This is a genomic window from Cohnella cholangitidis, from assembly GCF_014107495.1.
Classification (GTDB): domain Bacteria; phylum Bacillota; class Bacilli; order Paenibacillales; family Paenibacillaceae; genus Cohnella; species Cohnella cholangitidis.
Map to the genome: position 1 here is coordinate 6,022,640 of NZ_CP041969.1, position 57,671 is coordinate 6,080,310.

Annotated in this window: 57 protein-coding genes and 1 pseudogene (2 of these 58 running past the window's edge); 40 read left to right on the forward strand and 18 right to left on the reverse strand. The window is 50.7% G+C overall.

The window, feature by feature from the left end; all coding sequences use genetic code 11:
* The 4 genes from FPL14_RS27630 to gyrA all read left to right on the forward strand — a co-directional run.
* On the forward strand, positions 1-83 hold the 3' end of the coding sequence (locus FPL14_RS27630; RefSeq protein ID WP_182300734.1) for an ABC transporter ATP-binding protein. It extends 883 nt beyond the left edge of the window; the window shows 83 of its 966 coding nt (coding positions 884-966); its start codon lies beyond the left edge, outside the window; its stop codon occupies positions 81-83.
* Positions 76-1,065, forward strand: a complete 990-nt coding sequence (locus tag FPL14_RS27635) for an ABC transporter permease (protein WP_182300735.1) — start codon at positions 76-78, stop codon at positions 1,063-1,065. The genes FPL14_RS27630 and FPL14_RS27635 overlap by 8 nt, the downstream gene beginning before the upstream one ends.
* A gap of 58 nt (positions 1,066-1,123) precedes the next feature.
* Complete coding sequence (gene parE / locus FPL14_RS27640) at positions 1,124-3,097, forward strand: DNA topoisomerase IV subunit B (RefSeq protein WP_182300736.1); 1,974 nt, start codon at positions 1,124-1,126, stop codon at positions 3,095-3,097.
* Positions 3,098-3,282: 185 nt separating this feature from the next.
* Positions 3,283-5,763: a DNA gyrase subunit A gene (gene gyrA / locus FPL14_RS27645; RefSeq protein ID WP_182300737.1), complete on the forward strand. Its 2,481-nt coding sequence runs from the start codon at positions 3,283-3,285 to the stop codon at positions 5,761-5,763.
* A 20-nt stretch (positions 5,764-5,783) separates the two neighbouring features.
* Here gyrA and FPL14_RS27650 read toward each other — a convergent pair whose 3' ends face one another.
* The gene (locus tag FPL14_RS27650) at positions 5,784-5,960 is read right to left on the reverse strand and encodes a hypothetical protein (protein ID WP_182300738.1); all 177 of its coding nucleotides are present in this window, start codon (positions 5,958-5,960) and stop codon (positions 5,784-5,786) included.
* 197 nt (positions 5,961-6,157) lie between these two features.
* On the opposite strand from FPL14_RS27650, the gene FPL14_RS27655 reads away from it, so the two are divergent.
* Positions 6,158-6,664 (forward strand): MarR family winged helix-turn-helix transcriptional regulator, encoded by a 507-nt coding sequence (locus FPL14_RS27655; protein ID WP_182300739.1) that lies wholly within the window; start codon positions 6,158-6,160, stop codon positions 6,662-6,664.
* 57 nt (positions 6,665-6,721) lie between these two features.
* Here FPL14_RS27655 and FPL14_RS27660 read toward each other — a convergent pair whose 3' ends face one another.
* From FPL14_RS27660 to FPL14_RS27670, 3 genes are read right to left on the reverse strand one after another with little or no spacing between them, the layout of a single operon-like run.
* Positions 6,722-7,987 carry a CapA family protein gene (locus tag FPL14_RS27660; RefSeq protein WP_182300740.1) on the reverse strand — a complete coding sequence of 422 codons (1,266 nt, stop codon included), beginning with the start codon at positions 7,985-7,987 and terminating at the stop codon, positions 6,722-6,724.
* Positions 7,988-8,003: 16 nt separating this feature from the next.
* Positions 8,004-8,867: a class I SAM-dependent methyltransferase gene (locus tag FPL14_RS27665; protein WP_182304192.1), complete on the reverse strand. Its 864-nt coding sequence runs from the start codon at positions 8,865-8,867 to the stop codon at positions 8,004-8,006.
* Between the two features lie 25 nt (positions 8,868-8,892).
* Entirely contained in the window at positions 8,893-9,636 is a 744-nt protein-coding gene (locus FPL14_RS27670) for a response regulator transcription factor (RefSeq protein WP_182300741.1), read from the reverse strand.
* Positions 9,637-9,774: 138 nt separating this feature from the next.
* Between FPL14_RS27670 and FPL14_RS27675 the strand changes: the two genes are divergently transcribed.
* Positions 9,775-11,874 carry a sensor histidine kinase gene (locus FPL14_RS27675; protein ID WP_182300742.1) on the forward strand — a complete coding sequence of 700 codons (2,100 nt, stop codon included), beginning with the start codon at positions 9,775-9,777 and terminating at the stop codon, positions 11,872-11,874.
* 11 nt (positions 11,875-11,885) lie between these two features.
* On the opposite strand, the gene FPL14_RS27680 is transcribed toward FPL14_RS27675, so the two are convergent.
* Positions 11,886-12,233 carry a helix-turn-helix domain-containing protein gene (locus FPL14_RS27680; protein ID WP_182300743.1) on the reverse strand — a complete coding sequence of 116 codons (348 nt, stop codon included), beginning with the start codon at positions 12,231-12,233 and terminating at the stop codon, positions 11,886-11,888.
* A 221-nt stretch (positions 12,234-12,454) separates the two neighbouring features.
* On the opposite strand from FPL14_RS27680, the gene FPL14_RS27685 reads away from it, so the two are divergent.
* Positions 12,455-12,721, forward strand: coding sequence for a hypothetical protein (locus tag FPL14_RS27685; protein WP_182300744.1), 267 nt, complete (start codon positions 12,455-12,457; stop codon positions 12,719-12,721).
* A 182-nt stretch (positions 12,722-12,903) separates the two neighbouring features.
* Here the strand turns inward: FPL14_RS27685 and FPL14_RS27690 are convergent, their stop codons facing one another.
* Together FPL14_RS27690 and FPL14_RS27695 are read right to left on the reverse strand one after the other, a co-directional pair.
* A complete protein-coding gene (locus FPL14_RS27690; protein WP_182300745.1) occupies positions 12,904-13,212 on the reverse strand; it encodes a Dabb family protein in 309 nt (102 codons plus the stop codon).
* 51 nt (positions 13,213-13,263) lie between these two features.
* Positions 13,264-16,086 carry a glycoside hydrolase family 3 protein gene (locus FPL14_RS27695; protein WP_182300746.1) on the reverse strand — a complete coding sequence of 941 codons (2,823 nt, stop codon included), beginning with the start codon at positions 16,084-16,086 and terminating at the stop codon, positions 13,264-13,266.
* A 195-nt stretch (positions 16,087-16,281) separates the two neighbouring features.
* On the opposite strand from FPL14_RS27695, the gene FPL14_RS27700 reads away from it, so the two are divergent.
* The 9 genes from FPL14_RS27700 (at position 16,282) to FPL14_RS27735 (ending at position 29,273) form a co-directional block, all read left to right on the forward strand.
* Complete coding sequence (locus FPL14_RS27700; RefSeq protein ID WP_324617851.1) at positions 16,282-18,066, forward strand: cache domain-containing sensor histidine kinase; 1,785 nt, start codon at positions 16,282-16,284, stop codon at positions 18,064-18,066.
* Positions 18,059-19,594 (forward strand): response regulator transcription factor, encoded by a 1,536-nt coding sequence (locus FPL14_RS27705; RefSeq protein ID WP_182300747.1) that lies wholly within the window; start codon positions 18,059-18,061, stop codon positions 19,592-19,594. Before FPL14_RS27700 ends, FPL14_RS27705 begins: the two co-directional genes overlap by 8 nt.
* 147 nt (positions 19,595-19,741) lie before the next feature.
* Positions 19,742-20,698: an ABC transporter permease gene (locus FPL14_RS27710; protein ID WP_182300748.1), complete on the forward strand. Its 957-nt coding sequence runs from the start codon at positions 19,742-19,744 to the stop codon at positions 20,696-20,698.
* Between the two features lie 28 nt (positions 20,699-20,726).
* A complete protein-coding gene (locus tag FPL14_RS27715) occupies positions 20,727-21,617 on the forward strand; it encodes a carbohydrate ABC transporter permease (protein ID WP_182304194.1) in 891 nt (296 codons plus the stop codon).
* Between the two features lie 93 nt (positions 21,618-21,710).
* Complete coding sequence (locus FPL14_RS27720) at positions 21,711-23,420, forward strand: ABC transporter substrate-binding protein (RefSeq protein WP_407644688.1); 1,710 nt, start codon at positions 21,711-21,713, stop codon at positions 23,418-23,420.
* Between the two features lie 77 nt (positions 23,421-23,497).
* Positions 23,498-24,373, forward strand: coding sequence for a glycoside hydrolase family 95 protein (locus tag FPL14_RS30195; RefSeq protein WP_229263694.1), 876 nt, complete (start codon positions 23,498-23,500; stop codon positions 24,371-24,373).
* Positions 24,325-25,869 carry a glycosyl hydrolase family 95 catalytic domain-containing protein gene (locus FPL14_RS27725; RefSeq protein ID WP_229263695.1) on the forward strand — a complete coding sequence of 515 codons (1,545 nt, stop codon included), beginning with the start codon at positions 24,325-24,327 and terminating at the stop codon, positions 25,867-25,869. The genes FPL14_RS30195 and FPL14_RS27725 overlap by 49 nt, the downstream gene beginning before the upstream one ends.
* A gap of 137 nt (positions 25,870-26,006) precedes the next feature.
* A complete protein-coding gene (locus FPL14_RS27730) occupies positions 26,007-27,245 on the forward strand; it encodes a serpin family protein (RefSeq protein WP_182300750.1) in 1,239 nt (412 codons plus the stop codon).
* Positions 27,246-27,413: 168 nt separating this feature from the next.
* Positions 27,414-29,273, forward strand: coding sequence for an ankyrin repeat domain-containing protein (locus FPL14_RS27735; protein ID WP_182300751.1), 1,860 nt, complete (start codon positions 27,414-27,416; stop codon positions 29,271-29,273).
* Here FPL14_RS27735 and FPL14_RS27740 read toward each other — a convergent pair.
* Positions 29,270-29,992, reverse strand: a complete 723-nt coding sequence (locus FPL14_RS27740) for a Crp/Fnr family transcriptional regulator (RefSeq protein WP_229263696.1) — start codon at positions 29,990-29,992, stop codon at positions 29,270-29,272. The two genes, FPL14_RS27735 and FPL14_RS27740, sit on opposite strands and share 4 nt — an antisense overlap.
* An 80-nt stretch (positions 29,993-30,072) precedes the next feature.
* The gene (locus FPL14_RS27745; RefSeq protein ID WP_182300753.1) at positions 30,073-30,762 is read right to left on the reverse strand and encodes a Crp/Fnr family transcriptional regulator; all 690 of its coding nucleotides are present in this window, start codon (positions 30,760-30,762) and stop codon (positions 30,073-30,075) included.
* A 204-nt stretch (positions 30,763-30,966) separates the two neighbouring features.
* On the opposite strand from FPL14_RS27745, the gene mobA reads away from it, so the two are divergent.
* The 4 genes from mobA to FPL14_RS27765 all read left to right on the forward strand — a co-directional run bounded on the left by mobA (position 30,967) and on the right by FPL14_RS27765 (position 34,720).
* Entirely contained in the window at positions 30,967-31,650 is a 684-nt protein-coding gene (gene mobA, locus FPL14_RS27750) for a molybdenum cofactor guanylyltransferase (protein ID WP_182300754.1), read from the forward strand.
* Between the two features lie 22 nt (positions 31,651-31,672).
* Positions 31,673-32,410, forward strand: a complete 738-nt coding sequence (locus tag FPL14_RS27755; protein WP_182300755.1) for a YwiC-like family protein — start codon at positions 31,673-31,675, stop codon at positions 32,408-32,410.
* An 81-nt stretch (positions 32,411-32,491) separates the two neighbouring features.
* On the forward strand, positions 32,492-34,207 hold the full coding sequence (locus FPL14_RS27760) for a methyl-accepting chemotaxis protein (RefSeq protein WP_182300756.1): 1,716 nt from the start codon (positions 32,492-32,494) through the stop codon (positions 34,205-34,207).
* A gap of 120 nt (positions 34,208-34,327) precedes the next feature.
* Positions 34,328-34,720, forward strand: a complete 393-nt coding sequence (locus FPL14_RS27765; RefSeq protein ID WP_182300757.1) for a globin domain-containing protein — start codon at positions 34,328-34,330, stop codon at positions 34,718-34,720.
* Positions 34,721-34,818: 98 nt separating this feature from the next.
* Here FPL14_RS27765 and FPL14_RS27770 read toward each other — a convergent pair whose 3' ends face one another.
* Genes FPL14_RS27770 through FPL14_RS27790 form a run of 5 tightly spaced genes read right to left on the reverse strand, consistent with a single transcriptional unit; the run spans position 34,819 to position 37,554 of the window.
* Positions 34,819-35,109, reverse strand: coding sequence for a metal-sulfur cluster assembly factor (locus tag FPL14_RS27770; protein ID WP_182300758.1), 291 nt, complete (start codon positions 35,107-35,109; stop codon positions 34,819-34,821).
* A gap of 24 nt (positions 35,110-35,133) precedes the next feature.
* Positions 35,134-36,366 (reverse strand): heme-copper oxidase family protein, encoded by a 1,233-nt coding sequence (locus FPL14_RS27775; protein WP_182300759.1) that lies wholly within the window; start codon positions 36,364-36,366, stop codon positions 35,134-35,136.
* A 13-nt stretch (positions 36,367-36,379) separates the two neighbouring features.
* Complete coding sequence (locus tag FPL14_RS27780) at positions 36,380-36,937, reverse strand: DUF2249 domain-containing protein (protein ID WP_182300760.1); 558 nt, start codon at positions 36,935-36,937, stop codon at positions 36,380-36,382.
* 35 nt (positions 36,938-36,972) lie between these two features.
* A complete protein-coding gene (locus FPL14_RS27785) occupies positions 36,973-37,299 on the reverse strand; it encodes a hypothetical protein (RefSeq protein WP_182300761.1) in 327 nt (108 codons plus the stop codon).
* 21 nt (positions 37,300-37,320) lie between these two features.
* A complete protein-coding gene (locus FPL14_RS27790; protein ID WP_182300762.1) occupies positions 37,321-37,554 on the reverse strand; it encodes a DUF2249 domain-containing protein in 234 nt (77 codons plus the stop codon).
* Positions 37,555-37,696: 142 nt separating this feature from the next.
* Between FPL14_RS27790 and lpdD the strand changes: the two genes are divergently transcribed.
* The 4 genes from lpdD (at position 37,697) to FPL14_RS27810 (ending at position 40,474) form a co-directional block, all read left to right on the forward strand.
* Positions 37,697-38,059, forward strand: coding sequence for a prenylated flavin chaperone LpdD (gene lpdD / locus FPL14_RS27795; protein WP_182300763.1), 363 nt, complete (start codon positions 37,697-37,699; stop codon positions 38,057-38,059).
* Between the two features lie 14 nt (positions 38,060-38,073).
* Entirely contained in the window at positions 38,074-39,078 is a 1,005-nt protein-coding gene (gene moaA, locus FPL14_RS27800; RefSeq protein ID WP_229263697.1) for a GTP 3',8-cyclase MoaA, read from the forward strand.
* Between the two features lie 87 nt (positions 39,079-39,165).
* Positions 39,166-39,879, forward strand: a complete 714-nt coding sequence (ric, locus tag FPL14_RS27805; protein ID WP_182300765.1) for an iron-sulfur cluster repair di-iron protein — start codon at positions 39,166-39,168, stop codon at positions 39,877-39,879.
* 46 nt (positions 39,880-39,925) lie between these two features.
* Complete coding sequence (locus FPL14_RS27810) at positions 39,926-40,474, forward strand: hemerythrin domain-containing protein (RefSeq protein WP_229263698.1); 549 nt, start codon at positions 39,926-39,928, stop codon at positions 40,472-40,474.
* Between the two features lie 46 nt (positions 40,475-40,520).
* Here the strand turns inward: FPL14_RS27810 and FPL14_RS27815 are convergent, their stop codons facing one another.
* On the reverse strand, positions 40,521-40,757 hold the full coding sequence (locus FPL14_RS27815) for a hypothetical protein (RefSeq protein WP_182300766.1): 237 nt from the start codon (positions 40,755-40,757) through the stop codon (positions 40,521-40,523).
* Between the two features lie 26 nt (positions 40,758-40,783).
* Complete coding sequence (locus FPL14_RS27820) at positions 40,784-41,731, reverse strand: ketopantoate reductase family protein (protein ID WP_182300767.1); 948 nt, start codon at positions 41,729-41,731, stop codon at positions 40,784-40,786.
* A 147-nt stretch (positions 41,732-41,878) separates the two neighbouring features.
* Here FPL14_RS27820 and FPL14_RS27825 point away from each other — a divergent pair, with 147 nt between their 5' ends.
* The 4 genes and pseudogenes from FPL14_RS27825 to FPL14_RS27835 all read left to right on the forward strand — a co-directional run bounded on the left by FPL14_RS27825 (position 41,879) and on the right by FPL14_RS27835 (position 43,933).
* Entirely contained in the window at positions 41,879-42,445 is a 567-nt protein-coding gene (locus tag FPL14_RS27825; protein WP_182300768.1) for a TetR/AcrR family transcriptional regulator, read from the forward strand.
* 164 nt (positions 42,446-42,609) lie between these two features.
* Positions 42,610-43,236 (forward strand): type 1 glutamine amidotransferase family protein, encoded by a 627-nt coding sequence (locus FPL14_RS27830; protein WP_182300769.1) that lies wholly within the window; start codon positions 42,610-42,612, stop codon positions 43,234-43,236.
* 151 nt (positions 43,237-43,387) lie between these two features.
* Positions 43,388-43,561 (forward strand): annotated as a pseudogene (locus FPL14_RS30200) (radical SAM/SPASM domain-containing protein); the annotation flags it as partial.
* 141 nt (positions 43,562-43,702) lie between these two features.
* Entirely contained in the window at positions 43,703-43,933 is a 231-nt protein-coding gene (locus FPL14_RS27835) for a ferredoxin (protein WP_182300770.1), read from the forward strand.
* Positions 43,934-44,209: 276 nt separating this feature from the next.
* Here the strand turns inward: FPL14_RS27835 and FPL14_RS27840 are convergent, their stop codons facing one another.
* Positions 44,210-44,641, reverse strand: coding sequence for a YlbF/YmcA family competence regulator (locus FPL14_RS27840; RefSeq protein WP_182300771.1), 432 nt, complete (start codon positions 44,639-44,641; stop codon positions 44,210-44,212).
* Positions 44,642-45,036: 395 nt separating this feature from the next.
* Here FPL14_RS27840 and FPL14_RS27845 point away from each other — a divergent pair, with 395 nt between their 5' ends.
* Genes FPL14_RS27845 through FPL14_RS27880 form a run of 8 tightly spaced genes read left to right on the forward strand, consistent with a single transcriptional unit; the run spans position 45,037 to position 51,713 of the window.
* Positions 45,037-46,077: a hypothetical protein gene (locus FPL14_RS27845; RefSeq protein ID WP_182300772.1), complete on the forward strand. Its 1,041-nt coding sequence runs from the start codon at positions 45,037-45,039 to the stop codon at positions 46,075-46,077.
* Positions 46,064-48,247: a molybdopterin oxidoreductase family protein gene (locus FPL14_RS27850; RefSeq protein WP_182300773.1), complete on the forward strand. Its 2,184-nt coding sequence runs from the start codon at positions 46,064-46,066 to the stop codon at positions 48,245-48,247. Before FPL14_RS27845 ends, FPL14_RS27850 begins: the two co-directional genes overlap by 14 nt.
* 18 nt (positions 48,248-48,265) lie before the next feature.
* The gene (locus tag FPL14_RS27855; protein WP_182300774.1) at positions 48,266-48,829 is read left to right on the forward strand and encodes a 4Fe-4S dicluster domain-containing protein; all 564 of its coding nucleotides are present in this window, start codon (positions 48,266-48,268) and stop codon (positions 48,827-48,829) included.
* A 31-nt stretch (positions 48,830-48,860) separates the two neighbouring features.
* Positions 48,861-49,400, forward strand: a complete 540-nt coding sequence (locus FPL14_RS27860; protein ID WP_182300775.1) for a Rieske 2Fe-2S domain-containing protein — start codon at positions 48,861-48,863, stop codon at positions 49,398-49,400.
* Positions 49,390-49,578 (forward strand): hypothetical protein, encoded by a 189-nt coding sequence (locus FPL14_RS27865; protein WP_182300776.1) that lies wholly within the window; start codon positions 49,390-49,392, stop codon positions 49,576-49,578. The genes FPL14_RS27860 and FPL14_RS27865 overlap by 11 nt, the downstream gene beginning before the upstream one ends.
* Positions 49,575-51,104 carry a nitrate/nitrite transporter gene (locus tag FPL14_RS27870; protein WP_182300777.1) on the forward strand — a complete coding sequence of 510 codons (1,530 nt, stop codon included), beginning with the start codon at positions 49,575-49,577 and terminating at the stop codon, positions 51,102-51,104. The genes FPL14_RS27865 and FPL14_RS27870 overlap by 4 nt, the downstream gene beginning before the upstream one ends.
* Entirely contained in the window at positions 51,088-51,420 is a 333-nt protein-coding gene (locus FPL14_RS27875) for a hypothetical protein (protein WP_182300778.1), read from the forward strand. Before FPL14_RS27870 ends, FPL14_RS27875 begins: the two co-directional genes overlap by 17 nt.
* 2 nt (positions 51,421-51,422) lie before the next feature.
* On the forward strand, positions 51,423-51,713 hold the full coding sequence (locus tag FPL14_RS27880) for a hypothetical protein (RefSeq protein WP_182300779.1): 291 nt from the start codon (positions 51,423-51,425) through the stop codon (positions 51,711-51,713).
* A 181-nt stretch (positions 51,714-51,894) separates the two neighbouring features.
* Here the strand turns inward: FPL14_RS27880 and FPL14_RS27885 are convergent, their stop codons facing one another.
* The gene (locus tag FPL14_RS27885) at positions 51,895-52,872 is read right to left on the reverse strand and encodes a multicopper oxidase domain-containing protein (RefSeq protein ID WP_182300780.1); all 978 of its coding nucleotides are present in this window, start codon (positions 52,870-52,872) and stop codon (positions 51,895-51,897) included.
* A 344-nt stretch (positions 52,873-53,216) separates the two neighbouring features.
* Here FPL14_RS27885 and FPL14_RS27890 point away from each other — a divergent pair, with 344 nt between their 5' ends.
* The 4 genes from FPL14_RS27890 to FPL14_RS27905 form a co-directional block, all read left to right on the forward strand.
* On the forward strand, positions 53,217-54,314 hold the full coding sequence (locus FPL14_RS27890; protein ID WP_182300781.1) for a TIGR04053 family radical SAM/SPASM domain-containing protein: 1,098 nt from the start codon (positions 53,217-53,219) through the stop codon (positions 54,312-54,314).
* Positions 54,315-54,385: 71 nt separating this feature from the next.
* Positions 54,386-55,810 (forward strand): protoporphyrinogen oxidase, encoded by a 1,425-nt coding sequence (gene hemY / locus FPL14_RS27895; protein WP_182300782.1) that lies wholly within the window; start codon positions 54,386-54,388, stop codon positions 55,808-55,810.
* Positions 55,811-55,977: 167 nt separating this feature from the next.
* Positions 55,978-57,495 carry a DHA2 family efflux MFS transporter permease subunit gene (locus tag FPL14_RS27900; protein ID WP_182300783.1) on the forward strand — a complete coding sequence of 506 codons (1,518 nt, stop codon included), beginning with the start codon at positions 55,978-55,980 and terminating at the stop codon, positions 57,493-57,495.
* A gap of 69 nt (positions 57,496-57,564) precedes the next feature.
* On the forward strand, positions 57,565-57,671 hold the 5' end (the start) of the coding sequence (locus tag FPL14_RS27905; protein ID WP_182300784.1) for an acyl-CoA-like ligand-binding transcription factor. 502 nt of this gene lie beyond the right edge of the window; the window shows 107 of its 609 coding nt (coding positions 1-107); the start codon lies at positions 57,565-57,567; the stop codon falls past the right edge of the window.

The window sequence follows — 57,671 nt, forward strand, 5'->3', positions numbered from 1 at the left end:
TCTCCATTCATTCCGTTCAGCGCGTTGCGCCATCTTTGGAGGAGCTATTCTTGAAGTTGACGGAGGGGGAGAAAATTGGCTAATCTGCTTGCGTTAATCCAGAACGAGACGATAAAGGTATGGAAAAAGAAACGTTTTGCGGTCGTCGTCCTTATTTTGCTTATTCTTATTCCGATCTTCGTCTATGCCCAAATGAAGATAGCCCAGAACAGCGCCGAGAAGTTCCACGCGGACTGGCGGACCGAGCTGCAAAGCCGGATTACGGACAACACCAATGCCCTCAGCAGCGATAGAATTCCGGAAGAATGGAAAGAGTGGCGCAGAGCGCTCGTGCAGCAACTGCAGTATTACCTCGATCACGACATCAATCCGGAGTCGCCGAACGGCGTTACTTTTACGCGCCGATTCATGGACAACGCCGTTACTTTATTCGTCCCGTTGATGGTGCTTGCCATCGCCTCCGATCTTGTATCGTCGGAGCGAGGGACGGGGACGATCAAGATGCTGCTGACGAGACCGGTTCGCAGATGGCGGATTTTATTTTCCAAGCTGGCGGCTCTGACGCTTTACGTTTCTCTAATTATGATTACGACGGTCGTGCTCTGTTATTTGATCTCCGGCCTTGTGTTCGGTTATAAGGGCTGGGGAGAACCGGTATTCGTCGGGTTTAAGGTTCAAGGAGCCGACGTGGATACATCCGGGGTTCATGCGGTCACGCAAGGCGTCTACTTGTTGATGCAGACGGGACTCATTTGGTTTTCCGCCATGGTCGTAGCCATTATCGCATTGATGGTATCGGTGCTCGTACGCAGCACGGCAGCGAGCTTCGTCACGATGATGGCAACGATCATCGCGGGAACGATATTGTCGAATATGGCTTCTTCTTGGCAGAGCGCCAAATATTTGTTCAACGTGAACCTGGAGCTATCGTCATACTTAAGGGGGACGCCGCCTCCGATCGAAGGCATGACGCTCGGATTTTCGCTGGTGATTCTAGGCATTTGGGGAGTTGCCGCGCTTATCGTTTCATTCACTGTCTTTACGAAGCAAGACATCTTGAATTAGAATAAACGGTAGTGCGTTTGCGCTTGCAAGCGCAAGAGATGAGCAAGGAGGTCCATTCGTGACCGAACAAATCGATCTTTTTACTGAAAACACGGCTACCGCGGGCAGCGATTACAACGCGGACGATATTCAGATTTTGGAAGGCTTGACCGCGGTCCGCAAAAGACCGGGAATGTATATCGGAAGCACGACGGCATCCGGTTTGCATCATTTGCTGTGGGAAATTGTCGATAACGCCGTCGACGAGCATTTGGCTAAATTTTGCTCCCGTATCGACGTAACCGTTCATTCCGACAATTCCGTTACCGTTGTCGATAACGGACGCGGCATCCCGACCGGCATGCACAAGAGCGGCATACCGACGCCGCAAGTCGTCTACACCATTCTCCATGCAGGAGGAAAATTCGGAGGCGGGGGCTATAAAAAATCCGGCGGATTGCACGGAGTAGGAGCATCCGTCACGAACGCCTTGTCCGAATGGCTAGAGGTCGAGATTTACCGCGAAGGTAAAATACATAAGATGAGATTCGAAACGTGGGTCGACGACAGAGGGATCGAGCGCGTCGGCGAGCCGGTCACCGGTCTTGAAGTCATCGGCAACACGAACCGGACCGGAACTAAAGTGACCTTTAAGCCAGATCCTAAAGTGTTCCACGGACACGTTAGCATGAACTACGACACGCTGTCGGAACGGCTGCAGGAAATCGCCTTCCTGAACTCCGGATTGAAGGTTAATATCAAAGACGAGCGCAGCGGCAAATCCGATACTTATCACTATGAAGGCGGAGCGCGCCAGTTCGTACAATTCCTTAACGAAGAAAAATCCGTGTTGCATGACGTTATTCATTTCACGGCGGAGAAAGACGACATCGAAGTCGAAATCGCCTTGCAGTACAACGACGGCTATACGGAGACGTTAGCTTCTTTCGTCAACGCCATTCCGACCCGCGGAGGCGGTACGCACGAGACGGGCTTCAAGACGGCGTACACCCGAGTCTTGAACGAGTATGCCCGCAAGACGGGTCAGCTTAAGGAGAAGGAAAAAAACCTCGAAGGAAACGATCTTCGCGAAGGGCTAATGGCCGTTATCAATATCAAGATGTCGGAAGTGGAATTCGTCGGCCAGACGAAAGACCAGCTCGGCAGCGCCTCCGCCCGCGGCGCGGTCGACGCGATCGTCGCCGATAAGATGACCGTGTTCCTGGAGGAAAATCCTCAAGTGGGTCAGCTGTTGATCCGCAAATCGATTCAAGCGTCCAAAGCACGCGAAGCTGCGCGTAAAGCCCGCGAGGAAATCCGCAGCGGCAAAAAGCGCAGCGAAAGCGCAAGCCTTGGAGGCAAGCTGTCTCCCGCGCAGTCCAAGGACAGCTCGCGCAACGAGCTGTTCATCGTGGAAGGGGACTCCGCGGGCGGCTCGGCCAAGCAAGGACGGGATTCCAAGTATCAGGCGATCCTTCCGTTGAAGGGCAAACCGATGAACCCCGAGAAGTCCAAGCTAGTCGACATCTTGAAGAACGACGAATACAAAGCGATCATCGCGGCTATTGGCGCCGGCATCGGCTCGGAGTTCGACGTCGAAGAATGCAACTATTCGAAAATCATCATCATGACCGACGCGGATACGGACGGAGCGCACATTCAAGTGCTGCTGTTGACGTTCTTCTATCGGTATATGAAGCCGTTGATCGATGCGGGCAAGGTGTTCATCGCCCAACCGCCGTTGTATAAGCTGACGAGAAAATCCGGGAAGCTCGAGACGGTTCGCTATGCGTGGACCGACGACCAGCTGAACAATTATATGAAGGAAATCGGCAAGGGCGCCGAGCTTCAACGCTACAAAGGTCTTGGCGAGATGAATCCGGATCAACTGTGGGAAACGACGATGAACTACGAGACGCGTACTTTCCTGCAAGTGCAGATCGAGGATGCCGCCAAAGCGGAGCGCCGGGTATCTACGCTGATGGGCGACAAGGTCGACCCTCGCAAGCGCTGGATCATCGAGAACGTGGATTTCACGGAGTACGAGGAATAAATAGGGCTTCGATTGCGTCAGGTGTGGAGGAAAAGGATTGCCCCTGGAAAGTTTACGGCCGCCTTTAAAATCGAGTTGCTCCCGCATGGTCCGATACAGGCAACCTCGATTTTAACCGCGGTGGAAGGGGCAACCTTTTTCGTAATACCGTTTGCAGCAATAGCCATCATTTAGGGGGGACGTAGTTGAGCCTACTTGAACAGTTTTTACCGGCATTTCTGGAGGAGGTCGTAGGCGACCGCTTCGGACGCTATTCTAAATATATTATTCAGGACCGGGCGATTCCCGACGTCCGCGACGGATTGAAACCGGTTCAACGGCGGATCCTGTACGCGATGTACGACTCGGGTAACACGCCGGACAAGCCGTACCGCAAATCGGCGAAGACGGTCGGAGACGTCATGGGTAACTACCATCCGCACGGAGATGGTCCGATATACGAAGGTATGGTACGGATGGCCCAGCCTTGGAAAATGGCGCATTTGCTCGTCGACGGCCATGGCAACTGGGGTTCGATGGACGATGATCCTCCTGCGGCTATGCGTTATACGGAAGCGCGGCTATCGAATATCTCCATGGAATTGTTGCGGGATATCGAGAAACGGACCGTCCTCTTTAAAGACAATTTCGATAACACGACCAAGGAGCCCGTCGTACTCCCTTCCCGTTATCCGAACCTGCTCGTGAACGGAGTGACGGGAATATCCGCAGGCTTCGCGACGGAAATTCCGACGCACAATTTACGCGAGATTATCGACGCCTGCATCGCGGTCATGAATAAGCCGGACATGAGCGTTCCAGAACTGATGGAGATCGTGAAGGGCCCGGATTTTCCGACGGGCGGCCTGATCATGGGCGGGGATGGAATTCGCGAAGCTTACGAAACCGGCAAAGGAAAAATCTATATTCGCTCCAAAACCGCCATCGAGGACATGCGAGGCGGCAAGCAGCAAATCGTAATCACGGAAATCCCGTACCAGATCGTGAAGTCAAGGCTCGTTAACGCCATCGATAATCTCCGTATGGAGAAGAAGGTCGAAGGCATCGCCGAAGTCAGGGACGAGAGCGGACGAAACGGACTTCGTATTGTCGTAGAGCTGAAGAAAGACGTCGACGCCGAAGGCATCTTGGCTTATTTGCTCAAGAAGACGGATCTTCAGACCGCGTATAACTTCAATATGGTCGCTATCGTAAACAAAGCGCCGCGCCAGCTTGGGATCAAGCAGATATTAGATGCCTATATCGAGCACCAGAAAGAAGTCGTAACGCACCGTACCCAGTACGATCTAGAGAAGGCGGAGGATCGCGCTCACGTCCTGGAAGGTTTAGTTAAAGCGCTGAATCTGTTGGATCAAATTATCGAGACGATCAAAGCCTCGAAAAACCGGATGGACGCGCAGAACAACTTGGTTGCGAAATTCGGTTTCTCCGAGAGGCAAGCGGATGCGATTCTAACGTTGCAATTGTATCGCTTGACGAACCTGGAGATCACCCAGCTCGAAAAAGAGCATGCCGATACGCTGAAGAAGATCGCCCAATTAAGAGCGATCCTCGAAAGCCCGCGCAAGCTGATGAACGTCATTAAGGAAGAGTTGACGGAAATCCGCGACAAGTACGGTATCGACCGCCGTTCCGTCATTCAGGGCGAAGTAGAGGAAATCAAAGTCAACCTTGAAGTAACCGTACCGGCGGAAGAGGTATTGATCACGCTGAGCCGCGAAGGTTACATCAAACGGACCAGCCTGCTCTCCTTTACCCGTTCGGGCGGCGAAATCGAAAGCGCCGGGGTGAAGGAAGGCGACGTCATTCGATGGAGCATGAACATGAATACGTTGGATCCGCTTTTGCTCTTCACGCAGAAAGGATACTACTATTTGCTTCCCGTTCATCAAATTCCGGAATTCAAATGGAAAGAGACGGGGACGGCGATCGTCAATTTGCTTCCTCTAGCCAAGGATGACCGGATCGTCGGGCTAATAACGGCCAAGACGGCGGATCTCGCGCCTTCCGTTAACGAAGGAGAAGAAGGCGGCGCCAGCGGCTCTACGCTCGTGTTCGTCACGAAGCGCGGACAAGTGAAACGTACGCCTCTCGTCGACTATGCCACGTCTCGCAGCATGGCGATCGCGGCGTGCAAGGTAGCCGACGGGGACGAGATCGTGAAAGTATTCCGTTCCGATCAGCCTGACGATCTCCTGCTCGTTACGGAGCAAGGAATGAGCATCCGCTTTAACCTTGGGGAAGTCAGCCTGCAAGGCAGAGTCGCCGGCGGAGTGAGAGGGATCACGCTCAGAGACGGCGATCATTTGGCGGATGCCATTCCCGTCAAGGGAGACGAGGGGGAGATTCTCGTCTTATCCGATTACGGTTATGCCAAGCGTTCTCTGCTGCTCGATTATCCGCAGCAGGGGAGGGGCGGCAAAGGCATTCAAACCTTCGAATTCAAAGAGGGTAAACGGGTGCGTCCGAACGGTACGAAGCTCATCTCGGCGTTCCACGTCAAGGAAACGGTTAGCTTGCTCGTCTTAACGGTAAGCGGTGTGGTATCGGAATTCGATTCCGAGAGCGCGCCTATAGACGACCGCAAGGGTCAAGGCAAGCTGATGACGGCGGTCGACCGGGGAGACGTGCTGACGGAAGCGTTCCGCAAACCGTTGACCCAATAGTTCGGTAACCTGTATCGAGTTCAGTCGTACGGTCCGTTGCTCGGCTCCGTGCGGTCAATCCATCTTAACAATAGATCCAATACGATCCACAGTGGCACCGGTTCGTTTAACCGTTCCAGCCATTGTGGATCTTCTATTAATCCGGCATCCTGTGCCATTTGGCCGATCATTTTGATTTTTTGATCCGAAGAGGACATCAGGTCTCGCCTCCTTGCAGAGCGTGTTTCTCCGCATTTACCTATATTTCGAAACTAGTATATGTCACGAAATGTCGCGGCGTTCGTTTTTATGCGGATTTATGTCGTAAATATTTAATTGCGTTAAACTATCTTTCGACATAGGCTCTGAGTATAATAAAAGAGAAGGCAATGTTCGGGAGGAAGGGAGCATACCTATGGATAATGCGGCGGTTTTTGTGAAAAGTTGGACGAAGCTCACGAAGGATTGGAACGCTCAGATGGAAGCGGAGTTAGCTCCGCAATTAACGGCGGGTCAACTGGAAGTTCTAGAGTTGCTTCAAGCGCATGAGCCGATGAAACCGTCGGATCTGCTCCCGCATTTGGAAACGACGCCGGCTGCGATCACGACGCTGCTGGATCGAATGGAGCGCGGAGGGTTAGTCGAGAGAAATCGGGACGAGGGCGACCGTCGGATCGTATGGGTAACGATGACGGCTCTAGGACGCTCCGAGGCGGAACGGGGCATTGCGGTCCGCAGCGCGATCGTAAACCGCTCCTTGGAGCTTGTATCGAGCCATAACCGGCAGTTGCTCGTATATCTCATCAGCAAAGTAGCAGGCACTAGGGAGCCGACTCCGTTAGGAGACAGAAAAGGCAATGGAAGCGAAAATGCTCAGGAGACGAAGGATAACAACATGGAGTCTTCAGCGGTATCTACATAAATAATAACGAACGCCCCTCGCGTATTCCGCGAGGGGCGTTTCAATTGCTCTTTCGTTTTAAGATTGCGGTTGTAACTGGATGAGATGCTTATGGATTCCGGTCAAGAGCTCCTTCATTTTTTTGTAATCCTTATCGGATAACATGGGGAGGTCTCTAGAGGCTAGCGCGGTTTTCAAAGGAATAACGGTATAGTATCTCTTTTGTTTTTTCCACTGGATATGCACCCAAGTCGGCTCGGTCGTAATTTTATCCCATTCCGTCGAGGAAGTTCCGTCCGCATTTTCGGTTTTGACCAGATGCACTCCGAAGATCAACCCGACGTCTTTCCAATTGCCTGTCTGATTGGAGATGAAGTTGCCAAGCGAGTAGATCGCGATACCCCGTCGCGGGTTGCCGTCTACGCTCTCGGAGGCCGGGACGCGAATCTCCTCGTAAGGTTGCACGACGTGAGGATGAGATCCAAGAATAATATCGGCACCGGATTTCACTAGCTCACGTACCAGCTTCGTCTGATAAGCGTTAGGCATTCGCTGATACTCGACGCCGAAGTGGAGGGATATCGTTACGACGTCCGCCTGAGCTCGTCGAAGCTCGGCTATATCTCGTTTGATCGCCGCAGGATCGATTAAGTTAACGGCAAAGGATTTGTCTTTGGGAACGGGAATGCCGTTCGTACCGTAAGTATAAGCCAGAAAACCCATGCGAATGCCGTTTCGTTCCTCGATGACCATCCTCCGCGAATCGGCGGCGGACGAGGATGTTCCGATCGGAACGAGTCCCGCTTTCCTCACGTTAGCCAGCGTTCTTGTTACGCCTGGGAACGCGCGATCCATGGAATGGTTATTAGCAGTAGATACTAATTGAACGCCGGCGTCCGCTAACGCTTCCGCCAATTCATACGGCGCGTTGAAACGCGGATAACCGGTAATCTTCAAATCTTGGCCGGCGATAGGCATTTCCAAATTGCCGATGACCCAATCGCCTTGTGAGAAGATCGGCTTGACTTGCGCAAACCAAGGCTTTAAGTCGTAGCTCTTCTTGGTCGAATTATAGTAAGCCGGAAGCTGCGGCATATGCACCATGATATCGCCGATGGCTAGCAAAGTCGCTTCCCGCCGTACCGGCTCAGCAGAGTTGGATGGAGAGGCTACCGGGTTGTCGGATGCCGTCTGAAGAGGCGGAGAGTTCAATTGCGCGTGCGTAGAGAGCTCGGTTGAACTCGGCTTCGGGGCGGGAGGAGAAGCGAGGGGAGAACCGTTGGAACAGGCTGCCAGCCCAATGGCTAGCAACCCGATACTTAGTATGGAAATGAACCGGTACATGATATTCTCCCGTCTCTTAGCTTTCCCAACGTCCATAAATTCCGCACGGCAACGTCATTCCGCTGCGGGTGATCGGCAAACCGATCTCGCCGCAATCCAGCTTGCCGCCGAATTTACGGCGTATGGATAAGTTAAGCAGGTTATTTAGTACGGTAGGGGAGAGCCCGGTCGTATAGGAATTGACAAGAACGAACAGCGGCTTGTCCGATAAGATGCCCAGACAGGATTCCAAGAACGGAAACAGATTCTCCTCCAGCTTCCACATTTCCCCGTTCGGCCCCCGTCCGTAAGAAGGCGGATCCATGATGATGGCTTCGTATTGGCGCCCACGGCGTTCTTCTCGTTGCACGAATTTGAATACGTCGTCCGTGATATAACGAATCGGCGCCGAACCGAGTCCGGATAACTCGGCGTTCTCTTTCGCCCATTGAACCATGCCTTTGGCGGCGTCTACATGGCATACTTCAGCGCCCGCGGAAGCAGCGGCTACGGTAGCTCCTCCCGTATACGCGAACAGATTCAGCACGCGTATGGGCCGATTGGCTTCCCGAATTTTATTCATCATCCAGCTCCAATTCACGGCTTGCTCAGGGAATAAACCGGTATGCTTAAAGCTGGTTGGCTTGATATGGAATTTAAGTGGGCCGTAGGCGATATTCCATCTCTCCGGAAGAGCGCGTTTGTACGTCCATTGGCCGCCGCCGCTGCTGCTTCTATGGTAATGCCCGTCTGCCTGTTTCCATTCCGAATTCTCGGTTTTGAGCGGCCAAATGATTTGCGGATCGGGACGCCGCAAGATGACGTCGCCCCAACGTTCAAGTTTCTCTCCGTTACCTGTATCCAGTAGTTCGTAATCTTGCCAATCTGTTGCCATTCGCATCATTTGTGTACTCGTCCTTTTGTCGTCAAATAGGGGTAGGGGATCGCTCTTCCCATGCGTTAGTCGGGCAAAACCGGTAGCCGAAGCCTCGAACCGTCTGTATCCAACGCGGGCGAGCGGGATCCGCTTCCATTTTCTTTCTTAAATTACTGATGTGAACCATGAGCGTGCGTGTGTCTCCCATACTGTCGGATTGCCATACGCGGCGGTAGAGTTCCTCCAGCGGGAATACGCGATTCGGTTGCCGGGCAAGCACGCTTAACAACTCGAATTCTTTGGCGGACAGAGCGACGATCTCGCCTTCCAAGCGAACCTCAAGGCTGCGAAAGTCGATATCCAGCCCGGGAAAGCTTAAAGTCAGGAGTTGCTCGTCCGCATTTCTCTCTCGCGTTCTGCGCCTGCGGATATGGGCTTGTATTCTAGCTACGAGCTGGCTCGGGCTGAAAGGCTTCGTAATATAATCGTCTCCGCCTTCGGACAAACCTCTAATGATATCCTGATCCTCCGACTTGCAGCTAAGGAACAAGATCGGAACGTCCGCGCATACGCCACGGCGCAGCTCGCGACATACTTCGACACCGTCCATGCGCCCGAGATTTACGTCCAGTACGATGAGATCCGGGATAAGCGACTCAGCGAGGCTTAGAGCATCTACGCCGTTATCCGAAGCATGAACTGTATAACCTTCCCGCGCTAAATATAACGTTATCAACTCGGTAATTTCCCGCTCGTCGTCAACGACGAGAATCGTAGCTTCCGAACTCTTCATTATTTTCCCCCCATATTGAAGAGTCTTGATGACTTATTATAACGAAAGCGTTGACGAGTAATCAATGCACCGTTACAATGACGTTCGAATAGATATTGCGATGAACGGATACAGGGTAACCTGGGAGAGGGGATCGAAGTGTCCCGAAACATGGAATGGACGTCTCGGCTTTGGGGAAAACGCATTGCGGGCTTACTGATTCTATTTGCCGCGTGGGCAGCCGTAAGCGGATGCACGTCGGAGTCGCAATCGAACAAGCCGATCCCTAAAGCGGAGCAAGGGGTAATGGATCTTAAGGCGTGGTCGTGGAACAAAGACGGCATTATTCCCTTGAACGGGCAGTGGCGGTTCGAATGGTTTAATGCTTCGGACGCGGGGGGGAAGGCGCCGGGAGCCGTGAAGTCCACTCTTGAAGTCCCCGGTACTTGGGGCGACTTGAAGATGGAGGATGGAACGGCTCTTCAAGATCAAGGATATGGCGTATATCGATTAACTATAATCCATCGAATCCAGAATGAGATGCTTGCGATTCGGATTCCGAATATTGCTACCGCTTACGTGTTGTCGATAGACGGCACTATCGTTATGTCGAGAGGGCAAGCAGCAGCGAATGAAGAGGAGGCGATTCCTTTTCAATTGCCGGCTACCGTGCATTTTGCGGCCGCCGGAACCGAGACGGAGCTCACGCTGGCCGTAGCCAACTACGATCATAGGGACGGGGGCATACGAACCGAAATCGTTCTCGGCAACTCGGAACGCATACAGAAACTGCAAGTCCGGCATGCCGCGCAAGAGCTCATCGTCTTAGGCTGCTTAATTATGATCGGGTTCTATCACCTGGGCCTGTTCATCCTCCGTCGCAAAGAAGTGGCGAACATGATGTTTGCCATGCTTTGCTTTTTCGTCGGTCTCAGGATGGGACTTATCGGGGAAGGATTTCTCGTTCAATGGATCGGCGTCATGGATTGGGAACTGGCTATCCGCTTGGAATATATAGCTTTCGTCTTGGCAGGATGGTCAGGCTTTGCCTTTTTTCAAACGTTGTACCCGCATGAAATCAAGCACGCATGGTTTAAGCTGAGCAGTTGGATTGCGGCCGTATTGACATTAAGCGTGTTATTCGTTAAACCGCTTTTGTTTACTTCGTGGATTTGGGCGTTCCAAGTTTACATTTTATTTTTCAGCATCATCGTGCTGGCGGGTTTGGTGTTATCTGCCCTACGTCGCCGGGAGGGGGCTAGATTAGCGTTAATCGGAGTAGCGGGCCTCGTCCTCACGATCGTAAACGATATGCTCTTCTACAACGGCTGGTGGCGCTCGGTCGACTTGTTGCCGTTCGGATTGTTATTCCTTATCTTGATGAACTCCTTCATTATCTCTCTGAGATTCTCGTTAACTTACGACCGAGCGGAGAGGATGTCTCTTGAGCTCACGGAATGGAACAATTCATTGGAACAACGAATCGCGGACCGTACGGACGAGCTGCAGTTCTCCTATCAGACGTTGGAACAGGCGAAGGTAGATCTGGAGCGCTTGGAACAATCCCGGCTTCAGCTCGTCAGCAACATCTCTCATGATCTGAGAACGCCGATTACTTTGTTGCAAGGATATCTAGAGGCGTTGAGGGACAAAGTCATTTCCGAACCGGCTCAACGGGATAACACGATTCGATTGATGTTAACGAAGGTAGAGGGGTTGAACTCGCTCATTCAGGATCTGTTCGACCTCTCCGTTCTGGAAGCGAGGAAAGTCGAACTGTCGTTGGAAAGGGTTCCGCTGCTGAGCTGGAAGGATCGAATAACGGAACAGTACGGCTTGGAGATGCTGTCGAGAGGAATCTCTTTCGATTGCTCGTTAATGACGGAGGCTGCATTCGGAGCGGCAGTCACGATCGATACACGAAGAATGGATCGGGTGTTTGCCAATCTACTGTACAACGCGCTCAAGTTTACGCCGAGCGGAGGAACGATTCGCATAGAGATGAGAACGGATCCGGATCAACCGATGGCGGAGGTGCTTGTCATAGATAGCGGAGTAGGCATTGATCCCGACGATCTGCCTCATATTTTCGACCGGTATTTCAAAAAGGAAAAATCCCGCAACCCGTCGTCGGCAGGGAGCGGCTTAGGGTTGGCGATCTCCAAGGAGATCGTGGAAATGCACGGCGGCAACATTAGCGCGTATAACGCGCCCGAGGGAGGGAGCGTGTTCCGAATCGGGTTGCCCCTTACGGATTAAGGCTGCAGCGTCTAGACGCTGTCGTTAAGCCTGTGCTCTTGGCGCATGAAATCGGTGATGAGAGTAATCGACTTCTTCCTTTGCTCGTGGTTCATGTGCTGAAATAAGGTCAGGATTTCTTTCGTATCCGGGGGAACCGGAACCTCGTTCTTTGCTTTGGATTGACTGCCGCCTATAATATAATCTAACGACACGTCGAAATAGGCAGCCAGTTTAATAAGCGTTTCATAAATAGGCTGTCTGTTGTTAATCTCGTAATGACTGTATGCGGAACGGGTAATGCCTATGTGACGCGCTACTTCTTCCTGCGAGATTTTCCGGCGAAGGCGCAGTTCCCGCAGACGTTCTCCCATATTCATATCTATAATCTCCTTGACACCAGATAGAGTATCTATTAGTAATTTATGATACAAAATGTATCGTGTCAAGAGGTTCGGAAACGTTTTCTGCTTCTATTGATAAATAAGTTACTAAGAAGTTGTTAAGAATTACATTTAGAACAAGGTTTTGAGTTATTGGATTGGAAGAAAAATGCAACATATTGAAGATACAAAATGTATCTTTTTAGGGGGTGAATGAGATGAAGGTAACTATCCTTGGCGCGAAAATGACCCATAGCGAGGATTCGGGTTATGTCGGCCATATCCAATTCGAAGTCGAACAACACAAGCAGCCTTACGAGGTCACGATACAAAGCGACAACGGCAGAAACAATTGGAGCTATGCGCTCAATTTCAGCAATCAACCGGGAAGCGAAGAGGAAATTCAAGCCGTGGACGAGCAATTGGAAGAAGACGATGCTTTCTTCGAGCAATTCGTAATCGCTGCGAACAAAGCTTTAGAATAATATTGATTGAGCATGATAACCCAACACAAATAAAGAAGTTGCCCAGAAGTTTTCACTTTTGAGGCAGCTTCTTTTATTGTTTACTCGTAGCTCTTCACCACATTCATACAACCTTCACTTGCTAAAAGTGCCTTCGTTTTTCTGTTGCAATATGGAATATTAAGGACCAACCATATTCTGGACTATTCCTTCACTTGATAATCGATCTCCAGGAAGTTTTCTACTTCCGTTACCCAACGTTCGTTCACGAATTTCACGTGAAGAGGGTGATCATTATAGGCCTCGTAAGCACCCGCATCCTCGAATTCCATCGAGAAGCCGAACGCGAATTCGTTTTTCGGGCTTACTTGGCGGTACGCTTTGAAGTTCCTGACGGATGGTATCGAGGATAGAATGGATCGCCCGTCTTCGATGAAACGCTCTTCCTCCGCGGACCCCTTAGAATGTTTCAGATTAAAGATGACGGAATGAATAATGGCTTGCTTGTTCAATGCTGGTTCCTCCCCATAAGCTCGAATGTTTGTTATTCGATTATAGAGCTTTTACGATCGAAATTGAAAGGATCCGATTCTGAGCTCGCCTTTAAACACGAAATATACGCTTCTGTTTCCGTCGGGCAACTCTGCCGGGCAAGTTACGGTATGCCATCCGGAACGGGAGCCGGAGACGTCGCAGCTTCCCGCAAGCTGACCATCGGGACTGTCGATTCGAATCTCGATCCGAGCATCCTCGGAACAAACGACCCTAGCCTCGAAAGAGCGAATATCCGAGCGCAAAGCGACATCGTCGAACCGAATCCAGGCTAGCGGGGAGGATGTCACTACGCTGTCTCCGCCTTCCGTGTTCTCGCCGATCAGCACGCCTTCATAATCATCGTAATTAACGGCTTTCGTGTTCAGCAGCAAATTACGTGCAGGAATCGTTTCCCCGGCTACCGTAATGGTACTGTTCAAGCGAACGTCGGAGGAGGATGAGCCGATCATCAAGGTGCATTGACCGCTTTCCAGACAGAATTTGTCCCTTGTGACATCCCAGAATGCGAGATCGGAGGCTACCAATTCGAACGCAACTTCGGTTGACTCTCCAGCGGCAAGAGCAATCCGTTTAAATCCTTGCAACTGTCTGAGCGGACGTTTCACGCGGGAAGGTCCCGACCGGGTATAGAGCTGGACGACTTCCTCGCCATCCGAAGTACCCGTATTCGTTACGAGCAAAGTAGCCGTAACGCGGTCTCCTTCGGCAATGCGATCCGAATCCAGCTTCAAGTCATCGTACTGGAACGCCGTATAAGATAACCCGTGTCCGAATGGATAGAGAGGTTTACCGGCAAAGTATTGATAAGTGCGTTCGCTCTTGATAATGTCGTAATCCATGAACTCTCCGAGCTGGTTGACGGATTCGTACCATGTCATGTTCAAACGTCCTGCCGGATTATAATGGCCGAATAGAACATCGGCAAGAGCGGTTCCGATCTCGTGTCCGGCATGGGAACAATAGAGCACCGCGGGAATATGCTCGTTGACCCAATTGATCGCGTAAGGGTAGCTGCCGACGATAACGACGATCGTATTCGGATTAGCCGCGTAAACTTCCTTAATGAGCTTTTCTTGCGACGCCGCAAGAGTAAGATCCGGTCGGTCGATCGTTTCTTTCCCGTTGATCAACGGATGATTACCGACGAGCACGACGGCAACGTCCGCGTCCCGTGCGGTTTCAACGGCAACGTTCAGCCCGTCGACAACCTTCTCGAACGTGAAGGCGTCCGCATCTTTAACCGAACCGTCCTGAACGTTCAAATTGCCGGAGGCCGCATCGACCGTTACGGGACGATCGTTCCACGTCGTTAATGTAGCCGCTTCGTTATCGTGACGCACGTGGAATACTTCTTTCGTGAACCATTCCCAGATATGTTCGGAGGAAGCCGTAACCTTGGAGTCGTCCGTCGTGAGATACAAACCGTTCGTGCCCGAGATCAAAGTATGGCTGTTCCAGCCCCAATCGGACACTTCGAATATTTCCGCGTTGTCGGCAGACGGTTGATTGGCTGCCAGCGGCTGCTTGTCTTCCTGCGTTAACGCGACGTACTTTCCGTTAGCTATAGATTTCAGCTTCACGTGATCGCAGCCGCTAGCGAAGGTGACGGACCGATCGTCCGCGGAGAGCAGCTTCCGAATGCCTTCAAGCGGAGTTGTCGCATATGGCAACGTGCCGCTGTACCAATCCCGATACACCTTGCCGCCCAACGGTCCGATGACGGCTACTTTTTTCAATTTCTCCGCTTGCAACGGAAGCGCGCCGTTCTCGTTCTTCAGCAAGACGATGCTTTTTTTGACGGCTTCCAGCGATAGGGCGATATGATCGGGCTGCAAAATAACCGATTCGTCGATGGCCGCGTACGGATTGCGGGAATCCGGATCGAACTCGCCTAGGCGGAAACGGACGCGAAATGTATTGGCGAGGGCGGCATCCAGATCTTGTTCGGTCAGTAGTCCTTCCGCCAACGCATCCCGAATCGCTTGCTTGGAGATATCGTGATCGTCGGTAATGCTGTCTACGCCGGCTTTAATCGTAAGAGCTACCGCTTCCTTGTAAGTCTCAACGTATTTATGCTCGTTAACCGTACCGAGAACGTCTCCGGCATCGCTGACGACGAAGCCGTCCATGCCCCATTCCTGCTTCACGACCCGTTTGACGTCGGGATTCAAGTTAGCCGGTACGCCGTTAACGGAGTTATAGGCGGTCATCATGGACTTTGCTTGTCCCTCTTTGAAAGGAATCTCGAAAGCCTTCAAATAATATTCCTTCATATTGCGCGGATCGATGCTTACCGAGCATTCTCCGCGATCGATTTCATTATTGTTGCCGATGAAATGTTTCAGGGAAGCAACGGATTTCAGGTAGAACGGGTCGTCGCCTTGCAAGCCGCGGGTAAGAGCGGTAGATAGCTTGCCCGTTAAGTGAGGATCCTCTCCGTAAGCTTCTTCCGTGCGTCCCCAACGCGGATCGCGTTCCATATCGACGGTTGGCGCCCAGAGGGTCAAGCCGTTAATGGCGGGGTTTCTCTTATAGAAGCCGCGAGCTTCATCGCCGATGACGCTGCCGACTCGTTGCAGCAGCTCGGTATCCCAAGTACAAGCCAGGCCTATCGGTTGAGGGAAGCTGGTTGCTTCTCCTAACCAAGCCATGCCGTGAGCGGCTTCCGTTCCGTGTTTGTACGCTTTGATTCCTAGGCGAGCGATCTCGTCCTGGTACTGGCACATCAGATTGATTTTTTCGTCCAACGTGAGTTGCGACACCAGATCGGATACCCTTTCCGCGAGCGGCAGATCCGGATTTTGGAAACGATATTCGTATTTTTCAGTCATTCAATACTCAGCCCCCATCATCATTGAAACCGTAATTTTAACGATTTTAACACGCGCGGACAATCGATCATACCCGCTAAATTGGTGATAAAATCCGTTCACAATTAGTTGTTGAACCCGTTTACAATAAGCATATCGTCATATAAAGTGTATTTGATTAGCAGGAACCGCTAAACCATAAAGGTGGTAATACGATTGTTTTCTCGTACTCTCAACAACATGAAGCTAAGGACGAAGCTTATACTGTCCTTCGTGGCCGTCGTATTTTTGCCCGTCCTGCTCGTCGGAGTCCTCTTAACGAACGAGCTGAGGAATATGGCGCTCAGCAACGCGATGGAGCAAACGTCGGCCAACGTGCAACGGGTTAAAGCCCGCACGGCCGAGCTGATTAACGTCGCTTACGATAGCTCTTACCGAATGGCGAACGATGCCCGATTAGAAGCCGTATCTAATCGCCGCTACGAGTCCGTATACGAGGTCGTCGAAGCTTACCGGGAATACCAGGTGTTCAACGAAAACAAGCGGTTGTACAAAGAAATATCGAACCTCAGATTTTATATGGACAACCCGACCATGCTGGATAACTGGGAGTTCATTCAACCCCAAGACGACATCAAAAGTTCGGATTGGTACCGGAAAGCGTTAAGCAGCTCGAACGGCAAAGTAAGCTGGTACTTCCTCGAGGACGAGAGATATAACCGCAAATATTTAAGCTTGGTCCGAAAAGTGAATTTCGTGGAGAAAAATACGAGCGGCGTGCTTGTCATCAACGTAAACATGAATATGCTGAATTCCATCTTGAGGCAGGAATCGTTCGAGACGATGATCGTCGACGAGAGCAATACGATCGTCGCGGCGAATCGCGCGGATCGCGTAGGCAATACGCTAGGCGATATCGCCTTTGAACGGGACGTCATCACGGAGCAAGGAGGCGCCTTCGAAGCGAACGTCAACGGCAAAGCGTCCCGAATTCTCATCGAGCCTTTGATTCCGGAAGACAGCGTGAATTCCTTGCGCATCATTTCCGTATTTTCCATCGATACGATCGTGAAGGACGCGAACCAAATTAACAATCTGGCGTTGATCATTATTACGTTCAGCTTGATTATCGCGATCTTGCTTATCTATGCGGTATCGACCATTCTGTCAAAGAGAATGCTGAGACTAAGCAAACATATTTCGAAGGTTGCGACGGGTAATCTGGATATTATGCTGGAGATCGACGGCAAAGACGAGATCGGCCAATTATCGCGTCAGTTCAATTCGATGGTGACGAGCATTAATACGTTGGTCGCGGAAGTCGAAGAGACGCACAAACAGAACAACTTGCTCGAATCCAAACAGAACGAGATCAAGCTCAAGATGATGGCGAGTCAAATTAATCCCCACTTTCTGTTCAACGCCTTGGAATCGATTCGGATGAAAGCCCATCTGAAAGGCGAAAAGGAAATTTCTCAAGTCGTTCGGCTGTTGGGCAAGCTTATGCGTCGCAACCTTGAGGTGGGAACGGGCAAAACGACTTTGGCGGACGAGCTGGATATCGTACGTTGTTACTTGGACATTCAGAAGTTTCGATACGAGGACAGGCTGCAATATTCTCTCCGGCTGGATCAGAGAGCGGAACGGGTCGGAATTCCCCCTCTCATCATCCAGCCGTTGGTCGAGAACGCCGTCATTCACGGGCTGGAAAATAAGATGGAGGGCGGAATCGTTCACGTTCAAGTCGAACTGATCGGGGACAAAATCCATATCGACGTATTCGATAACGGCGCAGGGATGTCCACAGACAAAATCGCCCAGCTCTACGAATCGTTGAATGAGTCCGAGGATGACGAGAAAAACCGGATCGGGTTGCGCAACGTCCATCTGCGATTACTGCTTACCTATGGAGAAGAGCATGGGCTCAAGTTCCAGAGCGAGCCGGGCGTAGGGACGCATATCACTTTTACAATTCCATCTGGGGGAGACATTCATGTATAAAGTATTGTTAGTGGACGACGAGCCAATGATTCGTGAAGGTCTAAGGACGTTGATCCCTTGGGACGAGTTGGGCTTTCGGGTAATCGACACGGCCGCTAACGGGCCGGAAGCGTTGCTTAAATGCGAGCAGCTCGATCCGGATTTGCTCATCGCGGATATCCGCATGCCCGGAATGACGGGGCTAGAGCTTATCAAGAACGTGAGAAGGATGAATATGCATATGCATATTTTGATCTTAAGCGGTTATGCCGATTTCGAATATGCCAAGCAAGCGATTACGCAACGGATAGACGGATATTTGCTCAAACCGGTAGACGAAGACGAGTTGGCCGAGTACTTGCGGAAACTGCGCGAGGAATTGGATGATGAAGCCTCGGCCAACGGCCTTCAAGCCGAAGCGAGATCGCCGGAATGGGATAGCGCCATTCAGGCCTTATTATTAGGGGACGTCGATTCTACTGAGGTTTCAGCTGAGCTAGAGAAGCAATTCGACTGGAGCTTGTTTGAAGTCGTGCTGATTAAATACATGCCTATCGGCGACAATCAAGCCGTACAGCCGGCGATCATCAAGAACAAGTTAAAGGAATTGTTCGACGACCAAGGCAGAGGGGTCGTATTCTCCCTGGACCCGTATGTCGGTATCGTATTGAAGGACGGCGTCGGAGACGAGCGGAAATTAAACGTCGTCTACCATGACATTTCGGAAGCGAGCGTCGACCAAGAGGCAGATTTCTTCGCCGTGTCCGGGGGCGAAGTCGCCAGTTGGCCGGAAATCGTCGTTTCCCATCAACGCGCTCTTGAACTGATGAAGAACAAGTTTTTCCTGGAAAGCGGTTCGATTACTCAAACGAATCAAATGCCGATTTTCATGCCGGCAGCGGAGCAAGATTTGGATTTGGACGATTTGTTCGTTACGGCGACCGAGACTTTGTATTTGGCGCTCGAAATCGGCAATCTGCCTGCCGCTAGACAATTAATCCAGAACACCGCGGAAGCGATGTATCGCAGCGGCTGCAAGGAAGAGGAAATTAAAACGCGGTTCGTTCAGATGTTCTCGACGATTCTGGACAAGCTCACCCACAACCGCTCCGAAATGCATAGCTTGGACATTCGGGCGGGACTGCTGGAAAGCTACAAAGAAACGAGGTACATGGGTTTAATCGAGCGGCTCGCGGCCATTGCGGAGAGCATGGCGAACTCGATGGATAATACCGGAACGGATAAGCAAATCAAGCGAATGATCGATGTCATCCACCGGAATTACGGCGAGAATCTAAAGCTCGAAAAGCTGGCCGATTTGTTCAATTATAATAGCGCCTATCTGGGGAAATTGTTCAGGCAAGCAACCGGCGAGCACTTCAACACTTACTTGGATAAGGTTAGAATCGAGCAAGCCAAAGCTTTGCTGGAACAAGGGCTTAAAGTGTATCAGGTCGCGGAAAAAGTAGGTTACGCGAACGTCGATTATTTCCATACGAAATTCCGCAAATACGTCGGAACTTCTCCGACCGGTTATAAAAAATTGTAAATGGAAAACTTGAAAAAGCATGGATTCCCCCGGGGAATTCATGCTTTTTGTCTACACTAATTTTCACATGATTTTATGCCAAATCCTTTGGGTAGTAGCTATTGCGGTTGATCCGATATGATGGATACATGAAGTAGGAGGGATCCCATGAAAGCGGTCGCAGCACCTATAAACAACAAAGAGAAACCACAAAAAAGCCGGTTCTGGACAACGTTCATCCGCAACAAATATTTGTACATGATGTCGTTGCCTTTCGTCGTCTGGGTATTTATTTTCAGCTACTATCCGCTCTGGGGCTGGACGATGGCTTTCCAGAAATATAAGCCCGGCAAATCGTTCGGGGAGCAGAAGTGGGTCGGTCTAGAGCATTTCCGCTATTTGTTCAATGACGATACTTTCTATCTGGTCATGCGCAACACGCTCGCTATGAGCTTTATGGGGATTATAGCGGGATTCGCGGTACCGATCGTATTCGCGATTTTATTGAATGAAGTTCGCCATATGGCTTTCAAGCGATTCGCGCAAACGGTCTCGTATTTGCCCCACTTCGTGTCTTGGGTCGTTGTTGCCGGTATCGTCACTAAGCTGCTTTCCGGGGAAAACGGAGCGGTTAACGAATTTCTGATGTGGCTAGGTTTGATTAACGAACCGATTCAATTCATGGCTAAAGGCGAATGGTTCTGGGGGATCGTAACCGTATCCGACGTCTGGAAGGAAACGGGCTGGAACACGATCATCTATCTGGCCGCAATCGCCGGTATCGGTCCCGAGTTATACGAAGCGGCAAAAGTGGACGGAGCCAGCCGCATTCGTCAAATTTGGCATATTACTTTGCCGGGGATCCGTACGACGATCATCATTTTGCTCATTATGTCGATCGGACATCTGGTCAGTATCGGATTCGAAAAGCAATTTTTGCTCGGCAATAACATGGTAGGGGATTACTCCAAAGTACTTGATCTCTATTCCTTGGAGTACGGATTGCAGATGAGCCGTTACTCCTTCGGTACGGCAATCAACATGTTCAATTCGGTGGTTAGTCTAATTTTGTTGTTCACAGCCAACGGATTGTTCAAAAAATTCACGAAAGAAAGCATCATGTAACGGAGGCGGCAGAGTGACAACCAAACAAATGTTGAACAGATCCTCGACGTCAGACAAATTTTTCAACGTTGCGGTATATGTCTTCGTCATCCTCGCGACAATTGCGACATTATATCCGTTCCTGAACGTTCTAGCCTTATCGTTTAACGATTCGACGGACAGCGTTCGCGGAGGAATAACGATTTTTCCTCGCGACTTTACGCTAAAGAACTACGAGGTCATCTTTTCCTTCTCGGGATTGCTTACCGGATTCAAAATTTCCATCCTGAGAACGGTCGTAGGAACGCTATTCGGATTAATCAGCGCGTCGATGCTAGCGTATACGCTCAGCCGCCCGGACTTTCAGGCAAGACGTTTCGTTTCGGTATACCTGGCCTTAACGATGTATATTTCCGGCGGGTTGATTCCATTCTATTTGCTCATTAAAGACCTGCACATGATGAATTCTTTCTGGGTTTACGTACTTCCTGGACTCGTGTCCGCTTTTAACGTGTTTATCATCCGTTCCTTCATGGACGGGATTCCCTATGCGTTGCAAGAGTCTGCGAAGCTAGACGGAGCGAACGATTTCACGATTTTCTGGCGCGTCGTTCTTCCGATGGCGAAACCCGCTTTAGCGACGATCGCCTTGTTCCTCGCGGTCGGACAATGGAATTCCTGGTTCGATACGTATCTCTATAACGGGTCGAACGAATCGCTTACTACGTTGCAGTTCGAACTTATGAAGGTGCTGCAAAGCACGACAAGCGGCAACGGGGATTACCGGAATACGAACATGACGCAAGTGATGTCCAGCGTCTCGCCGGAATCGGTTAAGATGGCGATAACGATTGTCGTTACCGTCCCTATACTTCTTGTGTATCCGTTCTTGCAGCGTTACTTCGTAAAAGGGATGACGCTGGGAGCGGTAAAAGGTTGATTCGTTTCTTATTTGCCGGTTAATTATCGGTTTTAATGGGGTAACCCGTTATCACATAGTTTTTTGTTCCATAAACAGGAGGGGTACATCATGATGAAAACGCGCAAGTGGTCAGGCATCGTTCTGACGACTGCTCTTGCAGCCGGCTTGTTGGCAGGTTGCAGCGGCAACAATAATGAAAACCAAGGCGCACAACCGAGCGGTACAAGCAGTCCTAGCAGCACTGGTTCAGCGTCAACGGAGGCTCTAACATTCTCGTTCTACAGCGAAGACCAGAACCCGAATTGGTCGAATATGCAAGACGATGTAGGTAAAGTTCTTACCGAGAAAACGGGCATTACGCTGGATGCGGAATTCGCGGTAGGCGATCCGATTCAGAAGTCTGCTCTGATTGCTGCAAGCGGCGAATATCCGGACTTGATCAGCGCGAAGAACAGCATTAACAAATTCGTTGACGTAGGCGCGGTTCTCGATCTGACCGACCTAATTGAGGAGCATGCGCCTAACCTTAAGAAACTGTTCGAAGGCCAAATGTCTCGTCTTCGTTACAGCAACGAAGATAAATCGATCTATGTTATCCCGACCTACTCCGCAATCGACAATACGCCGTTCAAAGCGGAAGGCGGCTTCCAACTTCAGCACCGCGTCGTGAAAGAACTAGGATATCCGACCATCCGCACGGTTGCCGACTATGAGAAAGCGATCAAAGATTATCTTGCCCTTCACCCGAAAGACGAGAACGGCAATCCTAACATCGGTTTGACGCTTAACGCCGACGACTGGCATATGTATATCTCCGTAACGAACCCTGCGTTCTATACGACGGGCGGAGCGGATGACGGCGAGTTCAACATTAACGTGGATACGCAAGAGGTCACTTACCACTTCCGTCGTCCGGAAGAAAAAGAATACTTCCGTTGGTTGAACCATATGAACGCGGAAGGTCTGCTCGACAAACAAAGCTTCGTGCAAAAATACGACCAATACAAAGCGAAAATCGCTACGGGCCGCGTGCTCGGTCTGATCGACCAAGAGTGGGATTATGCGGACGGCGAGAAAGCGCTTAAAGCGGAAGGGAAATTCGATCAAGGCTACGGCCACTACCCGGTCACGATGACTGAAGCGACGAAAGATACTTCTTACTGGCCGACGGGCTTCATGGCCGGTTACGGTATCGCGATCTCCAAAGACAATCCGGATCCGGTTCGCGCGATCAAATTTTTGGATTATCTCGCTTCCGATGAAGGCCAAGTTCTGATCAACTACGGAATCGAAGGCAAACACTATAACGTCGAGAACGGCAAACGCGTTATTCCTGCTGAAATTAACGATCGTAAAGTCAACGACGCTACGAACTTCCAAAAAGAGACCGGTATCGGCCACTATCAAACGATGGGCGCCCACTACGGCGACGGAGTCAAAGACCCTACCGGCAACTACTATACGACGAACAACGAAGACCAAATCATCGCGGGTTACAACGACGTAGAAAAAGAAGTTCTTTCCGCTTACGGCGCGAAAACGTGGATCGACATGTTCCCTAAACCAAGCGAGTTCAAAGTTCGTCCATGGGGCGCGGCTTGGAACATTCCGATCCCTGGAGACAGCGAAATCACGGTTATCGAGAATAAGCTGAAAGACATCACTTGGAAAAGAATTCCGGAAGCGATCTTGGCGAAACCGGAAGACTTTGATAAAATTTGGGATGCATACATGAAAGATCTCGAGAAAGCGGACGTAACAAAAGCGGAAGATCTCCGCGAAGCATTGGTGAAAGAACGCGTAGCGCTGTGGAGCGAGTAATTCCGCATGGCTGAGCATGAAGATCAGAGAGCCCGGTATGTCCGGGCTCTCTTTCTCTATAGAGAGGAATGAAGGTAATGGCGTCTGATCGCAAGCACGACTGGAACCTCTGGTATAAGCAGCCTGCATCCGTGTGGGAAGAAGCATTGCCGATAGGCAATGGCCGGTTGGGAGGAATGGTGTTCGGCGGAATTCAGGAGGAACGGATCGCGCTTAACGAAGATACGCTGTGGGCGGGATTTCCCCGGGATACGGTCAATTACGAGGCGCGGCGGCATCTGGAACGGGCAAGATCGCTTATCTTCGAATGCAAGTATGCGGAAGCTCAAAAGCTTGTCGACGGAAAAATGCTGGGACGGGATTGTCAGCCTTATTTGCCGCTAGGGAATCTTATGCTGACGAGACGGGATGGAGCGAACGTTGGCGCCGACAACCTTTCGGTCGAACGATACCGTCGCGAGTTAAGTCTGGCGAACGGGTTAGCGTCCGTTGAGTATCGTTCGAATGGGATTGCCGTACAAGGAGAATATTTCGCTAGCGTTCCCGATCAAGTCATCTGTATTCGTTACGTTGCGCTTGAAGGGGAGTTGAACTACGATATCGCTTTGGATTCTCCTCTCCGCTATACGACGGTAGCCGAGGGCGATTCGCTCGTCATGTCGGGACGGGCTCCGAGCCATATTTCGGATAACTATTTAGGGGATCATCCTGCTCCGGTTGTGTACGAGGATGGACTGGGAATGTTGTACGAAGCCCGGTTACGAGTGGAATCGGATGGGAACGTACAGGCTGGTGAAGGCAAGCTTGAAGTGAGAAAAGCCAGCCAGGTGATCGTATACCTTGCGGCAACTACGGGTTTCGTGGATTATCGTACGGCACCGGACGAAAGCGGATTATCGGAACGATGCGTTCGGACGTTAAGCGCGCGGCGGAACGCGGATACGAAGAATTAAAGCAGCGCCACGAGGCGGATCATTTGGAGCTGTTTCATCGGGTAGAGCTTCAACTCGGCCCGGACAACGATACGCAAGAGAACGACATGCCCACGGACCTACGCTTGCTTGCTTACAAGGAGAACAAATCCGATCCTTCATTAGAAGCATTGTATTTCCTTTATGGGCGCTATCTGCTGATGGCAAGTTCAAGGCCTGGAACGCAGCCCGCCAATCTCCAAGGAATATGGAATCCGCACGTACAGCCGCCATGGAATAGCGACTATACGGTTAACATCAATACCGAAATGAATTATTGGCTCGCCGAAGCGGGCAACTTAAGCGAGTGCCACGAACCGCTATTCGATATGCTGGAAGATCTTAGCGAGAGCGGCAAGAGAACGGCGGATATTCATTACGGCTGCAGAGGTTGGGCGGTTAACCATAACGTAGATCTATGGAGAATGTCGACTCCGACGGGAGGGAGCGCATGTTGGGCTTTCTGGCCCCTTGGCGGGGCATGGATGGTTCGCCACCTTTGGGATCGGTATTTGTTCGAAGCGGACGAGGCGTTTTTGCGAGAGCGCGCTTATCCTTTAATGAAAGGATCCGCGTTGTTCTGCCTGGATTGGTTAGTCGAGGGGCCGGATGGCAGATGGGTAACGAATCCTTCGACTTCTCCCGAGAACGCGTTCTTGACGGAAGATGGACAATCTTGCAACGTCACGTTTGCGTCTACGATGGATATCGCGATCATCCGCGAGCTATTCGCCTACTGCATGGAGGCCATTCGCATCTTGGGCGTCGATGAGCAATTGCGGCTTGATTTCCTCGATGCTCTCGGCAAGCTTCCCGACTACAAGATCGGCAAACACGGGCAAATTCAGGAATGGTACGAGGATTACGAGGAAGCGGAGCCCGGGCATCGGCATATTTCGCATTTGTACGGTCTTCATCCGGGGGATCAGATCCATGAAGGGACGCCGGAACTATTCGAGGCTGCCGCGGTTACGTTGGAAAGAAGATTAGCGCATGGAGGAGGCCATACCGGCTGGAGCTGCGCTTGGTTGATTAACCAATTCGCGCGGCTGAAAGCTTCGGAACAGGCATATGAGAGCTTTCGAACATTATTGACTAATTCCACTTATCCTAACCTATTCGATGCGCATCCTCCTTTCCAGATTGACGGCAATTTCGGAGGCGCTGCCGGCATCATCGAGATGCTGTTGCAGAGCCATCTCGGAGTCATAGACTTGTTACCCGCGTTGCCGAAAGCGTGGCCGGAAGGCAAGGTAACCGGTTTGAAAGCGAGAGGGGGATTTACCGTAGACCTCCATTGGCGGAAGGGTACTCTCGTTGAAGCAGTCGTGCTAAGCGCTATAGGCGGGCTTTGCAAAGTTCGTTACGGCAAAGCAGAGATCGCGGTCACGAACGAGCAGGGAACTTCCGTCGACATTGCCGTTGGAGCATTCGAGGCGACAGCGGGTATCCAATATAAAGTTATCGTTAAGCCGTAACGTTAAGGATAATCAAGATTTACTAAGCTATTCCAGTAGGTTTACTCTCACCTAAGGGATAGCTTTTTTTGCCTTTTTTGGAACATAAAGCAGAAGGAAATCGTTAGATAGTTAATAGAAAAGAGAGGGGCAAACCGATGAGATTCAAAGTTGGATCAGCACTCGTTCTCGCCGCGCTGCTATCGGCAGGATGCGCGAATACAGAGAACAAGCAAGAGATATCAGAGCAACTCGTTCCGCTCAAAAGCGTAGACATGCGCGTCGTGAATTCCGCGAATGCGTTCGGTCTCCGCATGTATGAGCAATTATCGAAGACGAGCCCGTACGAAAACCGCTTTGTTTCTCCATTGAGCGTATCGACGGCGCTAGCATTGGCGTACAACGGCGCAGCGGAGGAAACGAAGGAAGCGATGGGCAAGGCGATGGGGATTGACGAAATCGAGCTAGAGCAACTTAACGACGGGTACCATGAGTTGATCAGTCGGTTGCGGAGGTCGAAAACCGGGGATACCGAGCTTATGATCGCAAACTCCTTATGGATGCGAGAAGGCAAACCGTTTCATGATTATTTCGTGCAACGAGCCTCGGACGAGTTGTTCGCCGAGGCGACGGTACTGGATTTCGAAAGCTCCGATGCCGTTCGAACGATGAACGAATGGGTGAAAGACACGACATCGGGCAAAATAACGGAAATGGTAAAGGAAGTCGATCCCGGGACGATGCTTTACATCCTGAACGCCGTCTATTTCCAAGGGGCATGGACAGTGCCTTTCGAACCTGAGTTCACGAAGAAAGATGAATTTATCGGACCTAGGGGTCAAGCGATACCGGTCGATATGATGGCTAGGGGAGGATCGTTCGAATATACCGTCAATCCCGATTACGAAGCGATAAGGTTGCCGTACGGCAAATACGAATCTGCCGTCATGACGATCTTCCTGCCTAACGAGGACGTTGGACTAGCCGAGCTTCAGAGGAGCATAGCGAACAAACCGAATTTGGTGACGGAGCCGTTCGAGGTTCGCCAAGGTCGAATCGAGCTGCCGAGAGTAAAGTTCGAATACCAAATCGCGCTTAACGATACGTTGAAAGCGCTCGGAATGGAAGCGGCGTTCGATCGGAACAAAGCGGATTTTTCGCTGATGGCGCCTGAACCTCCGAACTTATTCATCGGCAACGTCGAGCATAAGACGTATTTGGAATTGAACGAGCAAGGAACGACCGCGGCCGCGGCAACTGCAATCGAAATGATGGAAGGGGCGGCGCAGCCGGACAATCTTTTTCATATGAAGGTCAACCGCCCGTTCATGTTCGCAATAACGGATCAAGATACCGGCTGCATTTTATTCATCGGTACGATTGCGATCCCGACTTAAGCGCCTTGGTTGATGACTTGGATCTAAGTTGTCGGAGGCATAAATTTTGATTATCTCCCAGACTATTCCATTACAAATATCGACAAATGATGATAAGATTCTATAGGTAAATACTACCGGTTTTTATCATTGCGAGTGGATGGTAATGAAATCGTTGCGGAGGACAGCATGAGCGAGAAAGAGATGGAGTTACTCGAATTATCCGTTGAAGAGCTAGACCAACCGGAAATGAACGAAGAGGATAACGGTGAAGATTACGTAGGCGCGTACGTCGGCAACAAAGCCGATCGTTATATAAGAAAATGGAATCGCGGCAGCATGTGGAACTGGTCTGCATTCCTGATGGGCATCTATTGGATGTTATATCGCAAAATGTATTTGTTCACGTTACTTGTACTAGTCGTATCGTGGGTACTCATTGCGGTAATCTATCAGGCGCTGGTCGCGCTGGATTTCCCGGTTAGTGACCATCCGTTGACTTTTGCGCTTGTCGCATACGCGATCGTAAAGCTTAGCGTCGGGGTAATCGGCGATTCGCTCTATCAAGTTCACGTTACCCGTAAACTTGCTAATCTGAGCAATAGTGCGACCCATTTATCTAGACGAGAGATCGAGGGAATGGGCGGGACCCATGCCGTATTGCCCGGCATTCTGCTGTCTCTTCAGCTGTTAGCTTACGCACTCGTCTTGCTAGATGAGGATAACTTGCCTTTCAAAGAGCAATCGGCTGCAGTCGACGAAAAGGAATCATCGGCATTCGCTATCCGCAAAGGGAGCATTGGCGAAATGGCGCTCGCGATTACCGGCTATAATTGGGAAGATCAAGTAGGCTACGAACGTCTTGTTTTTTTTGCCAAAGCGATTCTTGAGGAGTGGCGGAAGCAGGGGGCGGATTTGGAGGTTTTAGGCAATGACCGTACGGCCGAAGCCGAATTGTGGGCCCAGATGGCATTAGAATATTTCGCCGAGCCCGGCAATCGCGACGATACGTTGGTCGATGCGATGAAATGGATCGGGACGCAATGGCCGATGCTTATGGCTTCTAAGCCGAACGAGCCGGGCTCGTCGTCCGAGGGCGGGGCCGTACAAGAGACTCGGCAGGAGGGTAAGCAATCGAAATCTCTCGACGGCAAATTGATAGACGCGGTGGTCTACGATGAGGAAGAGAAGGTCAAACAATTGCTGGAAGAGGGTGCAAACCCCGACGCACGAGATGAATACGGACAAACTGCCCTCATGCTTAGCGGCTCATACAATAGACCCGGCATCATGAAGCTTCTTCTGAATTCGGATGCCGATCCGACTTTGGGCAATGAGGATGGAGGCAATGCTTTGCTGTATGCTTTGAGCGACAGCTTAAACCTCAACGGAGAAATCAACAAGACGGAAGCGGATGCGATTGCCATGGCGGAAATGCTACTTCAGGCCGGAAGCGATCCCGACAGCCGTTATGTTTCGGGGCTATTGAAGGGGCAAACAGCGTTAATGGAAGCTTCCCGTTCTTTCCCGCAATCCGCTCAACTACTGCTGACTTCGGGAGCCGACCCGAATGTCAAGAACCAGGATGGGGATACCGCGCTGAAATACGCGATCTCCGTTCCGAAGCTGTTCGCCAGCTTGCTTGAACATGGTGCGAACCCGAACATCAAGAATAACGAAGGCGAAACGGTCAAAGACGAGATCGTACGGCAAAACGCTACGGAAACAGCCGAATTGCTCGACTTGCCATTGGAGCGTCAGATCGTTACTCCTCCGAACGGCGATGTCGAAACGATGTTCCTTAAGCTGCGTTCCGGAATAAGCCAAGGGGGAGCGAAGAAGCTGTTCGGAAACCCTAATGCGACAACAATGGATGAAGAATATTCTTCCGAAATCTGGGAGTATAGGCTCCCGGGCGATTTACGGCTCATCATCCATTGGAACGGGGACGGAGGAGTTTGGTATTACGAGATCGAAAGCAAAGGGGCGGACGATATCCTCTATCGCTATCTCTTCTCGCCCGGGGACGAGAAGGTCGTTGCATCTTAAATCCGGCACAGTTCCTTCGGGCATTGCTCGCATTTGCATATGCTCTGCAAATATTCTAAATTTTTGATCGTAATGATCCCGTCGTGCATGGAGATTGCACCGGCTTTCTTCAAATCGCTGAGCATCCGATTCACGCTTTCGCGGGCACAGCCGATGTAATCTCCCAGCTCTGTATTCGTCAGCTTGAGAGAAATATGTACCCCGTTTTTGTCAGGCGATCCGTACGAATTGGACAAACGGATCAAAGTCGAACACAGAGCGCCCGGCTTTCCGTACATCATCAGATCGCGCATTCTCGTCTGAGTCAGCCGCTGCATGTATCCCATCCAATTCATGAACTCGATTGCCAAATCCCCGTACTGCCACAACAATATTTCCAGATCATCCTTCTGAATGATCCCGATTTCGCATTTTTCGACCGTTAAAGCGCTGAATTGATGCTTGGGATCTTGGAAGGGCTCCAACTGTCCCAACAAATCGCCCGCATGATAGAGCGACATGATATATTCTTTGCCTTCTTCGCTGAATTTCGTTACTTTTACTCGGCCGGAGTGTAGAAAGAACAGTTTGTCGGCATGATCGCCTTCATGGAAAATGGCCGTGTCCGTGTTGTATTTGTGCGTGTACATAATTTGCTTGAGCTTATCCAGATTTCCGCTCGAGAAGCAGAAGGAATTCCGGACATGGCAAGCTTTGGGCAGTGCGCGAACGGCTTCCATACTAGGCACCTCCTTATCCATTGAAGCCAGTATATCAAGGCTTTCGCAAGGGGAGTGTGATTTGCCTCACAATGTCGGGTTTATTTGAGCTCGCGCTGTTGCTTCAGCGCTTCCATGTCGACAATGACGATCTTATTGCGATCTACTTCCAGCAACTCCTCTTTGCTGAACTGGTTAAGCAAGCGATTGATCGTTTCTCTGGTCGTACCGACGGAATTGGCGAATTCCTGATGGGTCATGGGAAGATTGATCGTGATCTTATTCTCGATCGGTTGCCCGTGCTGCTCGGCAAGCAGCTGCAGAAAGGACAATACGCGGTGCTTAACGTCCTGGCCGGATAACACTTGAAGTTTTTCTTGCAGCTCGCGGATTTTGTCGCCCATTACGCGCATCATCTTGATCGCGATAGAGGGGGTAGTCATCATTAACTGTTCGAACTTCCGAACGGGGATGGCGAGCAGCTTCGTATCCACGATGGCTTCGGCCGTCGCCGGATATGGATTCTGATTGAATAGTCCGGTATGCGGGAACATATCTCCGGTTTTTAAGAACGAGACGATTTGCTCATGGCCGTTCTCGTCCGTTTTGAAGGTTTTGACCAAGCCGTCCCGGATAAAGAAGACGGCTTCCTTCTCGCTTCCTTCGGTAAATATGGAAGCTTTTCTGGCGATCGAACGGGAAATGGAGATGTTCACGACACGCTCCAATTCTTGCGCGTTAAGGTCGTGGAACAACTGCACGCGCTGCAGAAATTCGGTTTCTTTTTCCATAGGCTTCGTAATCCTCCTCTAGGTCGTATCTAGCCGTTTTCCCTTATTTTAGCTGAAGATTAACCTTAAAGACATTTATTTGAGCTTCGATATTCTACATTATGACGAACGTTTGGCGAATGCTGTGAGGTAGGTCATAGAGCAGGCGCGTAGAAGCAAGGATAATAAGGGGGCAACTTATTCCATAGCCGATATGGGGGGCTTATGATGCTGGATATTGCCGATATAGCCGATCTAGCCGATCCATTGCTTAATGAAGGGCAAGAGACATTGTCGGGGGTTATTCTCGCAGGAGGGAAAAGCCGGAGGATAGGGGGAGCGCATATCGCGATGCTTCCCTTCTCGAACGAGAAGCTCATCCATCGGCAGATTCGTCATATGAAGAAGTTATGCGCGGAAATCATTGTCGTGACGAACGAGCCGAGAACGTTCCTTCCGATCGTAGACAGCGATATTAGAATTATTACCGACTTTTATCATGACAAAGGTCCTCTTGGCGGCATGCATGCCGCATTTTCCCTTGCCGCGTATTCCGACGTATGGCTCGTGGGGTGCGACATGCCGTACGTTTCCTATGAAGCCGCGCGCCTGTTGCTGGAGAAGAAAAGAGATTCCGGCTGCGATGCCGCGCTGCCGTTCATCAAAGAGAGGCTTCATCCCTGGCACGGAATCTATGATAGACGATGCGTCGAGATCATTCCTAGCTTGATCGATCGTAACCAGAGCAGAGTCGATCCTTTTCTGCACGCCATTCGTTACGAGGGTATCGTTCAATCCTCGTTCGAGAGCAGCGGAATCGATGCGAGCTTCGTTACGCGCATGAGCACGCAAGAAGAATATGAGCGAACGTTGTTTACTATCGCCACAAGCGGCAAAGGATGTTCATAAATCGGGGTGAGGAGTTGCTCTCATGAAGAAGCAAGGAATCGTGATTCCGCACGAGCACGGCGGTTGGGCGATGGTCAGCGTGCCTTTCCTGTTAGGCATGATGGCCGGAACGCCGCAATGGAACCATTTGCTATTATTCATTGCCTGGCTATTCTTCTACCTTGCGTCATATCCGTTGTTACAATCCGTGAAGAGGTCCGCCCATCGGGGCCGATTGATGATCTGGGGCTTGCTGTATGGCGGAATCGCGATTTTTTGCTTGATTCCTTCTTTGTTCAACGAACCTGCTCTTTTGTATTTCGGACCGCTTCTCCTCTTGCTGCTTACGATTAATATTTGGCACGCCACGCGCAAGTCGGAGAGGGCGTTAATAAACGACTTATGCGCGATCCTCTTATTTTCCGTAGGCGGTGCCGCTGCGTACTTGTCCGGCGGCGGGGATTGGGACGAAAAGATGGCTTTGGTCATTGCGTTTTCTTTTTTGCATTTTACGGGGAGCGCCTTCTTCGTCAAGTCGCTGTTTCGCGAAAGAAACAACAAGCGCTGGATCGCATACGCGCGAGCATACCATATCGGACTGTTAGCCGCGCCTTGGGCGATCGGGTTTCCGTTGATGACGGTCGCTTATATTGTATCCGCAGTACGGGCATTTGTCTTCGCCGGTCGGCCGATGCGCCCGATGAAGGCCGGATGGATCGAAATTGCGAGTACGCTGCAATTCGTGCTGATTTCCATTTATCTATTTCGTTTCGAATGGTAACTACGTTATCTTTGCTCTCCCATCTAGATTTCGCATAAGGCCTGCAAGAGACGCCGAAATTTAGATTATAGGAGCAGTGTCATGATGAAATTAGGCATTACGGGGAAAGTCGCGCTCATTACTTTATCGATCGTGTTGGTTAGCATCGGGATGGTAACGGCGTTCGGTTATTACACAAGCTATAGGCAGGTGAAAGAGGCGGCGGGCATCGAATTGATCGGATGCGCCAACATCACTACGGGAATCATCGATCCGAAAGATATCGCCGGCTTGGCTAGCGGAGACGCGTCGAACGTTGCCAAAGTCGAGAAGGACATCAGCTGGACCGTCTCGAAAAAGCCGATATTCAAGACGCAGTACATATTGTCTCTGGACGGTACGATACTGGCAGCGGACCGTTCGTTGCAATCGGAAGGTTATAAGGCGGGCGACAGCTTCTATCTGGATCGGAACGCGCTTAAGATGATTCTAGAGATGAAACATCCGCAGTATTCCGACGCGTACGAATACGAAGGAAGCAAGAGAATGACCGGATACGCTCCTCTCTTCGCGAATAATGATCCGACCCAACCGATCATCGCCTTGAACGCGATCGATTTCGATGCCGACATCCTGCAGCAACGGACTTGGGAGATGATAAAAGGGACTTTAATCGTTGGCAGCTTATTGCCTTGTATTGCCGCGTTGATTTCTTTCATGTTCGTGAAAATGGTCATGCGGCCGATCAGGCAGTTGAACGAGCACGTGAACCGCGTAGCGAATGGGGATTTGACCGTTGTATCTTTGCATATCAAGAGCAACGACGAAATCGGGCATTTGTCGGCGAATTTCAACAAGATGGTAGGAAATCTCTCGGTGCTTGTTCAGAATATAATGCGCAGTACGGCTCAATTGAACGGAAGCGGCGCCGAGATGGCTAAGATCGCCGGTCAAACGGGAGAATCCGCCCGTCAAATCGCGATCGCCATCGATGAAGTGGCGAGCGGGGCTAACGAACAGGCCGGGCGGGCTTCGGATATGCTGGATGTCATCGAATCGGCCATGCAACGGATTACTTCGGGAGATGCGATGGCCAGAGAAGGGCTGAATATTGCAAACGGCTCGACGATACATGCCCGGCGCGGGGAAGCGGCCGTTCAAAATGCCATTGACCAATTGGGTGATGTCGTTCAAACGATACATTCCGCATCGGATTCGGTGAAGAAACTGAATAGTCGTTCCGCTGAGATCGGATCCATTATTACCGTCATTTCCGAGATTTCATATCAAACGAATTTATTGGCGCTTAATGCCGCTATTGAAGCGGCCAGAGCCGGCGAGATGGGCAAAGGATTCGCCGTCGTGGCCGTGGAAGTGCGCAAGCTGGCGAGTAAATCCAGTCAAGCGGCGCAGCAGGTGAACGAGCTGATCGGCCTCATTCAAGCGGATATCGAGGAAGCGGCCCATCGCATGGAGAGCAATCTCGACGCGGTGAATGTGCAGAACGAAATGATTCGTGAAGGAAGCGATGCGTTAGGTACCATAGTCGAGCAAGTTATCCTTACGGAGAAGAGCGTAGCGGAAATCAAGACGATCTTCGGGCAAGTAGCCGAACTGTCTCGGGAAGTGTTAACGGGAATCCAATCGGTTGCCAGCATTACTCAAGAGACGGCAGCTTCCACCCAGCAAGTGTCCGCTTCGGCGAACGAGCAATCTGCCTTTGTCGTGAACATGGTCGATCATTTGCGAGAAATATCGGGGAATATTAAGCAACTGCGCGAAGAGGTTAATCAATTTAAGGTGACGAAGGACTCCTGATCTATCAGGGGTTCTTTTACCTTTTAATGCCCGGACCGAATGTGATGGCAATCACAATGCGGTCGATCCCGAGCCCTTAATATAGGCGTATAAGTCGATATCGAGGAGAGTGGGAACGAGATGCAACAAGAAACTTCAACGTTATACGAAGCAATAGGCGGAGAAGAGACGATTCGCAAACTAGTGGAGGCGTTCTACCCGAGAGTGTATAGGGATCCGGATCTATCGCCTTTGTTTCCGGATGGGGTCGAATCGATTAAGTACAAACAACGGTTGTTTCTGACTCAATTCACGGGAGGGCCGTCGCTCTACTCCGATCAATACGGGCATCCGAACATGAGGGCGCGCCATCTTCCCTTCAAGGTGACGCCGCGCAGGGCGGAGGCATGGCTCCGGTGCATGAAGGAAGCGATGGACGAGATCGGCATCGCCGGACATCCAAGGCAATGGTTCTTCGATCGTTTGACCCAAGTAGCCGGGATCATGGTAAATTCCGAGGATGAAGAAGAGTAGTGAGCATCAACCAAAAGACTTCAGCACAAAAACTTAAGCCGACGGCATGCGGGTTCGTTCTCGCAGCTGTCGGCTTAAGTTGGTTAGGCAAGTTTGTGTTAGTAATAACCTAATCTTTCTTTCGCTTCTTCCGACATCATGGCCGGCGACCACTGGGGCTCCCATACGAGATCCACTTCGGGAGGTTTGGCTTGCTCCCTGAGCACCCATTTCACGCCGCTTACGATCGTATCGTGCATCGGGCAACCGGGCGTCGTTAACGTCATGCGCACGTAAATTTGATCGGGGTCTTCGCGAACTTCGTAGACGAGTCCTAGATCCACGATATTGATGCCAAGCTCGGGATCGTACACTTCCCTTAACAGATCAAGCACATTTTCATTGTCCATGCGTACTCCCTCGTTTCTTGATCTTTATCGTTTGAAGACGAGTCCGATCAGAGAAATATATCCGATCGAGAATAGCGAGAAAGCCGTTCCGCCGATAGCAACGATTATTCGGGCATCCGCAGCAAGCCCGGTTAACAAGAGAAGGCTGGAGCAGGCGATCGCCGCCAACCCGACGTTCACTTTGTTCTCGTTCAATAAGTCGGCCATGACGGGAGCTCCCGGTTTACCCGCGTGTTTGCCGTATTTGCGCGTCCACCATAGGAAAGGGACGATCTTCGAAGCGTAGCATAGGATCGTAAAAGAAACCCAGCCCGCCAAATAGATCCATCCCGCGACTAGGACGGTTTTGGCATTCAACCATTGCTCATGATAGACGAGAGTTAGGATCAGCATCGCGCTAGCCATTACGGCGAAAGCTTGATTGCCGTACATCGACCACCGAATGCCCGAACCGGGATTCCGTTTGTGCCTGCTTTTCTTGATTTGTATAAGATGCGCATTATAAGCGATGATCGCCATGACGAGCAGAGCGAGCGCTAATCCGATCGACCAATCGTTTCCATCGACTAGGAACGAGATCGTTCCGACGACAACTGCGGCATTCCATAAAAAAAGCACGACGGTCTGCAGCTTGGTCGGATAGTGATGGGACAAATAAAACATAGGCAGCATTTTATAGCTAAAGCCGGTAATGAGAAGTCCGAACCAACCTATCGTACCTAACCAGATATGAGCATGGAACAGTTGCTCGTGAATGCCGTTCCAATTGCCGAATGCCAGATTAAGACCCATTGCCATTCCGGATAGGCCGGTCAACGCTAGATACAATACCGAGCAAGCGGCGCTTACCGTTACCGGATTCCATTTGGACGCGCGAAATAAGGTGACCGCGATGTTCCATACGAATAGCAGGATGCCTGCCAAAGCCAACGTCGCGAAACCGGCTATCCATTCCGTTTCCGCTCTTTTGAATCCGTACAACAAACCCGAGAGACCGACGGCGAAAGCGAAGTAGTGAGCGTAGCCAAGACGTTCGCTGTAGACGTTCGATTGCAAAATGACGTTAATCAACTGATAGACGGCACCCATCGCAAGCATGGTAGCCCAACCTAATACGAACAAGTGGATCTGGAACCATCCTGTCGGACCGCGCAAGTCCGTGTTCATCCAGTCGAAAAGCGAGAACAGGGATGTCGCGTGAAAAACGACGAAACCGATCATCCCCGTCACGATGAACAGAAAGGGGAGACGGGACATGGCACTCGCCTCCTTACGTTTTGCGAATCGTTACGATCGCCGATCCGTCCTGCTGTTCGGCGACCGAATAGGAATACCCTAACGTGTTGAGCTCCTCGATCAGGAACATCGGCACCCTGTCGTTGTGAATGACGACTTCGCCTCCCGGACTGCAACGGTCCAGCGCGGCCAGCGTGCGCATCATCGGCTTGGGCGGCTCCAGTCCTCTATTATCCAACGTAATTTTTGTCTTAGGTTCGTTCTCCGAAGATGGCGGAGCGCCATCGCATTGCGCTTCCGTTACGGTTGCCGTCTCCGAATCCGAAGCCTCGTCCTCCAGCCAATGTTTGTTCTTCCTGGAGACGAAGGTCGAGATCCAATGTTCTTGGGAGACTTGCTCGGCCTTGCCCGTCATTCCTTTCATTTTCAGGACGCCGAACAGAGGAGTCGGTTTGAATGTCGCGTGCAGAACGAAGATATCGTTTGCGTTCAATTGTTTGACCGTATCCATAATCAACTGGAAAGGCTCCAGCTTTTTGCGCAGATGGGGCCTGACGTCCAGCTCGACCACGTTAGCTTCTTTACGCTCCATGCACAATCACCACCTGAAGTAAGTTTGTATTCTCTTTATTTGCCTAGAGTGTATTTGGCTGCCTCGTACAACCCGACCATTCCGCCGTATAGAGCATAGAAGAACGAATCGGGCGCGTCCAAAGAGAAGGACAAATATTGCTTTGGATCTATCCCAAGCATCAGTTCGAACAACTGCGCGCTGTCATAGGCATAGAAGCAAAAGTATGTGTAATCGAATTCCGGCATTTTTTCGCTTATCGTTATGATTTCGGAAGCGTACTTGTCCAGATGGCGAGACGCTTCCTGTACCATGGTGACGGCATCGGCTAAATCGACGGTAATTTTGATCGTTTTAGCATCGATAATATCGACGTTTGCCACGGGCGACCAACTCCAATTGGTTTATAATTTGCCGATTCTGACTTGGAAGACGATCGGACCTTGCTCAACGTACTCCCAGGAAAATTGTCCCGCATGTATGGATTCGAATTGGAAACGAAGCGGCTTGGGATCGTGGTCGTTGATGAGCAGCATCGCTTCGGCGGGCTGTAAACGATTGAAAGTTTCGAAAATCACCTTGTGCTTCAGATGAGGCGGGTATTCCGTAGCGTTAACGACTGCGGCAAATGTACTCATGTTCATTCCTCCTAGTTTGCGGGTTTCCCTCGAACTGATTATAGAGGGGATGTCGGATCGGCATTGTGAGCCATATCACATCTTGGATGAAGCATGGGAGATTATACTGTGACCATCGGACGAAGGTTGGGTTGGGTTGGACATGTCGAGCCAGAAGATAGATTCGAAATGGTCGGAAGCGATACGCATTCGTAGTATCCGCATGGGAGTTGACGTCGCGTTCATCGTTACGGGAGGGAAAGCGCATATCGGAGCGGCGGCGACGGCTTATTGGTCGGAAGACGGGAACGTTCGCGTTAACGCGTTGTCATTGCCGGGCCACCGGGAAGAAGAGTTAGCCGCGGAACTTGCGACAATGGCGTCACGTTCTCTGAGGCGAACGGTTGCCGTTGTGGCTGGGCTTCATTTCGAGCAACCGACCAAACAAGACATCGAAGCGATCGTCGCCGAAGCAAGAAATAAAATGAAGCAAGTATTAAACGGCGAGAGCGGAACGACTGAATGAACGGAGGGAGACAAGTGGACACTCGACTCGTAGACAAGCATGGCAGAGTTCACGATTACTTGCGGATCTCGGTAACGGATCGCTGCAATTTAAGATGCGTATATTGCATGCCGGAGGAAGGGATGCGATTCGAACCGGACAGTCGAATCCTGTCCTATGAAGAGATCGTCGAGGTCGTCCGGGCGGTTGCCCCGCTCGGTATCAAGAAATTGAGGATTACCGGCGGCGAACCGCTTGTAAGGAAGGGACTGGATAAGCTGATCGCGATGCTGTCCGGGATTGACGGAATCGAAGATATCGCCTTATCTACTAACGGAATCTACTTAGCGTCGTTCGCCGATAGGTTACGGGAAGCCGGTATCACTCGGGTCAACGTTAGTCTCGATTCGTTAAAACCGGACAAATACGCCATGATCACGAGAGGCGGCGATGTCAACAAGGTGCTAAGGGGTTTGGACGCTTGCCGGCGAGCGGGCTTCGATCCGATCAAACTGAACGTCGTGCTGATGAGAGGCGTAAACGATGACGAGATCGAGCAGCTACTGCGAATGACCTGCGAAGAGCCGTATCATATCCGCTTTATCGAATATATGCCGATCGGAAACGAGGATAAGCGGTGGAAAGATGCGTATTTACCGCTCGATTCCGTATTGGAAACTTGCCGGCGAATGGGAGTCATTGCGAGTCCATGCGAAGGCGCATACGGTAACGGTCCGGCGCAAAGTTATCGGATTCGAGGAGCTGCCGGAACCTTCGGACTCATTCATCCGATCAGCGACCACTTCTGCGGCAGTTGCAACCGACTTCGCTTGACTGCGGACGGCAATATCAAGCCGTGCTTATATTGGTCGGACGAATATAACGTGCGCAAACATATCGGCAACGTCAACGCTCTGCAATCGATGTTCCTGCAAGCGTTGGACGCTAAACCCGAAACCCACGAGATGGCCAGAACGCTAGCGGGAGAGAAGCTGTCTCGGAGCGTAACCGGACGAAGCATGTCGCAGATCGGAGGATGAGCCATTCGTGATCCACGTCACAGTGGACGGGGGAGGGGCGGCTTATACTGGGGATGTCATCTCACATATAGAAAGGATGGATCGGATATGGAGCAACATTATAGCGGGGCGGAGAAGATCGGCGATATCGTGGCGGAATTCCCGGGCGCGAGCAATATTTTCAAAGAAGCCCGTATCGATTTCTGCTGCGGGGGGGATCGGAAACTCGAAGAGGTGATCCGGGAGCGGGGATTGGACGGAACCGATATCGTGAACCGGCTCAATGAAGGATATACGAATATGAAAAAGAAAAGCTCGAGCGACGATCTTGGATGGCGCGAAGCGCCGGTCGCGGATCTGATCGACCATATCGTGAACACGCATCATTACTACTTGCGCAAGGAGTTGCCGGTGCTCAGCGAATTCGTCACGAAAATACTAAGGGTTCATGGCGCGGCGCACGGCGAAATCGCTGCCCTGCACAAGCGGTTCCATCAGATGAAGATAGAGTTGGATCAACATTTAATTACCGAAGAGGAAGTGCTGTTCCCGCTATTGAAGCGTTATGCAAGCGAGCCGTCCGAGGAACTGCGAGAGCAAACGATCAAAGGTTTGCGGGAGCTGGAATCGGACCATAGCCTGGTCGGCGATTGCCTGAAGGATATGAGGCAATTGACGAACGAATATGCTTTGCCGCCGGACGCTTGCCGGACGTATACCTTGACTTACCAAAAGCTAACCGAGTTGGAATCGGATATTTTCCAGCACGTTCATCTGGAGAACAATATCTTATTCCCGCGGATCGAGGCACAACCGGCTTAATCGGTGGACAGATAAAGAAATGAGTAAGTAAGGCGGAGGGATGGAAATGAGTCAATCGATGTACGGCTGCGGGGGCCAAAGAGCGGAAAGTATTGATGCATCGTTATGCGCTCCGCTGCAGCGGTTAATGCGGGAGCATATTCCGTTGTGGGACGATCTTGAAGAGTTTTTGCTGACGGCCGAGAGAGTCGAAGCGGAAGCGGGGGTTAATCAAGAAGAGGCTCTAACCCGATTGTACGAGCAGGTATCTTCCTTCGCGGCGAGGCTCAAAGTACATGCGAGGAAAGAAGACGACGTGCTGTTCCCGATGATGGCCAGGTATATCGGCAGGGAAACGGGACCGATATCCGTCATGGAGTACGAGCACTCTCAAGCAGAATATTATTTGGATAAATTTCTGGAAGAAGCTTCAGGCGACAGGCGCGGGATAAATGCGAACGCGGCTAAAGTCGTTGCCGGCTACGCCATCGAAGCCTATTCCATTCTGACGACCCATTTCAGCAAAGAAGAGAACGTGCTGTTCCCTATGGCGGAGAGCATGTTATCCGATGAAGAGAAGGCGCGGTTGGACAGTATGATGCTTCAGATGGAATAGGAGAGAGGCCGACTCCAAGCGAAAGCTGAGAGTCGGCTTCTTCTTGTTAAGATAGGGAAGATATGACGCCGATAACCTCTTCTTTCAGACGTTTGCGCGTATTCCAGTCGAAGCGCCGCGATTGGCTCCAGAAGTTGAACTCGCCGGAATAATAGCCGTCTTGGTCCACTTGCAGCCTTTTGCGGGAAATCATCTTCACGTAACCGGTGACCCTGCTGAACGTCGCGAGTTCGTCGCTTATGATTTGTATGAAAGGAGCCGCACTTCGATCTACACGAAGCACGGCTCCTATTCGCATTGTAGGTAAAGTTAAGGCAATATGGGATTTTCAATAGCTTTGTGATATTCCGTATTTTCAAATACCGTCGTAAGACGCGGTATAGGTATGCCTACCTTTTTGGCTTCTCTCACAACTTCAAGTACCGCAAAACCTGCCTTACTATTGTTGTATTCCACGAAAAGTCTCGGCAAGCTGCCTTTTGCAAAAATAACCTTGGTAAAAAGTGTGCCGAGAAGGGCCGGTGGAATTTTAGTCAACAAGAGAGAAATGGCATCAAGCTTTGCACCTCTTGCTTTAAGTACAGGGATCATTTCCCTCATACTCAACCCAACATTGGAAAAGGATTCCTTATGGTTCAAGAGCGCTGGAAAACTTCCCCTTTTCAACACCTCGGTCTCCATAGCTGCATTCATGGCAAAGTGATTCCATAGCCAGTTTTGCATATCCTTTATCCAATTAATTTTAAAATGGGCACTTTCAAATAGTTCTTTGACCTTGTTGTTAATATGCTCAGTGCCTGCCCGTGGTTTTTCTAGAAATACCATTTTCAAAAAGCCGCCTTTAAGCTTATTGTCAGATATGCCGCCTCCTGCTCCGGGGAAGCCAAAGACAACATTGTTCATAGACAATGGTGCGATCGATGATTTCAAATCTTGCCAAATGTTATTGAATATGAGGATAGGGGTATTTCCTGCGGCAGTTGATAGGAATTGTGCTGCTTCCGGAAGCTGTTCCGTGTTGACACTCACAATAATGAGATCATAATTGGGAAGCATCTCCTCATGCAGCTTGACGCTCCAGCTTTCTTTTATGAGCTTTTTCCCTCTTCGTGCGTCCCACATTTCAAGCTCTATACTGCTTCCTAAGGTTTCTTTTCTCCCCTTTCTAACGTAAAACTCCACTGTATGCCCTGCCTGTTCAAAAGCCCACGCATATTGGGTCGATATTACCCCTCTGCCGAAGAATAAAATTCTCATGTTCGCCTCCCTAAAATAGTTGATAATCCTTGTTGTTGATCCAACAACGTGTTGTATAATAATATTGTATGCATTCACTATACGGTCATCAACCATCAGATTTTTATGATCTGTCGGATAATCGATTGAACAGAAAAGAGGCAAATCATGAAGAAGCAGCCTGAAATTACGGACAAAACAAGGCAAGCCTTTATCCATGTATTCTGTGATTTATATAGCCAAAAACCAATCGAAAAAATATCTATTCAAGAGATTGCTAACCAATCAGGATATAATCGCAGTACATTTTATCAATACTTTACAGATATCTATGAGTTACTGAACTACGTTGAAGAGAAGGTTTTGAAATCCATCAATGAGGAAATGGCAAGCAGGGAGCTTTCTACGCATACTTTCCAAGATGCGCTTCAATGCTTGGAAAATGCAGAGGAAATTTCAGTTCTTAAAGCCCTCTTAGGCGACTATGGTTCTGTTCATTTTGTTGAACGCCTGAAAAGAGAAATTCCCTTTGAAAGATTGATTGTGGGCCTTCCAACAAATGAGGTCTTAGCGCCATACCTGATTGAGTTTTACATATCAACATTAATCTCTTTGTTTCGCCTTTGGATACGCAACGGCAAAGATTTATCGTCGGAAGAATTGGTCAAGCTGATCGATAGCCTATTCGCAAATGGGATAAAACCGTATCATATCTTAATCAAAGGTGAGGGTTAGTTATGCCAAAAAATGACAGAGAAGCTAAAGGATACACTTGTGGCGCTTGCCTCCGAGTTAATGAAATATCATCAAGCTTAATAACTTCACTGACAGCAGCTGTCAGTGAAGTTGTTTTATGATAAGGATTGTTACCGACTAATTTTGATGAGGAGTACTTAAAAATGAATCGTACCGTATATCTGTATGTGTTTGATACCATGTCCGATTGGGAAATCGGTTATGTAGCCGCGGAGCTGAACTCGGGAAGATACTTCAGAAAGGGGCTGGCTTCAGCCAAGATAGTCACCGTTGGGATCGAAAAGACCCCAGTCACGACAATGGGCGGATTGAAATTAATGCCTGACCTTATAGTGGAGAAGTGCAGCATTCAAAGCGATGACGCCCTGATTTTACCCGGTGGAAATACGTGGACAGAAGCGATTCATATGCCCATATTAAACATGGCCGAGAGGTGTGTACAGGAAGGGATCGTAGTGGGAGCCATTTGCGGTGCTACCTTCGGACTTGCTCAAGCTGGCTTGTTGGATTCACGTGGGCACACAAGCAATGATTTGGCCTACCTCAAAATGGTTTGCCCTTCTTACACGGGCGAAGACTATTACAAAGTGGAATCGGCTGTCACCGATGGGACATTGATCACTGCATCCGGAGTAGCTCCCTTAGAATTTACGGTTCATGTGTTAAAAGCACTGGATGTATGTGCTCCCCAAACCTTAGACGCTTGGTATCATCTTAATAAAACGCATGAAGATAAATATTTCTACGAGTTAATGAATTCCATCCAATGACAGGTTAGGGATACAAGGCAATTCGTTAACGTAGGAGTGAGCGTAATTTATTGAATCGGCTTTTCGAAAATCTTCATTAAAAAGCGCGCCAATCGCTCGGGCGCGAGCTTGCTTTCCAGAAAATGATGCAAAATGCTGCCGGAAGTCGCATAGCTCCGGCGAGGATCAAGATGCCGTGTGTCGGTCTTGCTTTTATCGACCGGCTTGCCAAGGCAACCATTGTCCGTTGTACCGAATGAGAACGGGGAAACGGCCTTGCCCTCGCGAGAAACGAAAACTGAAGCGGGTGCTGGAGTTGTTGTGGAAAAATGACGAGCTAAAGTAGAGGAAAATAGAAGAGGAGGTGGCAGTCGAAATGAAGATGATTCAACCCGCAGTGTCGCTATCCCAAGCATCGAAATCGGGAAAAATACTTAAGTCGGTACCCGGGAACTTGAAGTAATCGTTGGAAAGGGGGCTGGCTCGAGTGGCTGCATATACATACGTAGACAAGGATACCTGCATTGCCTGCGGAGCTTGCGGCTCCGCGGCTCCGGATCTATTCGACTTTGATGACAAAGGCATTGCGGAGAATAGATTGCCGGGCGATGATAATCGGGGAATTGTAGAGGTTCCCGAACAATATCTGGATGACCTGGATGATGCGGAGAGCGGATGTCCTAGCGCTTCCATTAAAGTTAGTTACCACTCTTTCTAACCCAACGATCTGGTACTAGAAACCCAAACTTGCGTGCTCCATGAAGCGAAATAGTACCGGTACGCGGTACTAATCGATGTCTGCGAGCAATATGGGGTAAATTAGTTCCGTCACGCGGGTACAACTTAGGTCTCTAAGGCGCGTATAGGGACGAGTTAGCCGATAAAACCGAGTAATTCAAGCCCGGTTTTAAAGCGAATAATACTAGATTCTAAAATGGGGCTAAGTCGGAAGATCTTGATTGATCTTCCGACTTAGCCCCAACTTTTTGCCTTCTTATTGAGCTCCGCCGCAGCTTCCGCCGCAGCTTCCGCCGCAACCGCAACCGCCTTTTTGCAATTCATTCGGTTCTGGCAGTCTGTCCAACTCTACGGTTTTGGTGAAATACTGACTGATCAGGCTGTGCATTTGACTGAATTCTCTCTGCGCGTATAGAAACTTGCGAATAACGTCGTTGGCGTAAATCGCAGCCTCTTCCTGTTGGTATTCGGCCACTTCCGTCTCCGTTAACGCCAAGCCTTGGTTCTCTTTGCGCTGCAGCGAGTGATGCTTCTCCATAAAATGTTCATATTGTTGTATCGCCAGTTCGTCCGAAGCGAAGTGATCGATCATGATCTTTAATGGCTGATAGCTTTCTTGTTGCAGCAGAGCCGTGCAAAGTTCCTCCATTTTCTCCAAGACAGCACCCGTGTCCAGATGAATGACCATCGTAAAAGCCTCCCCTATTGTGTGACGACATTTCGAACCGATCGGCTCCACACAACTGTACAACGAACCTAGGCGAATAACTGTGACACGACTCACATCTGCGAATCGGAAAATGTCAATCAGGGAATTCCCTATCTTTTCCGAGGGATTTCTATCGTATTACGATATAAATTTCATTCGATGTTCAGGGTTTTCCCCGGTGAAAATCAGAGCTTCTCCCGATAACCAAACGCGGGTGAAGGAGTTAGAATTGGGGTATAAACATACGCAAGAGGTATCGGTTACAGTTCTGTGAACCTGCTTAGAGAATAGTTCGTTTTGTGAGCCTAATCACAGAGACCACCCTAACAAGCGTGTTGTAATACATGCAGACGATACGGAAAAGGAGAATGGACATGGATCGAGCTTTTGCGTCAAAATTCGCCAAAATGGTTTTCTTGACCGTCATCGGTGTCATTATTCTGATGTACATCGGATCACGTTGGTTTACGCACATCGATTTGGCTTTATACGGCTATATGGTCGGCACGTTCGTGTTTATAGCCGGGTTCTATTATCGGTTCCTCGCATGGGCCGAACGGCCGCCGACTAAACTGATCTTGAAAAAAGGGATCAAGCTGCTGTTCCGTAAGTCGACCCCGCAAACGACGGCGGAGCATTTGGTTACATATCGGTTTATTTGGAATCGCGGCTGGTACCGTTGGACGCAGCACGTCTTGCTCGGTTGGGGGTGCATCCTGTCGTGCTTCGTGACTTTCCCGCTCGTGTTCGGGTGGATGTACTTCACGATGGATGACAACGGCTACTACACGGTCGTAGGATTCGGAATCGACATTATGAAAGTGCAGGCTGACGGAATTTTGGCGTTTCTGTTCTATAACGCGCTTAACATTACGGCGTTTATGGTGATCGGAGGCGTCAGCATGGCGCTTTATCGCAGGCTTAAGGATATGCAAGCCCGCGCGGAGCAGACGTTCGCCTATGATTTTCTTCCATTGTATCTTTTGCTGTTCATCAGCGTTACCGGTTTATGGCTTACGTTCAGCAACGTGTTCCTTCACGGGTTCGCTCATCCGCTCATGAGCGTCATTCACCAATGGTCGGTCATCCTCACTTTGATTTATTTGCCTTTCGGCAAGCTGGCCCATATTCCGTTCCGTCCGATGAGCGTGCTGGCGCGCAATTATCGCGAGCATTACGGGGAGCAGCAGATGAAGGCGTGCAAAGTGTGCGGAACCGAATTCGTATCGGCGGAGCAATCCAATGACGTCATTGCGGTATTGAAACAGAACGAGATCGAATTCAGCATGAAGGAAGGCTTCCATCTGGCGGAGTTGTGCTTGCCTTGCAGGCGCAAATATCGCATGTCTCGCTTCGCCGGAATTCCCACTCATGAGATCAAGATTAAGGAGGCTAACCAGAATGCCAGAGGATAAATTCTTCAAAGTCGTCGCGAACAAACATCATCCTAGCGAATCGCTCGTTCCCACCCATTGCGCTTATTGCGGGATGCAATGCGGAATGAACCTTCGCGTAGACAAGTCTACCAACAAAATCATAGGCGTGGAGCCTCGATATGATTGGCCCGTGACGCTAGGGAAGATGTGTCCTAAAGGCGTGACCGCCTACCAACAAACGAACCATGACGATCGATTGCTTCGTCCTTTGATTCGCGATAACCCGGCATTAAAAGGTACAAAGGAAGGGTTCCGCGAGGCTAGCTGGGAAGAAGCTTACGATCTGATCGTCAGGAAATTCCATAACCTGCAAGCTTTGCACGGCAAAGATTCGTTGTCCGTATTCAGCGGCGTGTCCATGACGAACGAAAAATGTTATTTGACGGGAAAATTCGCTCGCGTTGCTTTACAGACAAGATACATCGATTACAACGGCCGGTTCTGCATGTCAAGCGCGGCTGCGGGCTTCATGCGTTCGTTCGGCGTCGATCGGGGATCGACATTGCCGTGGACGGACTTGCATGAAACGGATTGCTTGTTCATCGCGGGGAGCAATACGGCCGAATGTCACCCAACGTCGATGTTCCGCGTCTGGGAAGTACAGAATCGCGGAGGCTACTTGATCGTCGCCGATCCGAGGGAGACGCCGATCGCCAGAAGAGCCGATATTCATCTGGATTTGCGACCGGGAACCGATCTTGCGTTAGCGAACTGCATGGTGAACCTACTCGCGCAGAACGGATATGCGGATGAGGAGTTCGTGAGGCTGCATACGAACGGATACGATGAAATGCTCGAAGTGGTAAAAGAGTTCACTCCGGAATATACGAGCGAGATCACCGGGATTGCTCCCGAGAAGTTAATTCGAGCGGCCGAGATTTACGGGAAGGCGCCCAATGCGGTCGTCATGTTCGCTCGCGGAATCGAACAACAGCACAAAGGTTCCGATAACGTGTCCGCCTATACGAATATGTGTCTCGTCACCGGTAAGATCGGACGTCCCAAGTCGGGAGTCGCGACCTTTACCGGTCAAGGGAACGGACAGGGCGGACGCGAACACGGACAGAAGGCGGACGCGCTTCCGGGTTATCGCAAAATAACGAATCCGAAGCATGTCGAAGAGGTATGCAAGGTGTGGGGCATTCAACCGGAGGAAATGCCGCAACCAGGGGTATCGGCTTACGAGATGTTCGAGTTGATGACGGATAAAACGATTCGCGCCTTGTACTTGCTTTGTTCTAACCCGGCAGTATCCGCGCCGAATCAAAATTACGTTCGCGAAGCTTTCAAAGGCTTGGATTTCATGGTTTGCGCCGATTTCTATTTATCGGAATCCGCCGAATTCGCCGATGTAGTCCTGCCTGCCGTGACTTGGTCCGAGGATGAAGGGACCGTTACGAATTTGGAGGGGCGGATCATCAAGATCAACAAAGCCCAGGAACCGATCGGACAGTCGAAGCCCGACTGGCTGATCCAGGTTGAGCTCGCGGAGAGACTCGGACGGGGGCAATACTTCCGCCATCTTAAGACCGCGAGAGACGTCGCGGACGAATTCCGTCTCGCCTCCAAGGGAGGGTACGCCGATTATTACGGTGCCACGTGGGATAAGATCGAAAAGCAGAACGGCGTCTTCTGGCCGTGCAAGAACGAAGAGGATCCCGGCACTCCGCATATGTTCTTGGACAAGAAGTTCTACTATCCGGACGGAAAGGCGAAATTATGCGCGCTTCCTTATCGGCCGCCCGCGGAAGAGCCGTGCGAGGAGTATCCTCTGCGTTTAACGACGGGCCGGGTCGTCTATCATTATTTGTCCGGTAACCAGACTCGCAGAATCAAATTCCTCAAAGACATGTGCCCGGAGCCTTACGTCGAGGTTCATCCGATACAAGCGGCACGGTACGGGATCGTTCACGAAGAAGTCGTCAGACTCTACTCGCGTCGCGGGGAAGCCTTCTACAAAGTTAAAATTACCGAAGCGATTCGCGAGGATACCGTGTTCGTGCCTTATCATTTCGGCCATGATCAATCGATTAATTTGCTGACGATTCCCGCGCTCGATCCGATGTCCCGCATGCCGGAATTCAAAGCGTGCGCGGCGCAGATCGAGAAAATCCCAGTCCGATCTCCCGTCGAAGCTGGACGATCCTAACGAAAGCAGGAGGGACCGATGAAACAATACTTATATATCGAGATGGACAACTGTATCGGTTGCCGAAGCTGTCTGGCCGCATGCACGCAATGCGGCGGCCACGATCAACGCAACCGGAACTACGTATACGACGTGAATCCATTAGTCAATCGCCAAACGATCCCGCTCATGTGCTTGCATTGCGTGAACCCGGCTTGCGCGAGAAGTTGCCCGGCGCAAGCGATACAGATTACCCCGGAAGGCGCGGTGTTATCGGCACTGGTGGAGAAATGCATCGGATGCCAGAATTGCACGATAGCATGTCCTTACGGGATTCCGAAGTTCGATACGGAGCAGAATCTCATGTACAAATGCGACTTGTGCTACGATCGAACGAAAGAAGGCATTCCGCCGATGTGCGCATCGGTATGTCCGACGAACACGCTGCAATGGGTTACGGAAGATGAATTGAAAGAGAAGAAAGAGCAGCATCGTCTGGGAAAATGGATGTCCAGCCACGATCCGTATGACCCTCTTGAGGGCGATACGAACGTGAAAATCAGCTTGCCGGGCATTCTCCAAGGAAAGCAAAAGCTATTCTAAGCAACCATTAAGATGATGGGGGTGAATCCCAATGGAACAAGATCGGAAAAAGGACAATAATCACGTTCCTTTCGATGAAGATAACTACACGCATAACATTCACAAGGCCAACGAACGCAGTCTGGACCGCCGCGGCTTTTTGAAAATGATGGTGGGAGCAGCCGGAGTATTCGCCGTATCGACATTGCCTTGGGGGACGATCGCGGTCAAGGAGTTGACCGGACTTCAGAACAAGAAATACGCGGACAAGAAAATCGTGGACGTTAACTCGTTGCCCGTGGGAGAAGCAGTAGAGTTTGCGTATCCCGGCGAACACGATTCCGCGTTGCTGATCAGGCTCGGCGACAACGAGTTCAAGGCGTATCAAAATGCATGCACCCATTTGAAATGTCCGGTTTTCTGGAGCAAGGAAGACGGAGAGATGATCTGTCCTTGCCATCATGGCGTGTTCGATCCGAAATCGGGCGTTCCGACGGCAGCGGGTCCTCCCAGAAGGCCTTTGCCCGAGGTTGAACTGAAGCGGGAGCAGGGTGCGATCTTCGCGACGGGAGTGAAACGATATGAAGCGTAGCTACCGCGGGGTTATTTGGTTAAGTCTAGTTCTGCTGCTGAACATTGCTTGCACTCAACAAACCGTGAACGCCTTCTTCTACGAGAAATATGAACGGGTTGTTCTGTTCGCGACGTTGAATATCGTATTATTTCCGATTGCCCTATGGATCTATCGCCGGGAGCGTGACGTGAGATGAAGGTAAAGAAGCTGCAACTGCCGTTACAGACGGTTAGCTTGGTATTGGGGTTCATGGTTTGGGTCATTCTGTCGTCGTTAATGCCGTTTATTAAAGAAGATATCGTATTATCCTCGTCCCAATTGGCTTGGGTTACCGCGATTCCGATTCTATTCGGTTCGGTCATGCGGATTCCGGTCGGCTATTGGACGAACCGCTATGGCGCCCGCAAGCTGTTCATGATTAGTTTTATTCTGCTGCTAGCTCCGATCTTCTGGGTTAGCCGAGCGGACTCGTTCGCAGACTTGATCATCGGCGGTGTGTTTCTAGGCATCGGCGGTGCGGTATTTTCCGTCGGCGTAACCTCGTTGCCGAAATATTACCCGAAAGAGCGTCACGGATTCGTGAACGGGATCTACGGAATCGGGAATCTCGGAACGGCGATATCCGCATTCGGAGCGCCAGTCGTTGCTAGCGCGCTGGGATGGTCTCAAACGGTTATGGTCTATAGCATTATCTTGATCGCTCTTGCCGGATTGAACTTCATGTACGGCGATCGCGAAGAAACGAAAGTCAATACGCCGATCATGGAACAAATTAAATCCGTCTCAAGCAACGGGAAGCTTTGGCTGCTATGTATGTTTTACTTCCTGACCTTCGGTTCTTTCGTCGCGTTCACGGTGTACTTGCCGAACTTCCTAGTCAGCCATTTCGATCTGGCGAAGGTGGATGCCGGGATGAGAACGGCCGGATTCATCGTGCTCGCTACGGCTATGCGGCCGATAGGCGGTTGGCTCGGAGATCGCTTTAATCCGTTCAAAATTCTAATGTTCGTGTTCGCGGGATTAACGATTGCCGCAACTCTGCTTTCTTTTGCTCCATCCATGCATCTGTACACGGTCGGGTGCTTAACCGTCGCCTTGTGCGCGGGTACGGGCAACGGAACGATCTTTAAGCTTGTGCCTCTATATTTCACCAAGCAAGCAGGTATCGCGAACGGCATGATCTCGGCTATGGGCGGTCTGGGAGGGTTTTTCCCGCCGTTGATCCTTACGATCATTTTCAACGCTACCGGGCACTATGCGATCGGCTTCATGGCGTTGTCCCAAGTCGCGCTAGCAAGCTTGATTCTTGTCATCGAAATGTTCTATCAGGAAAGATTGTCGCTGTCCGCCAATATCGTCGAGAATACGATCGAGGGAATCATGATCACGGACGTCAAAGGAATCATTCGTTCCGTGAACGCCTCTTTTACCCGATTGACCGGCTACACATCGGAAGAAGCGATCGGTAAAACTTCGAATCTATTGAAATCGGGAAGGCAAGATAAAAAGTTTTACGAGCAAATGTGGGACGATCTGCGCAATCAAGGCTTCTGGCAAGGAACGATCTGGAACCGCAAGAAAAGCGGGGAGATCTACTTGGAATGGCTTACGATCAGCGCGGTTAAGAACGATGCGGGAGAGATCGTTTATTACTCCGGCATGTTCAGCGACATTACGCGGCAGCAGATGAACTTGAAGGAAGCGGGTGGAGCCCATTCCTAGCGAATATTCGGTTGATCTTGTATTCATTCGGCCGGAGTCGGAAATGCCGATTCCTTACCCCGACTTGGAAGATCATATGAAAGCTTTGTTCAAGCGCCCTCATTCGTGTTTCGTGGAGCGCAGAAGAGAAGATCGGCTAGAAATCGCTACCGTTCAGATCAATGGATTGTCGGCCGCATGGGCCGAGGAGCGGGAAGTCATTGCGCATATGGAAGAGCGGATGCCGATAGAACATTTGGAATGTCTGAGCGGCTACCGGGTTCAGGTTATCCCTAAGGAACATCACGGAACATGCGCGCTGCGGAAAAGAGGTTGAACATGGACTGGGAGACACGGTTGAATGCTTATCAAGGGTATAAGATGGAGGTCATCATCGAAGACGTGGCAGGCACCGATCCGTTGGCGCCGCCGACAGCTCGCACGCTTCATCATGTTCGCTTAGCGGAGGAGCAAACGCATCTTCAATTTTACTTCAACGAGACCCAGTTTCTGGCGATTCCCGTCTATGACGATGATAGGACCCGGGTAGAACAAACAGGAGCGGAGACGATATTTTGCTCGCATGACGACTCCGCTAAGCTAATCTATAAGCTGCGATTTATAGATTGATTCATGCTATACCCACTGCCCAGCGCCGAAATAACGGTGCTGGGCACCGTTATTTCGTGGCAAATGAGGTGGAGAACGCGAATAACGGTGCTGGACACCGTTATTTCGTGGTAAATGAGGCGGAGAGCGCGAATAACGGTGCTGGGCACCGTTATTTTTATCGTTAATGCGCTGCGATCGCTTACTTGCGATCGAGGCCATCCTTGGTTACCCGAAGAATCCCGACGGCTCCCTTGGAAGCGTGGTTGAACTGGTGGGTGACGATCGGATAGTCGCCTTCTTCCGTAACCGTTAGTTCTATGACCGCTCCGCCGCTTGCCGGAAGCATCATCGTCTGAAGCCCGTACAAAATATTGTTCGGGTTTCCGTCGACGTATACCCGGTCCATGATCGTCCCAACCACATGGAACGAAGACACTTCGTTCGGTCCTACATTGTTGACGTACAACCGCACTTTATCGCCGACTTTGGCCAACAGCGGTTGTTTGGTAAGCGCGAAGTCGCTGCCGTTAAACACGACGTACTCCGGTTCTTCGTTAAGGAAAGCTTCGAAATCATTTTCTTTATACCATTCGCTCTGCACGATCGTGTATTCGCGGTCGATTTCCTTATCCGTCGGATAACCGTCTTTGGGTTCTACGATGATGATGCCGTACATGCCGTTGGCGATATGCGCGAGTACCGGCTTCGTTCCGCAATGATACATGAACACCCCTGGAGAATTGGCAGGGTACGTGAAGGTGCCTTGCTCATTCGGCATGACATCGATGAATTTTTTGCTCGGAGCGGCATGTACGGCATGGAAATCCATCGAGTGGGGGATCGCCGGATCTAGATTGCGAAGCGTGAAGTGGATCGTATCGCCTTCCTTGAACCTCAGTACCGGACCGGGTGCGGTACCATTAAATGTCCATGTGTTATAGAATACGTCGTCGGATATTTCGACATCGGTCACCTGCGCGGTCATTTCGATATTCACTACGTTACCTTCCCTAGAAACGACAGGCTCGACGGGAGGCTGATTGATTTTCTCCCGAACCTGGCTAGGTTCGGCTTGGACGATCTCGGTGGAAGCTTCTTTGACGGTTTTGGCCGTGCAGGCTTCAAGCGGTAACGCTAGTACTACGATAGCGATGGCGATCTTGGACAATCTGAACATGTAAAACACCCTCTCTTTAAGTTGGTGATTTTTTCACATATCCGGAGAATAGAAAATCCGCAACTCATTCGAAGGTCTTGTTGCAGACGGGGTGTAATTCCCTGCTAGTAGGGGAACGTTCTTCTCTCTAAATTCACCTTGATCTTATGATGGCGACAGGGGGACAAATGCGATACGGAACACATTTCGTGGGATGTCGGGAATTTGTAACATTTACCAGTAAATTTCGATCATTCCATGAACAAAGCCTTGTTTCCTACCCAAGTGTGATTGCCCTCACAGTGTTATCGCCCTCCTTTCATTAGGATAAACTCTGCGGACAGAATGCGGGAGGGAGGAAAACGATGTTGCCCTTTACTCAAGATAGAGATTATAACGAGAATCCGTTTATCGTCATCTGGGAAGTAACGCGCGCCTGCGCGCTAAAGTGTCTTCATTGCCGGGCGGAAGCCCAGTATAAAGCGGATCCTCGGCAACTTACGTTCGAGGAGGGGAAGAGACTCATCGACGACATAGCGGAGATGAATCATCCGTTGTTCGTGTTTACGGGTGGCGATCCCTTAATGCGGCCGGATCTGTTCGATCTCGCTCGGTATGCGATCGAGCAGAAGAAGCTGCCCGTTTCGATGACGCCGAGCGCGACGCCGAAGGTTACGCAAGCCGCTATTGAGAAAGCGAAGGAGTTCGGATTGTCCCGTTGGGCTTTCAGCCTTGACGGTTCAAGTGAAGAAATTCACGACCACTTCAGGGGAACGAAGGGCTCTTACCGGTTAACGATGAGAGGAATCGAGTATTTGCAGCAATTGCAAATTCCGATCCAAGTGAACACGACCGTGTCGAATTACAATCTTCATGATCTGGAAGCGATCGCGGTGAAGGTCAAGGAGATGGGGGCGGTTTTGTGGAGCGTTTTTTTCTTGGTGCCAACCGGCAGAGGAATGGAAAAGGATATGATTACCCCGAATCAGCACGAAGAAGTCATGAAATGGTTGTGCCAAGTTCAACAGAGAATGCCTTACGGAGTGAAAGCGACGGAAGCTCCCCACTATCGACGAGTGTTCTTGCAAGAAAGGAAACGATTGGGAGAGCAACAAGCGGATTCCGGCATGAAAAGAGCGGATCTTCTTGGACGCGCTCATAAGGGAGTCAATGACGGAGACGGATTCGCGTTCATCAGCCACATTGGCGACGTATACCCGAGCGGTTTCCTTCCCGTCGCTTGCGGTAATGTGAGAGAACGGTCGTTAAAGGAAATATATCGCCATTCCCCGGTCATGAAACAGCTTCGCGACAAATCGTTGCTGAAGGGGAAGTGCGGAGCATGCGAATTCAAGGATTTGTGCGGAGGATCCAGGGCGCGCGCGTATGCGGTCACGGGCGACTATTTGGAAAGCGATCCTTATTGCGCTTATATCCCGAAAGGTTGGACAGATCACGTCTAAAAAGACTGTGATAGCGGTGCTGCAGATATACGGGTGATCCTTATGTTCGCGAGGAAGGGAGATAGTGCGGCATGGAAAGTTCGGTCAGGAAAATCGTCGTCTTAGGCGGGGGAATCACCGGCCTAAGCGCAGCGTACTACGCGAAAAAAAAGTTCGAGGAAGAGCGGATTCCGGTAGAAATCACGATCTTGGAGAAGAGCGATCGGCTGGGCGGGAAAATAAGGACTCTGCATCGCGACGGTTTTACGATCGAGAAGGGGCCGGATTCTTTCCTGGCGCGCAAGCTGCCCATTATAGATTTGACTAGAGAGCTAGGGCTTGAAGACGAGCTCGTGGCCACTAATCCGAATGCAAAAACCAACTATATTTTGCGCAAGGGAATGCTGCATCCCATGCCGTTAGGGCTCGTGCTCGGCATTCCGACAGCGGTAACGCCTTTTATGAAGACGCGGCTTATCTCGCCGGCGGGTAAACTACGGGCGGCACTCGATTTTGTGCTGCCAAGAAGAAAAGACGAAGGCGATGAATCGTTGGGCGGTTTTATCGAACGGCGCTTGGGTAAAGAAGTGCTAGACAACATAACGGAGCCTCTACTCGCGGGAATCTATGCGGGGGATACTCAACAACTGAGCATGTATGCTACTTTTCCGCAATTTAAACAGCTCGAAAAGAAGCACAGGAGTCTAATCTTGGGGATGCTGGCCGGCAAGAAAAATCCGCCGCAGACTAGCGAATTGCCGGACATCGCCAAGAGAAGCATGTTCCTTACTTATAAGGGGGGGCTCGTCACGCTAGTGGATCGGCTGACGGATCGATTGCATCCTGTTCGGATCTTTACCGGCCACGGCGTCATGCAGCTCAAGCGGGAAGATCGTCAATACCGACTAACGCTCGATAACGGCACAGACATTCATGCGGACGGATTGATCATGGCCATTCCCGCGTTCGAAGCAGCGAAACTATTGATGGAATCGCCCGTCATGTATGGATTGGGACGAATCCAATACGTATCGGTGGCGAATATCGCTTTGGCGTATAAGAAGGAACATATTCGGTATCCTCTTAACGGTTCGGGGTTTGTCGTCCCCCGCAAAGAAGGCAGGATGATAACGGCCTGTACCTGGTCATCGTCTAAATGGCTTCATGCCGCGCCTCCAGGTGCCGTGCTGCTGCGAACATACGTAGGACGCTCGGGAGCGCAAGAATGGGTTGGCTTAACGGACGAGGAACTGATAGACGGGGTGCGCGAAGACTTGCGCCTAACGATGGGGATATCGGGTGAACCGCTATTCTCGGAAATTACCCGCTGCCATCGTTCCATGCCGCAATATCCGGTCGGTCATCCCGATCAATTGAAGAAGTGGAGAACGTATCTGGCGGAGAATAAGCCGGGATTAATTTTATGCGGAGCGGGATACGGGGGAGTAGGCATTCCGGATTGCGTGGATCAAGGGAAAAAAGCCGCCGAACAAATGTTAGGTTATCTCTTGAAGTGAGAATTTAGGCCGACAGCGATTGCTTTACCAAATGCCAATGCAGAGAAGATTCTGCGTTGGTTTATTTATTTAAATTTTGACACTAAATAAAAATTGACAGTCACTATCAAAATAAATATACTTCCATTATATCGGTCGATCAAGACCGCGAAAGGTGGAGGTTTCGAATGCGCAAAGAAAATGCGCGCAAATGGTGGGTGCTTGGTGCGCTTACGTTCGGATTGTTGGCGATTTCTTTGGACTTGACGATTCTTAATGTCGCGTTGCCTACGCTCGCATCCGATTTGGATGCGTCGACAAGCTCGCTTCAATGGATTGTCGATTCCTATAATTTGGTGCTGGCCGCTATTTTGCTTCCCGCCGGCATGTTGGGAGACCGCTACGGACGCAAGAAATTTCTACTGGCAGCGCTGGTCCTGTTCGGCTTGGCGTCGGCGGGTTGCGCGCTAGCGGATTCGTCGGAGATGTTGATCGTGATGCGTTGTTTTCTTGGGTTGGGAGCCGCTTTCATCATGCCACTATCCATGTCGATTCTTCCCGTTTTGTTCGAGGGGGCGGAACGCACGAAAGCGATGATGGTGTGGGCGATGGCGAACATGTTCGGCATTCCGCTCGGACCGATTGTCGGGGGCTGGCTGCTGAAGCATTACGAATGGAGTTCCGTCTTCGTCATTAATATTCCGTTAGCCGCCATTGCCGTTGTCGCCGTCGGGTGGCTGCTTCCCGAGTCCCGCAGCGCGGCGCGTTCCGGATTGGATGGTTTCGGGATCGTGACCTCAAGCCTCGGACTCATTAGCATCACCTACGGCGTAATCCGCGCGGGCGAGCATAGCTGGACGGATCCGTTTGCGCTCGCTACGATTGCGATTGGATCGTTAATGATAGCCGTCTTTATCCTATGGCAACGCAGAGCCGCTCATCCGCTGATCGATCTGACCTTATTTAAGTCGGCGCGCTTCACATGGGGAGCCATTCTCGCTACCATTGCTACTTTTGCTATTTTCGGGCTAATGTTTGCGACACCGCTCTACTTCCAAATCATCCAAGGAGCAGATTCGTTGAGTACGGGATTACGTCTGCTTCCGATGATCGGCGGATTGATCTTGGGGGCTAAAATCGCGCAAAGCTTGCTCATGAGATCCGGTACTAAAGTCGTTGTCGGAGCGGGGTTCGCAATCATTGCCGTAGGCTTGGTAGCCGGTGCGATGACTGGAATGGACAGCGGGTACGGCTATGCGGCCGTATGGATTACGGTATCGGGGTTTGGACTTGGCATGGTGTTGCCGGCCTCGATGGATGCCGCTACGGGCGAGCTGTCCGCCGAACGAAGCGGGGTCGGTTCGGCGCTTATAATGGTCATGCGCCAAGTCGGAGGCGCATTCGGCGTCGCCTTGCTCGGCAGCGCGCTTAACGCGACTTATCGTTCGCAGCTGGATTTGACCGACGTACCGGAGTCGGCAGCGGGGCTTGTCCGCCAAAGCGTTGTAGGAGGGTCTATGGTCGCTCGGCAATTGTCTTCCGAATCGCTTCTGCATTCCGTGCATCTCTCGTTTATACATGGAATGAATAATCTTTTATTCGTATGCTGCGGGTTTGCTATCGTTGGTTTGGCTTTAACGCTACGATTCTTGCCGCGGTCTTCCGGTACGCCGCAAACCGAGAAGGCGCAACAAATGAGCCTATAACATTGCCCGCCACCCGCAAAAACGGTAAACTTATAGAAGAAAGCAAAAGAGTTACCGGGAGGCAAACGCGTGTTTTTAGACGATCAGCCCAAGCTAGGGCTTCGCGAACGGAAGAAGTTAAAAACCCGGGAAACGATCCAGCAGAACGCGGTCCGATTGTTCCGAGATCAAGGGTA

Bases quoted from the DNA above. Each gene is read 5' to 3' on its own strand.
- FPL14_RS27880 (WP_182300779.1), top strand. From the start codon at position 51,423: ATGGACTGGGAGACACGGTTGAATGCTTATCAAGGGTATAAGATGGAG.
- FPL14_RS27850 (WP_182300773.1), top strand. From the start codon at position 46,064: ATGCCAGAGGATAAATTCTTCAAAGTCGTCGCGAACAAACATCATCCT.
- FPL14_RS27655 (WP_182300739.1), top strand. From the start codon at position 6,158: ATGGATAATGCGGCGGTTTTTGTGAAAAGTTGGACGAAGCTCACGAAG.
- FPL14_RS27745 (WP_182300753.1), bottom strand. From the start codon at position 30,762: ATGGAAAAAGAAACCGAATTTCTGCAGCGCGTGCAGTTGTTCCACGAC.
- FPL14_RS27865 (WP_182300776.1), top strand. From the start codon at position 49,390: ATGAAGCGTAGCTACCGCGGGGTTATTTGGTTAAGTCTAGTTCTGCTG.
- FPL14_RS27720 (WP_407644688.1), top strand. From the start codon at position 21,711: ATGAAAACGCGCAAGTGGTCAGGCATCGTTCTGACGACTGCTCTTGCA.
- FPL14_RS27715 (WP_182304194.1), top strand. From the start codon at position 20,727: ATGTTGAACAGATCCTCGACGTCAGACAAATTTTTCAACGTTGCGGTA.
- FPL14_RS27735 (WP_182300751.1), top strand. From the start codon at position 27,414: ATGAGCGAGAAAGAGATGGAGTTACTCGAATTATCCGTTGAAGAGCTA.
- FPL14_RS27670 (WP_182300741.1), bottom strand. From the start codon at position 9,636: ATGAAGAGTTCGGAAGCTACGATTCTCGTCGTTGACGACGAGCGGGAA.
- FPL14_RS27665 (WP_182304192.1), bottom strand. From the start codon at position 8,867: ATGCGAATGGCAACAGATTGGCAAGATTACGAACTACTGGATACAGGT.
- FPL14_RS27695 (WP_182300746.1), bottom strand. From the start codon at position 16,086: ATGACTGAAAAATACGAATATCGTTTCCAAAATCCGGATCTGCCGCTC.
- FPL14_RS27820 (WP_182300767.1), bottom strand. From the start codon at position 41,731: ATGAGAATTTTATTCTTCGGCAGAGGGGTAATATCGACCCAATATGCG.
- FPL14_RS27765 (WP_182300757.1), top strand. From the start codon at position 34,328: ATGCAACAAGAAACTTCAACGTTATACGAAGCAATAGGCGGAGAAGAG.
- FPL14_RS27680 (WP_182300743.1), bottom strand. From the start codon at position 12,233: ATGAATATGGGAGAACGTCTGCGGGAACTGCGCCTTCGCCGGAAAATC.
- FPL14_RS27660 (WP_182300740.1), bottom strand. From the start codon at position 7,987: ATGTACCGGTTCATTTCCATACTAAGTATCGGGTTGCTAGCCATTGGG.
- FPL14_RS27810 (WP_229263698.1), top strand. From the start codon at position 39,926: ATGAGTCAATCGATGTACGGCTGCGGGGGCCAAAGAGCGGAAAGTATT.
- FPL14_RS27830 (WP_182300769.1), top strand. From the start codon at position 42,610: ATGAATCGTACCGTATATCTGTATGTGTTTGATACCATGTCCGATTGG.
- FPL14_RS27840 (WP_182300771.1), bottom strand. From the start codon at position 44,641: ATGGTCATTCATCTGGACACGGGTGCTGTCTTGGAGAAAATGGAGGAA.
- FPL14_RS27685 (WP_182300744.1), top strand. From the start codon at position 12,455: ATGAAGGTAACTATCCTTGGCGCGAAAATGACCCATAGCGAGGATTCG.
- FPL14_RS27855 (WP_182300774.1), top strand. From the start codon at position 48,266: ATGAAACAATACTTATATATCGAGATGGACAACTGTATCGGTTGCCGA.
- mobA (WP_182300754.1), top strand. From the start codon at position 30,967: ATGATGCTGGATATTGCCGATATAGCCGATCTAGCCGATCCATTGCTT.
- FPL14_RS27740 (WP_229263696.1), bottom strand. From the start codon at position 29,992: ATGGAAGCCGTTCGCGCACTGCCCAAAGCTTGCCATGTCCGGAATTCC.
- FPL14_RS27900 (WP_182300783.1), top strand. From the start codon at position 55,978: ATGCGCAAAGAAAATGCGCGCAAATGGTGGGTGCTTGGTGCGCTTACG.
- FPL14_RS27860 (WP_182300775.1), top strand. From the start codon at position 48,861: ATGGAACAAGATCGGAAAAAGGACAATAATCACGTTCCTTTCGATGAA.
- FPL14_RS27775 (WP_182300759.1), bottom strand. From the start codon at position 36,366: ATGTCCCGTCTCCCCTTTCTGTTCATCGTGACGGGGATGATCGGTTTC.
- FPL14_RS27710 (WP_182300748.1), top strand. From the start codon at position 19,742: ATGAAAGCGGTCGCAGCACCTATAAACAACAAAGAGAAACCACAAAAA.
- FPL14_RS27760 (WP_182300756.1), top strand. From the start codon at position 32,492: ATGATGAAATTAGGCATTACGGGGAAAGTCGCGCTCATTACTTTATCG.
- FPL14_RS27705 (WP_182300747.1), top strand. From the start codon at position 18,059: ATGTATAAAGTATTGTTAGTGGACGACGAGCCAATGATTCGTGAAGGT.
- FPL14_RS27725 (WP_229263695.1), top strand. From the start codon at position 24,325: ATGCGTTCGGACGTTAAGCGCGCGGCGGAACGCGGATACGAAGAATTA.
- FPL14_RS27755 (WP_182300755.1), top strand. From the start codon at position 31,673: ATGAAGAAGCAAGGAATCGTGATTCCGCACGAGCACGGCGGTTGGGCG.
- FPL14_RS27890 (WP_182300781.1), top strand. From the start codon at position 53,217: ATGTTGCCCTTTACTCAAGATAGAGATTATAACGAGAATCCGTTTATC.
- FPL14_RS27870 (WP_182300777.1), top strand. From the start codon at position 49,575: ATGAAGGTAAAGAAGCTGCAACTGCCGTTACAGACGGTTAGCTTGGTA.
- FPL14_RS27845 (WP_182300772.1), top strand. From the start codon at position 45,037: ATGGATCGAGCTTTTGCGTCAAAATTCGCCAAAATGGTTTTCTTGACC.
- hemY (WP_182300782.1), top strand. From the start codon at position 54,386: ATGGAAAGTTCGGTCAGGAAAATCGTCGTCTTAGGCGGGGGAATCACC.
- FPL14_RS27770 (WP_182300758.1), bottom strand. From the start codon at position 35,109: ATGGACAATGAAAATGTGCTTGATCTGTTAAGGGAAGTGTACGATCCC.
- FPL14_RS30195 (WP_229263694.1), top strand. From the start codon at position 23,498: ATGGCGTCTGATCGCAAGCACGACTGGAACCTCTGGTATAAGCAGCCT.
- FPL14_RS27790 (WP_182300762.1), bottom strand. From the start codon at position 37,554: ATGAGTACATTTGCCGCAGTCGTTAACGCTACGGAATACCCGCCTCAT.
- ric (WP_182300765.1), top strand. From the start codon at position 39,166: ATGGAGCAACATTATAGCGGGGCGGAGAAGATCGGCGATATCGTGGCG.
- FPL14_RS27650 (WP_182300738.1), bottom strand. From the start codon at position 5,960: ATGTCCTCTTCGGATCAAAAAATCAAAATGATCGGCCAAATGGCACAG.
- FPL14_RS27885 (WP_182300780.1), bottom strand. From the start codon at position 52,872: ATGTTCAGATTGTCCAAGATCGCCATCGCTATCGTAGTACTAGCGTTA.
- lpdD (WP_182300763.1), top strand. From the start codon at position 37,697: ATGTCGAGCCAGAAGATAGATTCGAAATGGTCGGAAGCGATACGCATT.
- FPL14_RS27780 (WP_182300760.1), bottom strand. From the start codon at position 36,937: ATGGAGCGTAAAGAAGCTAACGTGGTCGAGCTGGACGTCAGGCCCCAT.
- FPL14_RS27730 (WP_182300750.1), top strand. From the start codon at position 26,007: ATGAGATTCAAAGTTGGATCAGCACTCGTTCTCGCCGCGCTGCTATCG.
- FPL14_RS27825 (WP_182300768.1), top strand. From the start codon at position 41,879: ATGAAGAAGCAGCCTGAAATTACGGACAAAACAAGGCAAGCCTTTATC.